General features: G+C 38.5%; 50 protein-coding genes and 5 tRNA genes (1 of these 55 running past the window's edge). 23 read left to right on the top strand and 32 right to left on the bottom strand.

Annotated elements, in window-relative coordinates; translation table 11 throughout:
- Nucleotides 1–241, top strand: a 241-nt coding sequence (locus GD597_RS21920; protein WP_216368640.1) for a hypothetical protein, incomplete at its 5' end; no start/stop codon positions are given.
- A gap of 270 nt (nt 242–511) precedes the next feature.
- Here GD597_RS21920 and priA read toward each other — a convergent pair.
- The 3 genes from priA to GD597_RS20455 all read right to left on the bottom strand — a co-directional run bounded on the left by priA (nt 512) and on the right by GD597_RS20455 (nt 4,981).
- Nucleotides 512–3,010 (bottom strand): replication restart helicase PriA, encoded by a 2,499-nt coding sequence (priA, locus tag GD597_RS20445; protein ID WP_235954378.1) that lies wholly within the window; start codon nt 3,008–3,010, stop codon nt 512–514.
- A gap of 45 nt (nt 3,011–3,055) precedes the next feature.
- Nucleotides 3,056–3,805, bottom strand: coding sequence for a lysophospholipid acyltransferase family protein (locus tag GD597_RS20450; RefSeq protein ID WP_171609777.1), 750 nt, complete (start codon nt 3,803–3,805; stop codon nt 3,056–3,058).
- 303 nt (nt 3,806–4,108) lie between these two features.
- Entirely contained in the window at nt 4,109–4,981 is an 873-nt protein-coding gene (locus GD597_RS20455; protein WP_171609778.1) for an alpha/beta fold hydrolase, read from the bottom strand.
- Nucleotides 4,982–5,095: 114 nt separating this feature from the next.
- Here GD597_RS20455 and GD597_RS20460 point away from each other — a divergent pair, with 114 nt between their 5' ends.
- Nucleotides 5,096–6,337: a dicarboxylate/amino acid:cation symporter gene (locus tag GD597_RS20460; RefSeq protein ID WP_216368641.1), complete on the top strand. Its 1,242-nt coding sequence runs from the start codon at nt 5,096–5,098 to the stop codon at nt 6,335–6,337.
- Here the strand turns inward: GD597_RS20460 and GD597_RS20465 are convergent.
- From GD597_RS20465 to sppA, 3 genes are all read right to left on the bottom strand, one after another.
- Nucleotides 6,334–6,843: an SRPBCC family protein gene (locus GD597_RS20465; protein WP_171609780.1), complete on the bottom strand. Its 510-nt coding sequence runs from the start codon at nt 6,841–6,843 to the stop codon at nt 6,334–6,336. The genes GD597_RS20460 and GD597_RS20465 overlap by 4 nt on opposite strands.
- A 308-nt stretch (nt 6,844–7,151) precedes the next feature.
- Entirely contained in the window at nt 7,152–8,258 is a 1,107-nt protein-coding gene (locus tag GD597_RS20470) for an ABC transporter permease (protein WP_171609781.1), read from the bottom strand.
- A gap of 94 nt (nt 8,259–8,352) precedes the next feature.
- A complete protein-coding gene (gene sppA / locus GD597_RS20475) occupies nt 8,353–10,116 on the bottom strand; it encodes a signal peptide peptidase SppA (RefSeq protein ID WP_171609782.1) in 1,764 nt (587 codons plus the stop codon).
- A 59-nt stretch (nt 10,117–10,175) separates the two neighbouring features.
- Here sppA and folK point away from each other — a divergent pair, with 59 nt between their 5' ends.
- The 3 genes from folK to GD597_RS20490 all read left to right on the top strand — a co-directional run bounded on the left by folK (nt 10,176) and on the right by GD597_RS20490 (nt 12,884).
- Entirely contained in the window at nt 10,176–10,667 is a 492-nt protein-coding gene (gene folK / locus GD597_RS20480) for a 2-amino-4-hydroxy-6-hydroxymethyldihydropteridine diphosphokinase (RefSeq protein WP_171609783.1), read from the top strand.
- Nucleotides 10,668–10,717: 50 nt separating this feature from the next.
- Nucleotides 10,718–11,350: a deoxynucleoside kinase gene (locus GD597_RS20485; RefSeq protein ID WP_171609784.1), complete on the top strand. Its 633-nt coding sequence runs from the start codon at nt 10,718–10,720 to the stop codon at nt 11,348–11,350.
- 286 nt (nt 11,351–11,636) lie between these two features.
- Nucleotides 11,637–12,884: an MFS transporter gene (locus GD597_RS20490; RefSeq protein WP_171609785.1), complete on the top strand. Its 1,248-nt coding sequence runs from the start codon at nt 11,637–11,639 to the stop codon at nt 12,882–12,884.
- Nucleotides 12,885–12,907: 23 nt separating this feature from the next.
- Here GD597_RS20490 and GD597_RS20495 read toward each other — a convergent pair whose 3' ends face one another.
- Nucleotides 12,908–13,387 carry a YkgJ family cysteine cluster protein gene (locus GD597_RS20495; protein ID WP_171609786.1) on the bottom strand — a complete coding sequence of 160 codons (480 nt, stop codon included), beginning with the start codon at nt 13,385–13,387 and terminating at the stop codon, nt 12,908–12,910.
- A 105-nt stretch (nt 13,388–13,492) separates the two neighbouring features.
- On the opposite strand from GD597_RS20495, the gene GD597_RS20500 reads away from it, so the two are divergent.
- Nucleotides 13,493–14,440, top strand: coding sequence for a sterol desaturase family protein (locus GD597_RS20500; protein ID WP_171609787.1), 948 nt, complete (start codon nt 13,493–13,495; stop codon nt 14,438–14,440).
- 244 nt (nt 14,441–14,684) lie between these two features.
- Here GD597_RS20500 and nusG read toward each other — a convergent pair whose 3' ends face one another.
- The 8 genes from nusG to GD597_RS20540 all read right to left on the bottom strand — a co-directional run bounded on the left by nusG (nt 14,685) and on the right by GD597_RS20540 (nt 17,519).
- Nucleotides 14,685–15,263 (bottom strand): transcription termination/antitermination protein NusG, encoded by a 579-nt coding sequence (nusG, locus tag GD597_RS20505; protein WP_171609788.1) that lies wholly within the window; start codon nt 15,261–15,263, stop codon nt 14,685–14,687.
- A gap of 3 nt (nt 15,264–15,266) precedes the next feature.
- A complete protein-coding gene (gene secE / locus GD597_RS20510) occupies nt 15,267–15,464 on the bottom strand; it encodes a preprotein translocase subunit SecE (RefSeq protein ID WP_171609789.1) in 198 nt (65 codons plus the stop codon).
- 71 nt (nt 15,465–15,535) lie between these two features.
- A tRNA-Trp gene (locus tag GD597_RS20515) sits at nt 15,536–15,606 on the bottom strand.
- Nucleotides 15,607–15,723: 117 nt separating this feature from the next.
- A complete protein-coding gene (gene tuf / locus GD597_RS20520) occupies nt 15,724–16,914 on the bottom strand; it encodes an elongation factor Tu (protein WP_171609790.1) in 1,191 nt (396 codons plus the stop codon).
- Nucleotides 16,915–17,064: 150 nt separating this feature from the next.
- Nucleotides 17,065–17,136: transfer RNA gene (locus GD597_RS20525), tRNA-Thr, on the bottom strand.
- A gap of 72 nt (nt 17,137–17,208) precedes the next feature.
- Nucleotides 17,209–17,281, bottom strand: a tRNA-Gly gene (locus GD597_RS20530).
- 58 nt (nt 17,282–17,339) lie between these two features.
- Nucleotides 17,340–17,422: transfer RNA gene (locus GD597_RS20535), tRNA-Tyr, on the bottom strand.
- A gap of 24 nt (nt 17,423–17,446) precedes the next feature.
- Nucleotides 17,447–17,519: transfer RNA gene (locus GD597_RS20540), tRNA-Thr, on the bottom strand.
- Between the two features lie 514 nt (nt 17,520–18,033).
- On the opposite strand from GD597_RS20540, the gene GD597_RS20545 reads away from it, so the two are divergent.
- Nucleotides 18,034–19,131 carry a vWA domain-containing protein gene (locus GD597_RS20545; protein ID WP_171609791.1) on the top strand — a complete coding sequence of 366 codons (1,098 nt, stop codon included), beginning with the start codon at nt 18,034–18,036 and terminating at the stop codon, nt 19,129–19,131.
- A gap of 156 nt (nt 19,132–19,287) precedes the next feature.
- Nucleotides 19,288–19,731: a 30S ribosomal protein S16 gene (gene rpsP / locus GD597_RS22170; RefSeq protein ID WP_171609792.1), complete on the top strand. Its 444-nt coding sequence runs from the start codon at nt 19,288–19,290 to the stop codon at nt 19,729–19,731.
- 305 nt (nt 19,732–20,036) lie between these two features.
- Here the strand turns inward: rpsP and GD597_RS20555 are convergent, their stop codons facing one another.
- From GD597_RS20555 to GD597_RS20575, 5 genes are all read right to left on the bottom strand, one after another.
- The gene (locus GD597_RS20555; RefSeq protein ID WP_171609793.1) at nt 20,037–23,189 is read right to left on the bottom strand and encodes an alpha-amylase family glycosyl hydrolase; all 3,153 of its coding nucleotides are present in this window, start codon (nt 23,187–23,189) and stop codon (nt 20,037–20,039) included.
- 276 nt (nt 23,190–23,465) lie between these two features.
- Entirely contained in the window at nt 23,466–24,029 is a 564-nt protein-coding gene (locus tag GD597_RS20560; protein WP_171609794.1) for a hypothetical protein, read from the bottom strand.
- 144 nt (nt 24,030–24,173) lie between these two features.
- On the bottom strand, nt 24,174–25,427 hold the full coding sequence (gene metK / locus GD597_RS20565) for a methionine adenosyltransferase (protein ID WP_171609795.1): 1,254 nt from the start codon (nt 25,425–25,427) through the stop codon (nt 24,174–24,176).
- 317 nt (nt 25,428–25,744) lie between these two features.
- Nucleotides 25,745–27,253, bottom strand: coding sequence for a DUF4270 family protein (locus tag GD597_RS20570; RefSeq protein WP_171609796.1), 1,509 nt, complete (start codon nt 27,251–27,253; stop codon nt 25,745–25,747).
- A gap of 8 nt (nt 27,254–27,261) precedes the next feature.
- The gene (locus tag GD597_RS20575; protein WP_171609797.1) at nt 27,262–28,080 is read right to left on the bottom strand and encodes a glycogen/starch synthase; all 819 of its coding nucleotides are present in this window, start codon (nt 28,078–28,080) and stop codon (nt 27,262–27,264) included.
- Between the two features lie 105 nt (nt 28,081–28,185).
- Here GD597_RS20575 and panC point away from each other — a divergent pair, with 105 nt between their 5' ends.
- From panC to GD597_RS20620, 9 genes are all read left to right on the top strand, one after another.
- A complete protein-coding gene (gene panC / locus GD597_RS20580) occupies nt 28,186–29,034 on the top strand; it encodes a pantoate--beta-alanine ligase (protein ID WP_171609798.1) in 849 nt (282 codons plus the stop codon).
- Between the two features lie 44 nt (nt 29,035–29,078).
- Nucleotides 29,079–29,423, top strand: a complete 345-nt coding sequence (panD, locus tag GD597_RS20585; protein ID WP_171609799.1) for an aspartate 1-decarboxylase — start codon at nt 29,079–29,081, stop codon at nt 29,421–29,423.
- 48 nt (nt 29,424–29,471) lie between these two features.
- The gene (locus GD597_RS20590) at nt 29,472–30,497 is read left to right on the top strand and encodes a lysylphosphatidylglycerol synthase transmembrane domain-containing protein (RefSeq protein WP_171609800.1); all 1,026 of its coding nucleotides are present in this window, start codon (nt 29,472–29,474) and stop codon (nt 30,495–30,497) included.
- Nucleotides 30,460–30,951 (top strand): D-glycero-beta-D-manno-heptose 1-phosphate adenylyltransferase, encoded by a 492-nt coding sequence (rfaE2, locus tag GD597_RS20595; protein ID WP_171609801.1) that lies wholly within the window; start codon nt 30,460–30,462, stop codon nt 30,949–30,951. The genes GD597_RS20590 and rfaE2 overlap by 38 nt, the downstream gene beginning before the upstream one ends.
- Before the next feature lie 315 nt (nt 30,952–31,266).
- Entirely contained in the window at nt 31,267–33,351 is a 2,085-nt protein-coding gene (ppk1, locus tag GD597_RS20600; RefSeq protein ID WP_235954381.1) for a polyphosphate kinase 1, read from the top strand.
- Nucleotides 33,332–34,222, top strand: coding sequence for a Ppx/GppA phosphatase family protein (locus GD597_RS20605; protein ID WP_171609802.1), 891 nt, complete (start codon nt 33,332–33,334; stop codon nt 34,220–34,222). Before ppk1 ends, GD597_RS20605 begins: the two co-directional genes overlap by 20 nt.
- Nucleotides 34,223–34,334: 112 nt before the next feature.
- Entirely contained in the window at nt 34,335–35,153 is an 819-nt protein-coding gene (gene panB / locus GD597_RS20610) for a 3-methyl-2-oxobutanoate hydroxymethyltransferase (RefSeq protein ID WP_171609803.1), read from the top strand.
- Nucleotides 35,154–35,387: 234 nt separating this feature from the next.
- On the top strand, nt 35,388–36,797 hold the full coding sequence (gene lpdA / locus GD597_RS20615) for a dihydrolipoyl dehydrogenase (RefSeq protein WP_171609804.1): 1,410 nt from the start codon (nt 35,388–35,390) through the stop codon (nt 36,795–36,797).
- 164 nt (nt 36,798–36,961) lie between these two features.
- Nucleotides 36,962–38,278 carry an OmpA family protein gene (locus GD597_RS20620; RefSeq protein ID WP_171609805.1) on the top strand — a complete coding sequence of 439 codons (1,317 nt, stop codon included), beginning with the start codon at nt 36,962–36,964 and terminating at the stop codon, nt 38,276–38,278.
- 282 nt (nt 38,279–38,560) lie between these two features.
- On the opposite strand, the gene GD597_RS20625 is transcribed toward GD597_RS20620, so the two are convergent.
- Nucleotides 38,561–39,283, bottom strand: a complete 723-nt coding sequence (locus tag GD597_RS20625) for a TrmH family RNA methyltransferase (protein ID WP_171609806.1) — start codon at nt 39,281–39,283, stop codon at nt 38,561–38,563.
- On the opposite strand from GD597_RS20625, the gene GD597_RS20630 reads away from it, so the two are divergent.
- Nucleotides 39,261–41,708: a BamA/TamA family outer membrane protein gene (locus GD597_RS20630; protein WP_171609807.1), complete on the top strand. Its 2,448-nt coding sequence runs from the start codon at nt 39,261–39,263 to the stop codon at nt 41,706–41,708. The two genes, GD597_RS20625 and GD597_RS20630, sit on opposite strands and share 23 nt — an antisense overlap.
- On the opposite strand, the gene truB is transcribed toward GD597_RS20630, so the two are convergent.
- The 4 genes from truB to GD597_RS22125 form a co-directional block, all read right to left on the bottom strand.
- A complete protein-coding gene (gene truB / locus GD597_RS20635; RefSeq protein WP_171609808.1) occupies nt 41,705–42,412 on the bottom strand; it encodes a tRNA pseudouridine(55) synthase TruB in 708 nt (235 codons plus the stop codon). The two genes, GD597_RS20630 and truB, sit on opposite strands and share 4 nt — an antisense overlap.
- 312 nt (nt 42,413–42,724) lie before the next feature.
- The gene (locus tag GD597_RS20640) at nt 42,725–43,291 is read right to left on the bottom strand and encodes a DsbA family protein (RefSeq protein ID WP_171609809.1); all 567 of its coding nucleotides are present in this window, start codon (nt 43,289–43,291) and stop codon (nt 42,725–42,727) included.
- Between the two features lie 182 nt (nt 43,292–43,473).
- A complete protein-coding gene (gene clpB / locus GD597_RS20645; protein ID WP_171609810.1) occupies nt 43,474–46,092 on the bottom strand; it encodes an ATP-dependent chaperone ClpB in 2,619 nt (872 codons plus the stop codon).
- 32 nt (nt 46,093–46,124) lie between these two features.
- Entirely contained in the window at nt 46,125–46,247 is a 123-nt protein-coding gene (locus GD597_RS22125) for a hypothetical protein (RefSeq protein WP_262888876.1), read from the bottom strand.
- A 252-nt stretch (nt 46,248–46,499) separates the two neighbouring features.
- On the opposite strand from GD597_RS22125, the gene GD597_RS20650 reads away from it, so the two are divergent.
- Together GD597_RS20650 and GD597_RS20655 are read left to right on the top strand one after the other, a co-directional pair.
- The gene (locus GD597_RS20650) at nt 46,500–47,525 is read left to right on the top strand and encodes a serine hydrolase domain-containing protein (protein WP_171609811.1); all 1,026 of its coding nucleotides are present in this window, start codon (nt 46,500–46,502) and stop codon (nt 47,523–47,525) included.
- 21 nt (nt 47,526–47,546) lie between these two features.
- Nucleotides 47,547–47,888, top strand: a complete 342-nt coding sequence (locus GD597_RS20655; protein ID WP_171609812.1) for a hypothetical protein — start codon at nt 47,547–47,549, stop codon at nt 47,886–47,888.
- 9 nt (nt 47,889–47,897) lie between these two features.
- On the opposite strand, the gene GD597_RS20660 is transcribed toward GD597_RS20655, so the two are convergent.
- The 3 genes from GD597_RS20660 to gatC all read right to left on the bottom strand — a co-directional run bounded on the left by GD597_RS20660 (nt 47,898) and on the right by gatC (nt 49,776).
- The gene (locus GD597_RS20660; protein ID WP_171609813.1) at nt 47,898–48,458 is read right to left on the bottom strand and encodes a cob(I)yrinic acid a,c-diamide adenosyltransferase; all 561 of its coding nucleotides are present in this window, start codon (nt 48,456–48,458) and stop codon (nt 47,898–47,900) included.
- Between the two features lie 284 nt (nt 48,459–48,742).
- Complete coding sequence (locus GD597_RS20665) at nt 48,743–49,447, bottom strand: ABC transporter ATP-binding protein (RefSeq protein WP_171609814.1); 705 nt, start codon at nt 49,445–49,447, stop codon at nt 48,743–48,745.
- Between the two features lie 38 nt (nt 49,448–49,485).
- Entirely contained in the window at nt 49,486–49,776 is a 291-nt protein-coding gene (gene gatC, locus GD597_RS20670) for an Asp-tRNA(Asn)/Glu-tRNA(Gln) amidotransferase subunit GatC (protein ID WP_171609815.1), read from the bottom strand.
- 474 nt (nt 49,777–50,250) lie between these two features.
- Between gatC and GD597_RS20675 the strand changes: the two genes are divergently transcribed.
- The gene (locus tag GD597_RS20675) at nt 50,251–51,630 is read left to right on the top strand and encodes a sigma-54-dependent transcriptional regulator (protein ID WP_171609816.1); all 1,380 of its coding nucleotides are present in this window, start codon (nt 50,251–50,253) and stop codon (nt 51,628–51,630) included.
- Between the two features lie 2 nt (nt 51,631–51,632).
- Nucleotides 51,633–51,986: a hypothetical protein gene (locus tag GD597_RS20680; protein WP_171609817.1), complete on the top strand. Its 354-nt coding sequence runs from the start codon at nt 51,633–51,635 to the stop codon at nt 51,984–51,986.
- A gap of 132 nt (nt 51,987–52,118) precedes the next feature.
- Here GD597_RS20680 and GD597_RS20685 read toward each other — a convergent pair whose 3' ends face one another.
- The gene (locus GD597_RS20685) at nt 52,119–53,015 is read right to left on the bottom strand and encodes a DUF1735 domain-containing protein (protein ID WP_171609818.1); all 897 of its coding nucleotides are present in this window, start codon (nt 53,013–53,015) and stop codon (nt 52,119–52,121) included.
- A gap of 349 nt (nt 53,016–53,364) precedes the next feature.
- Here GD597_RS20685 and GD597_RS20690 point away from each other — a divergent pair, with 349 nt between their 5' ends.
- Complete coding sequence (locus tag GD597_RS20690; protein ID WP_171609820.1) at nt 53,365–54,060, top strand: hypothetical protein; 696 nt, start codon at nt 53,365–53,367, stop codon at nt 54,058–54,060.
- Nucleotides 54,061–54,068: 8 nt separating this feature from the next.
- Here the strand turns inward: GD597_RS20690 and GD597_RS20695 are convergent, their stop codons facing one another.
- The 3 genes from GD597_RS20695 to GD597_RS20705 all read right to left on the bottom strand — a co-directional run.
- A complete protein-coding gene (locus GD597_RS20695) occupies nt 54,069–55,190 on the bottom strand; it encodes a TlpA family protein disulfide reductase (protein WP_171609821.1) in 1,122 nt (373 codons plus the stop codon).
- A 314-nt stretch (nt 55,191–55,504) separates the two neighbouring features.
- The gene (locus tag GD597_RS20700; protein WP_171609823.1) at nt 55,505–56,407 is read right to left on the bottom strand and encodes a DUF1735 domain-containing protein; all 903 of its coding nucleotides are present in this window, start codon (nt 56,405–56,407) and stop codon (nt 55,505–55,507) included.
- Between the two features lie 46 nt (nt 56,408–56,453).
- Nucleotides 56,454–57,671: the 3' portion of a SusD/RagB family nutrient-binding outer membrane lipoprotein gene (locus GD597_RS20705; RefSeq protein WP_171609825.1), read on the bottom strand. The gene runs 339 nt beyond the window's last position; 1,218 of the gene's 1,557 nt are visible here — the last part of the coding sequence; the start codon falls outside the window, past its right edge — the gene reads right to left on this strand; it ends in the stop codon at nt 56,454–56,456.

A 57,671-nucleotide genomic window follows, 5' to 3' on the forward strand; every position in this document is an offset into this window, starting at 1 on the left:
TTTTTTCCCCCTCACTATCCCTCTTCCTCTCTACCAGTTATCTCGTTTGGGGTTGCAAAAGTACACAAGAATTTTATACCACCAAATCTTTTTGAAATTAATTGAAATATTTTTTTGGAGTATGCTTACAAGATTCGCTGAAAACCTTTCTGGCAAAGGTTTTCAGCGAATGATTATTTTTTTAAAAAAATTTGTTTTGAAAACACTGGATAACAATTTGAAAATTTTACAACTACTATAACATTGAAAATTTGCCTGTTATTATTGAAGCGTTAATAGATATTAAAAAAACAGTAAGAGGATAATAGTTTTATAAGGTGCTTTACCTGCTTTATTTCGCACAGATATAGGGTAATACTTGCATTGCCCTTTATAGCCTTAATGCATATAAATGAAGCCTGCCTGTATTTGCCTTTCCTCGCTTTGCTGCCATAAAAGTGGGACCTTAAAGTGTGCGACGCAAGAGAAGATGCCATGTAATGCTGTTGCCGGGCCAATAAAAAAGGCATATTTATACAGGATCGATATCGGGAATTATATCTACGCCACGATACCGTTTATTGGATTGCAGTATGATAATTTGTTGCTGTATCTGTGTTTTACACTGTTGAATAATGGCTGTGTCTTTTGGTAGTTTGATTAACATTTCCCATAGAAACAGGTTGCGTACACGGTGTACAACAGGTTGGGCAGGGCCTGTTATATTGGCCGCAAATGCAGGCTGCAAGCCTTGTTGCAGCAAATGAGCAGCTTCTTCGGCAATATGATTTTCTTTATGCCGGAAGATGATATGTATTAACCTGGAGTAGGGCGGATAAAAAAAATGACGCCGGTTTTGAATTTCAAATTCGTACAGATGTTGATAGTTGTGTTGTTGTACAAATTGAAGTACCGGATGCTGCATATTGCTTACCTGAATTAGTACTTTACCAGTATTGTCTTTTCGGCCGGCGCGGCCACTTACCTGTTCCATTAACTGGTAAGCACGTTCGTTTACCCTGAAATCGGTAAAGTTGAGAATACCATCTGCATCCAGGATTCCAACAAGATTTACGTGCTCAAAATCGAGGCCTTTTACTACCATTTGGGTACCCACCAAAATGTCTATTTTCTGCTGCTCGAACAATTTGATAAGGTTATCATGATCATACTTGCCTTTTACACTATCATAATCCATTCTTGATACCCTGGAAGTGGGAAAAGTTTCTGCTATATGTTCTTCAATTTTTTCGGTGCCAAAATTTTTCTCAATAAAATGGTGACTGCCACAGGCAGCGCAGGTATTGATAACGGGGTAGGTAGTGCCGCAGTAATGACAGGCCAGTTTATTTTTTGCCTTGTGAAATGTAAGTGTAACATCGCAATTACGACATTGGGGTATCCATCCGCATACATTACAAATCATATAAGGAGAATACCCCCTGCGGTTTTGAAAAAGAATCACCTGTTTTTTTTGATTAAGAGAAGATTGAATGGCTTCTTTTAATTGTGGCGAAAGCATTATTTTTTTTCTATCAGCCGTTTCAATTTTTTTCAGATCGATTAGTTGTATAGCCGGTAACTCAGCTTCTCCAAAACGCTCGTTTAAGGAAACCAGGGAATACTTGGCGGTTTGCGCATTATTGTAACTTTCAATAGAAGGTGTGGCACTGCCTAAAAGCACTTTTGCATTGAATAATGCAGCCAGATATACCGCACTGTCCCGCGCATGATAACGTGGCGCAGGATCCTGTTGCTTGTAGGAAGGATCGTGCTCTTCATCCACAATGATGAGCCCAATATTTACAAAAGGCAGTAGTAAAGCTGAGCGGGCACCCAACACAATTTTAGCTTCTCCGCTTTTTACTTTATTCCAGATTTCAACTCTTTCATTTGGATTAAATTTAGAATGGTAGATAGCTATATTGCCACCAAAATGCTTTTGTAAGCGGCGGATAATTTGCGTTGTTAAAGCAATCTCTGGCAACATGTACAATACCTGTTTTCCCTCTAATAGATTTTGCTCTATAAGTCTGATATAAATTTGTGTTTTACCGCTTGCCGTAACTCCATGTAATAAACAAACCGGCTTTTGCATAAAAGCCATTTGAATTGCATCATATGCTGTTTGTTGGGCTTGCGATAATTCAAAATCTATATAAACATTTTTGGGCAATGTGGCAATGCGACCTATTTCTCTTTTTTCGGCTATCAAAACCTGCTTATCGATAAGTCCTTTTAGCTGTGCAGCGGAGGCACCGGATTTTTTTAACAATACCGGCTGTGTTACTTCACCCTCGGATTTTATGAGATAGAGATAGGCCAGTAATAGTTCTAATTGTTTGGGGCCCTTACTCCAATTATTCATTAAATCGGCCAGTTTATCTTCATTGTGGTATACCGGATGCAGAATGATATAAGTTTCGGTTTTGGGTTTATATTTTGCTTTTAGTTCTTCCCAAACGTAGCAAACGTTTTTATCAATTAATCGCTTAATAATGGGGTAAACATGTGCCGCATCCAATATTTGCTGTACCTCGCTTAAACGCAATTCTTTTTTTAGTTCCAATGCTTCGGCTACCAAAAATTCTTCTCCATTTAAATCAGAAAAATCTAGCCCATGTTCATCATTCCAGATAAGAATACTTTCGCTGGAAAGTTTTAAATTGGCGGGTACCGCCGCATTCATTACTTCACCTTCGCTACACATATAGTAATCGGCCATCCATTTCCAAAATTGCAATTGAATTGGGAATAACAAAGGCGCTTCATCCAGTATATTCAATACTTCTTTTGGCGCAAATGCTGCCGGTTTTTGGCGGTGCAAAGTTTTAATTATACCTGCATATTTTTTGTTTTTTAATTGTACTTCTACCCTGCTGCCGGGTTGTACATTTTCCTGTAAATGGGCTGGTATGGCCCAAGTATAATTCTGAGGTAAAGCCAATGGTATAATAACTTCTGCAAAAAGTTGCGCAGCAAGTGTATTACCTGTAAACAAATCATTATCCATTACTTCTTCACCGTGCATTTGTAGGCTTAATTTGATGCAAGTTAACTTTAGTTATGCATGTGCTTAATATTGGGCCCTGTATTTTATAATTGCCTGTTCCATTATTTGGTATACGGTTGTCTTTAGTACCTGCACCTCTTTCATAGTGTAAGTGTGGACAGGTACTTCTTCCAGAAAAATTACCCTGTTTTTGCCGGGCGACAAAGAGAATATACTTTTCCAGTGCATGCGCTTAATGGTATCGATAAATAAAATTGGCTTTATGGGTGTTTGTGTTTCTATGGCGATGCGAAAAGCACCGTCATAAAATTCTTTAAGCGGATTTTCTGTTTCGTTAAATGTTCCTTCGGGAAAAATAAAAATTGAAATCCCATGGTTCAATGCGGCTTTTAGAGCACGTACACTTTTTGCTCTTTTCTCGGCACTGCTTCTATCAACCAAAATAGCAGCGGCCTTATAAATTATACCAAACACCGGATATTTAACCATTTCATATTTGCCTAATACCCTTATAGGTTGGTGCATACAACGCACCAGCGCCGGTATATCCATGTAGGAGCAATGATTAACCGTAAAAATATATTGCCTGTTTCTATCGTGTGGCGCCTCGTAAATTTCTTTGTGTTTTATGCCAATACAACCAAACCATAAGCGGGCCCAAATATTGCATAACCTGTATACCCCATTACCACCAGCCACACCCATGGGCGATAGTATAATTACAAAGGGCAATACCATAAACATTAAAACCACAAAACAAAACATGGCATACACACAGTAGCTGTATTGTATAATTTTTTTTATTAAACTCATTAGTAACGCAAATTTAAATGGCGCTATGTAAAGCAAATTATTTTTAACATGTGTTAATTATGGACCAAACAAGAGTGCAGCTGGCAGCTTTACTTGCGTCGCACACTTGTACGGTGGGAATTTAATGCAGCAAAAAACAACACTGCATTGCATGCACAAAAGGTTATTTTTCGCAAAAGAAAACTTTCCACTCACTATTCACGCACTACTAAAATACGCCTTGCTCATAATAGTGCTGAACCCTGAACCGAGCGTGGCAAGCGGCGATGCCACTGGTACAACTGCCGAATAAATAATTTGTATTTATTGTACACCAAAAAAAGTTTTGGTATCGGGGCGGTTGTAGGGTTTGCTAAAAAACCTGTCTACCGTAGCATTAAACAGTGCAGGATCTGTAACTGGCATCATATGCGTACCGCCGGGGAAAATACATAACCAGCTTTTGCTGATATGATGGTATATCTGCATGGTATGCTCTTCTTTTATTACATCTTTATCGCCTCCTAAAACAAGGGTAGGGGCGGCAATTTTCGCTACATCAGTTAATGAAATATGGGGCTGCTTACCCAATAAATCCAGCAGTTTGGCGTCTATTGCCCAATTGCGGGAGGTATCCTTATTTTGCAACATTTGCGCTGCTTGTGCAGCATTTTGTGCTACCCATTTTACTGCCCACGGATATACGGCAGAAGAATCGGGCTGCAGGTTGGCGCCCATTACTGCCAACATTTTAATTTTTGCAGGATGATGAATGGCCATTAGTAAACCTATTATGCCGCCATCACTCCAGCCAATGGTATAGGCGGAGTCTATTTTCAAATAATCCAGCAAACCATTTATATCATCTGCCATTTGCTCGTAGGTTATACGGCCGGGAGCATCACTGGTTTTGCCTTGTGCACGGTTATCTGCAGCAATTACCTGGTAATTTTTTGAAAAAAATTCTATCTGGTTACGCATATCAGCAATACTGCCGCCATTTCCATGAATTAATAACATGGGTTTACCCTGTCCATATACCTCGTAATATATTTTTATGCCATTAATGGCAGCATATTTACCCACTGCCGCATTGCTGCCATAGGTGGCCGAAGCCGTTTGAGCCGCAACAGGCGTGGCAAATGCTAAGGCAATACATATAAACGCTGGTATAATACGTTTTACAGCATGAATCATAGTTAAAAAATTTTCTGAAATTAATAAATAATGCCCGTTAAAAAATGATTTGTGATATGGCCGCCCATACCATTGGTTTTGTTACATTTAAAGCTGCAATAAAGCAACTTGCTTATGAATGTATTTAAATCGCTATATGTACAGGTTATAATAGCTGTTATTATTGGAATTGCATTGGGTACTTTTTTTCCTGCCATTGCCATACAATTAAAACCCCTGGGCGATGGGTTTATTAAGCTTATTAAAATGATGATTGCCCCCATTATTTTCTGTACCATCGTTACGGGTATTGCCGGAATGGAAAATATGAAACTCGCAGGCAGGGTGGGCATTAAATCGCTGATTTATTTTGAGATAGTTACCACCCTGGCACTTATAATAGGTTTGCTTATTGTAAACCTGGTACAACCGGGTAATGGCATGCATATAAACCCAGCCACGCTTGATACCAGTGGTGTTGATAATTATATAAAACAAAGCGAACATACGGGCTTTGTAGATTTCTTATTAAATATTATACCAGAAAACATTATTAGCGCTTTGGCGGAGGGCAACTTGCTACAGGTATTATTTTTTGCCGTATTATTTGGCACAGGGCTGGCGCATATGGGCCCCAAAGCCGATCCGGTTATAAAAGGCCTGCATAGCTTATCGGATGGCTTTTTTGCTATGATGCGTTTTATTATGAAACTGGCCCCAATTGGTGCATTAGGTGCCATGAGTTTTACTGTGGGCAAATATGGTTTTGGTTCGCTGGCCTCGCTGGGTAAATTAATGCTTTGCTTTTATGCTACCTGCTTCTTGTTTATTGTATTAGTATTTGGCAGCGTGCTTAAATATTATGGGTATAATATTTTTAAATTAATACGGTTTATTGGCGAAGAATTATGGGTGGTGCTGGGTACTTCTTCTTCAGAAACTGCATTGCCTGCATTAATGCAAAAACTAAAAACACTGGGTTGTTCAAATTCGGTGGTGGGTTTGGTGGTGCCCACCGGCTATTCTTTTAATTTAGATGGCACTTGTATTTATTTAACCATGGCAGCCATATTTATTACACAGGCAATTGATGTTCCCTTAAGCCTAACACAGCAAATTACATTATTATTAGTACTACTACTTACCTCAAAAGGTGCCGCAGGGGTTACAGGTGCCGGCTTTATTACGCTGGCGGCTACTTTACCGGTAGTAGAACATATACCAGTGGCTTCTGTTGCATTAATATTGGGTATAGACCGTTTTATGAGCGAGGCAAGGGCCATCACCAATTTTATTGGCAATGCGGTGGCCACCATTGTTGTAGCAGAATGGGAGCAACAAATTGATACCGGCACCGCTAAAAAACTAATTGGCTAGTATTTTTCTAATAAACGCTTTAGTTTATCCAGGCTTTGCTCCATAATAGGGCCGAGAATTTTATCGTTGGCCATGGTGCCGAAACGTTCCCATGGATACCAACCTACTTCTTCTTTAAAATACCATTGCAAAACGGTTTGATGATGCACATCATCCGGCAGTAACATAAAAGCACTGTTCTGGGTATGCCCCTGTTGACTGCTCCAAATGGTGTAAATAGAATCTCTTGTGGTTTTAGTAATTTGTACATGGCCTGTGCCAATGGTAATGGCTGCACCGGCGCCTTCCTGTTTGGCAGAATTTAGTGTAATGGTAGTGCTATCGGCCCCGGCCATCCAGTTTTTCCAATGGTTTACATTATTTAAATATTGGTACACCGTATCGTAAGGTGCGCTAATATTGGTAGCCCTTGAAACAACCACTGTAGCCGGAAACAATAATCCAATACCCGTAACCAAACAAAATAAAATAGCAAAACTTATTAAAGGCAGTTTTAAATGGCGCATACCCTGATATTTTTAATTCAGCCTCAAAGGTATAAGATAGAAAATTATTATCCCGGCAATAGTACATCAATAAGGCTGCCGTTGCGTCGCACTCTTGTGCGGTTGGATTGTTAACTCAGCTTTTTAAATATACACTATATAACAGGCAGATGAAGTTTTTTCAATGCAATATGGTTTGGTAGCGGCAGAATTTATTACAGGCCAAATCAAATACTTTAATGGGATTTATTAAACGTTTAGCAAAGCGGTGCAGTACAAGTGTGCGACGCAAGTAAAGCCAAATAGCCTGCATTGGCCTGGCCAACAAATTACTCCCACTTAAATACTTTTATGGCTATAGCATACAGCAGAATGCCCCATAAAACGAGTATCCCAATTTCTCTCCACTCGCTAATAAGGCTGGCGCCTTCGAAAGAAATATCCCGCATGGCATTATTAAAATGGGTTAATGGTAACAGGTTACATAAAAATTGTAACCATTTAGGAAACACCGTTATAGGAAAAAATGTACCCGATAACAGGAACTGCGGAAAGGTGAACAGGTTGGCAAATGGTGGTATAGTACTTTCGTTTTTGGCTACATTACTTACAATAAAACCATAGCCCATAAACACCACCAAACCAAGTAAAGAGAGTATCATTAAATCGATAAAAGTAATAATACCGTTTACCAGGGTAAAATCAAATGCCAGCACCCCAATACCAATGATTATAACCGCTGCAATCATTTGAAACAATACTCTGCTTATAGCTTCGCCCAAAACAATATAGGGGCGTGTAATTGGGGTTGCGAAAAAACGTTTTAATACCAATTGCTGGCGCAGATTAAAAAACAAAAATGCTACGCCAAATACCCCGGCGCTTAGGAGAGAAAAACCCAACTGACCGGGCAAAATAAAATCGATACGGCGGTAAACGCGGCCTGGAATTTTATCTACCGTTGCATCTACCCTGGCAATTGTTGGCGCATTGGGAAATTGTGCATTATTAATATTACCAATTACCGAGTTTAAAATAGATTGAAGCAATTGCAGGTCTTGTTCTTTTATTGCCTCGGAACTTTTAAGATGTATGAGGTAAGCCGGATTGGCAGCCGCATTTTTAGTGATATTGATTACCGCCGTTAGATTGCCTTTTTCAAGGTCTTCTTTTAACAGGCTATCGGGTTTATCAACAAAATGTAACCCGTTTATATGACTTATAATCTGGTAAATTGGATTGGTAGTATCGGCCGATTTATCCATAGCAACATCTACCGAAAAGCTGCTACCCTCGCCCATAAAACCAAATACCAGTATAAAAATTAAGGGAAAGCCAATACTAAAAATTACAGCAGAAGGACTTCGAAATGTGGCTCTTAAACTTGCTTTTGTGATAGCCAGCATGGCTTTAAGCTGACTGTATTTTACTTCCATACTTTACATTGTTGCACAAATCTATTTCATAATAGTACGGAAGCAAAATTTTTAAAGCAGGGTTAGTGCTCTATAAAATAGGCATATAGGGTATTTAATGAATATCCAAATCAAAAGCCATTCTGGCCTGCGGTGTTTGCATGAGTTGCTGAATTTTATTTATCTGCAGCAACATATTGTATTGGGCAGTGCCTAGTTTATTTTTTATGGCATTTTCTTTTACTGAGGCTTCTACATGACTGCTATTTAACACCTGCTGCAAAAAGCTTTTTTTCTCAGGATATTCTTTTGTTTGGTATGATTGCAGTTTTGCCATACGGGCTACACAATTAACTGCATCCTGTAAGCCGCCAATTTTATCTACCAGCGCTAAAGGAATAGCTCTTTTACCTGTATAAACATGGCCCTGTGCTATGCTATCAATATAGGAAAGGTCTTTGGTGCGGCCATTGGCTACACGGGTTTTAAAGGTTTGGTAAATAGAATCCACCGAAGATTGCATAAACCTCTTTTCCACTTCGGTTAATGGCCTGTTGGTGGCACCCATATCTGCATAAGGTGCTGTTTTTACGCCATCAAAGTTGAGGCCCAGCTTATCGTTAAACAATGGTTGAAAATTGGGAATTATACTATATACACCTATAGATCCAGTAATTGTAGTGGCATCGGCAAAAATAGAATCAGCGTTGCAGGAAATATAATATCCGCCCGAAGCTGCATAATTACCCATACTTACTACCAATGGTTTTTCATCTTTGGCCAAAGTAATTTCCCGCCAAATGGCATCACTTGCTAATGAGCTGCCACCGGGAGAGTTTACCCGAACTATGATACCTTTTACATCTTTATTCAAACGGGCTTTTCTCAGCAAATCAACAAAATCGTCGCTACCAATCTGGTCATCATCTCCTTTACCATTTACAATATCGCCCTGCGCATAAATTATTGCCACTTCATCTGAAGCGTTGCTGTTATTAAAATCTGCTGCTTTGGCATACTTGCTTAAAGAAATAAAATTGATTTTATCTTCTTTTTTAAGACCCAGTTTTTTAAGCAAAACGGCTTTCATTTCGTCATCATATTTTACCCCATCAATTAAATGATGTGAAACCGCATCATAGGCTGTTCTTATAGCACCTCTATTGGCCAAATCATGTAAGGTTGCCGTATCAATATTTCTGGCTTTTGCAGCTGCAAGCAGGTAGTTACTATATAAATCGTTAAGAAACTCATTGGTTTGCTGGCGGTTGGCATCCGTCATAGCCGTAACGCGGAATGGCTCAGTTGCACTTTTAAATTTACCAGCATAAAATACCTGAGGCTGCACCCCAATTTTATCCAGCAGCCCTTTCATAAACATATAAGTTACAGAAAATCCATCCCAATCAATGCCACCTGCGGGGTGACAGTACACTTTATCCGCTGCAGTGGAAACGTAATATGATTTTTGATCCAGGGTTTCGCCATAAGCATAAATAAATTTTTTGCTTTGTTTAAAATCAAGCAGGGCTTTTTGTAATTCCTCGCTTGTAGCAAAACCGTTGGGATTATAGTCAGCTTTTATATACACACCTTTTATGGTTGTATCTGTTTTAGCATAATGCAACATTCTAATTACATCATATAATCCGGGGGCATCTGAATTATCTTCACCGGTAAATGAGGCTAGGGGGTCGTTTTTTGCCTGCTCGTTATATATCAGGCTAAGATCTAGTACCAATACCCCTTTTGCACCTAAATCCGGCTTCTCCGGATGCATAGATGCACTAATAAACCATACCCCCAAAGCAACAATTATTACTGTTAAAACAATCAGGGCAAGCAAGGAGGCAAAAAATAATTTTATAAAACGCTTCATGGTTCTCTTTTGTGCTCACCAAAAATAAAGATATTTGGTGCTTTAGCTTAAATGAATATATGAACAAGGCATACCTGCTTACAGGCGGCAATATAGGCAACCCCCTGGAAAACCTGGGCATTGCACGCGGCAATATAGAACAGTATTGTGGTAAAATAATCCTGTGTTCTGATATTTATAGAACAGCAGCCTGGGGGGTAGAAGACCAACCCGATTTTTTTAACCAGGCCTTATGTATTGCAACAAATCAAACACCGGAGGTGTTAATGGATGCCCTTTTAAACATAGAGAGCAATATGGGCCGTATGCGAACGGCCAAAATGGGACCCCGCACCATTGACATTGACATCCTTTTTTTTAACGCCCTTATTATCAACACGCCGCATTTACAACTGCCCCATCCCAGACTGCATTTACGCAAATTTGTATTAACTCCCATGGCGCAAATTGCCCCAGAATTGGTGCATCCGGTTTTTAATAAGACTATTATCGCCCTATTAGAAGAATGCCCCGATACCCTAAATGTGTATAAAATAGAAACCAACAACTAATTTCAGCACTTAAATTTGGGTAATATAGCAATAGCGGTAAAAACACTGGTATGAAATATCGTTTCATTACAATAGAAGGCAATATTGGCGCAGGTAAAACCACGCTGGCACACTTGCTTAGCCGTAAGCTAAATGCCCGGCTAATATTGGAAGAGTTTGCCGACAATCCCTTTTTGCCCAAATTTTATGAGAACCAGAAGCAATATGCCTTTCCGCTGGAATTGTTTTTTATGGCCGAAAGGTTTAAGCAGTTAAAAGATATGCTGCAAACAAAAGACATGTTTCAAAGCGTTACGGTTAGCGATTATCTGTTTACCAAATGTTTGTTGTTTGCCAAGGTAAACCTGCCCGAAGAAGAATTCAGGTTGTATCAAAAACTGTTCGACATTATTCATCAGCAACTTATATTTCCTGATATTCTTATTTACCTGCATGCACCGGTGCATCAATTAAAGCAGAATATAAAAAAACGTAACCGCAGTTACGAACAATCCATTAACGACGATTACCTGTTTACCCTCCAGGAAACCTATACCAGCTACATAAAACAACACAACCTTAAAACTATTTTTATTGATGCTTCCAACGCCGATTTTTTGGCCAACGAAAAGCACTTACAGGTGGTGTTAGATGCGCTTGATGCAGATTTAAGCGATGGACAACATTATTTTACTTTGCCATAATAATAGTTCCGAATTGATTTTGTAATTGGCTGAATAGCTTCCTTTAGCTTTAGTTGTGTCACTCACTTGTACGTTCATAACAATATTCAGCATAAACTACACAGTCTGGATAAGTTCCAAAAGATATTTTTTGCTGCCTTATTTGCTACAGCACAAGAGTGCGACGCAAGTAATGCTTAATAGACAATTTTTGCCCGGCTAAAAATTACATACTACTTATTTCCTGCTTTTATTATTGTGCTGCCAACCCTTTTTCGAAAAAACAATAATTACCTTTAACTATAATATGATACCGACACAGGAAAAAAGAGATCCATTTACATCAGTAAAAATACCAGCATACCGCAACCTGCTGGCAGGGCGCTTTTTATTTATTGTTGGTTTACGTATGCTGGGCACCTTAGTGGGTTGGTGGATTTATGAACTAACCAACGATCCGCTGGCAATTGGATTAATTGGCTTATCAGAGGTAATACCTGCCGTTTCACTTGCTTTGTATGCAGGCCATGTAATTGATCAAAGTGAAAAAAGGGGTTTGCTTTTAAGAGGGGTAGTTTTATATTTTTTGTGTGCCTGTATTTTACTTTTTCTTTCCTCGCCATATGTAACAGGCATAATAAGCAACAGTTATATTGCTTTGATGGTGTATGGTATTATTTTTTGCACGGGTATAATACGCTCGTTTACCGGCCCCGTTTTTGGCGTTATGATGGCAGCTATTGTACCCAAACCAGTGTTACAAAATGCTATTACCTGGAACCAGGGTGTTTGGCTGAGTGCCTCTTTAACCGGTCATGCTGTTGGTGGCTTATTAATTGCACAAATTGGCATTGAACATACCCTATTGGTGGTATGCTGTTTAATATTTGTTTCTTATTTCTTGTTATATACCTTAAATGCCCTACCCTCTTTAAATGAGCCGGGAGAAAAGAAAACCTGGGATAGTGTAAAAGAAGGATTGAGTTTTGTGTTTAAATCAAAAGAAGTATTGGGTGCATTATCACTTGATTTATTTGCGGTATTGTTTGGCGGCGCGGTTGCTATGATACCTGTTTATGCAAGAGATATTTTACAGGTGGGCGCTATTGGTTTTGGCTGGTTAAATGCAGCCACTGATATAGGTGCCATCATTATTGTAATTATGCTTACCATTTACCCTTTACAAAAACAACAGGGTAGAAAACTGTTTTTTGCTGTGGCAGCTTTTGGTACCTGCATCATAATTTTTGCGCTATCAAAACTCTTTTGGCTTTCGTTTGCTGCATTATTGGTGGGTGGTATGGTTGATGCAATAAGTGTTGTTATAAGAGGCACGATATTGCAATTAAAAACACCAGATCATATGCGTGGGCGGGTATTGAGTGTAAATAGCATGTTTATTAATTCCAGCAATGAGCTTGGGCAATTTGAAAGTGGTGTAGCTGCCAAAATTTTTGGTGTTATTCCCTCAGTAATTTTTGGCGGAAGTATGACCTTACTTGTTGTAATTATAACATGGTTTAAAGCCCCAAGCCTTAGAAAAATGGAATACTAATTATTACTTACGTACTATAACTTTTATTTTGCTAATAACCCTTCCATAACATAATATACTATTGGGCAAAAGCTGGAGTTTTTTAAAGTGATCACTGGTCTTTTTAGAATCACATCTTCATCGGTGTAAGGAAACCGGCTGCAGTCAGAAGGTCGTTGGTCATAAATATTGCAGGCATTATCTTCCCCTAAAAATGCACAGGGTTTTGATTTGCCCACATAATCGCCATCATTATCCAGTGTTAGATAGGTTTCTATAAATACGCTTTCCCGCATTTTTAAATATTTGCTGATTCTTTTTATATCTGGCGTTTTAAAGCGTGGAGAATAATTTTTACAGCATGCAGCACAGTTTAGGCAATCAATTTTCTCAAATGCGGCATCATGTAAATCAGGTAATTTTTTTAATACCGCATTTTTATCGGCCCTATGCAGGAACTGTTTGTATTGCTTTTGGTGTTCTGCCGACTTTTTTTCCCAGTTATCTAAAATATCTTCTGCCATAGTAATTCAATATTAAAAGCAAATTATTCACTTTCCTTTTAGTAAAGTATGCTGCAAAGTAAGTAACATTTATACTTTATCCTTTACATTTGGTTTTTACACATTATGGAATTATTAAGAGAACAATGGTTATGGATTATTTCTACGCCCATTTATTGTATAATAATTGGTACTGAAATTTTATTAAGTCATTTGCAACACAGAAAATTGTATACCGTAAAAGATACTGCTGGTAATATATATTTGATGCTTCTAAATGCAGGATTGGACCTTGGCTTTAGAATAGTTTATTTAACAGTGCTTGCCTGGTTTTTTAGCAAATCGGCCATTCGCTGGCAAACAGGAGTAACCTATTGGCTGCTATTGCTTTTGGCCGAAGATTTTCTGTATTACTGGCTGCACCGTTTTGATCATGAGATTAGATTTTTTTGGGCCACGCATGTAACCCATCACAGTTCTCAAAAAATGAATTTCTCAGTAGGTTTTCGCTCATCGGTTTTCCAGCCTTTATACAGGTTTGTATATTTTATACCGCTGGCTTATTGCGGTTTCTCCCCGGCTGATATTGCCTTTATGTATTCTGCCACCCAAATTTGGGGCATTTTTGTACATACGGAGTTGATTAAGAAAATGGGTGTGCTTGAATACATATTGGTAACTCCCTCCCATCATAGGGTGCATCATGCATCAAATGCCCGGTACCTGGATAAAAATATGGGCATGTTTTTAATAATATGGGATAAACTATTTGGCACTTTCCAGGAAGAATTAACGCCTGCAGAATACCAGCCCATTCAATATGGATTAACTAAAAATATTGACCGGCCCAATGCGGTAAATATTCTATTTCACGAGTGGAAACAGATATGGCTTGATATTAAAAGAAAGGACATTTCTTTTAATGAAAAATGGAATTATGTTTTTGGCCCCCCCGGCTGGAGCCATGATGGAAGCAGACTTACCAGCGAACAGTTACGTGAGGTAGAATCTGGCACTACTGTTTCAGTTGATTTTGAGCAACCCATTTTAATTTCAGGCAGCGCCAAAAACTAATGCATTAAAAATTTGCTGCCAGTTATTCTGCAGATGAACGGATTGCGACGCAAGTACAGCTGCCAGATAATCAGAAAGCTGGTATCTACCTTTAAAATTTTAAAAAAAACTTTTGTGGATACCCGGCTAAAACTAAGTATCAGCTTTACTTGCGTCGCACTCTTGTACTGCACCAAATAAGGCAGCAGTAACTAAAAACAAAAAGCCGTTCAATTTGAACGGCTTTTATAATAATGTGTATGTATTAACCCATTTTTTCCACCTGCATATAATTCAATTCCACAGGGGTTGATCTTCCAAATATCTTAACGGTTACTTTCAATTTCTTTTTCTCGTCGTTTACTTCTTCAATAACACCATTAAAATCGTTAAACGGACCTTCAATGATCTTAATAGTTTCGCCAACAATAAATGGTTCACTAATGGTTACACCCTGATCATTCATTTCATCTACCTTACCCAGCATTTTATTTACCTCAGACTTGCGAAGGCAAATAATATTACCTTTTGATCCTTTACCATCGGTAAGAAAATGCATCACATTAGATACATTGCTGATATGGTGAATAATATCATCAGTTAATTTACCATCGGCAACTTCCAGCATCACATAACCAGGAAAATAATTCTTTTCACGCATTACTTTCTTTCCGTTCTGCACCTTGTACACTTTCTCCATGGGAAGAAAAATCTGCCTGATAATTTCCACCCAACCACTGCGGGCAATATCTTTATCCAGATATTCTTTCACTTTTCTTTCCTTACCGCTTACAACCCTTAAAACGTACCACTTAGATTCACTTTGCGCAACTGCTTCTTCCATATCTTAACTCTTAAAAAATGAATAAATCAATTGCAACACCTGATTGCTCAAAGTGTCCATTAACCAAACCATTAGCATAATGAGTAATGTTGAAACCAACACAATTGCAGTAGATTGCTGCAATTGAGACCAGGTAGGCCAGGTTACTTTCTCCATTAATTCATAATAACTTTCGCGGATATAAGTTGATACTTTGTTCATTAGTTCAATTTTGATGAATGGTCATGAAGAACAAGCCTCCAATTGCAATCGCTTTATCTAAAAATTCATCGCACGGGCACTAGGATTCGAACCCAGATCAAAGGTTTTGGAGACCCGTATGCTACCGTTGCACCATGCCCGTAGAAAGCTAAAAGCTATTCCGTTGTATCGGAACAGCTTTTAGTATATATTGCAAATATAGTTATTTCATTTGCAAAGCCTCGCGGCTAAAAGCTAAAAGCTTAAAGCTCGCTGCAGCCTATTTAAGAATGTCGGTAACCTGACCGGCACCTACTGTACGACCACCTTCACGAATCGCAAATTTCAAACCTTTTTCCATTGCGATTGGCTGAATCAACTTAACACTTAAGTTAATGTTATCACCTGGCATTACCATTTCAGTACCTTCTGGTAAAGTAACTTCACCAGTTACGTCAGTAGTACGGAAATAGAACTGAGGACGGTATTTGTTAAAGAATGGAGTGTGACGACCACCTTCTTCTTTGCTCAATACGTAAACTTCACCTTTGAATTCAGTGTGTGGAGTAATGCTCTTAGGCTGACAAATAACCATACCACGACGGATATCTTTTTTCTCAATACCACGTAACAACAAACCAGCGTTATCACCTGCTTCACCACGGTCAAGTAATTTCTTAAACATCTCAACACCTGTAACAGTTGAGTTTAAAGGAGCTTCCATTAAACCAACAATCTCTACAGCTTCACCCACTTTAATTACACCGCGCTCAATACGACCAGTAGCAACAGTACCACGACCAGTGATAGAGAATACATCCTCAACACTCATCAGGAATGGCATATCAACAGGTCTTGGAGGAAGAGGGATATAAGTATCAACAGCTTCCATCAATTCTTCAATTTTCGCAACCCATTTTGGATCTTCAGCCATTGCGCCAGTTGCAGAACCTTGAATAATTGGAGTATTATCGCCATCGAAACCGTAAGAAGTTAATAACTCACGAATTTCCATTTCTACTAATTCCAACAATTCAGGATCATCAACCAAGTCAACTTTGTTCATGAAAACAACAATCTGAGGTACACCTACCTGGCGTGCAAGCAGGATATGCTCTTTTGTTTGAGGCATAGGACCATCAGTTGCAGCTACAACCAGAATAGCACCGTCCATTTGGGCAGCACCAGTGATCATATTCTTCACATAGTCAGCGTGACCTGGACAGTCAACGTGAGCATAGTGACGATTAGCTGTTTGATATTCAACGTGTGCTGTATTGATAGTAATACCACGCTCTCTTTCTTCAGGAGCACCATCAATTTCATCATACTTTTTAGCTATATTACCCATACCTTTTTTAGAAAGGATCATAGTAATAGCTGCTGTTAAAGTTGTTTTACCATGGTCAACGTGGCCAATGGTGCCAACATTTACGTGAGGTTTCTCCCTCTTAAAGGTCTCTTTAGACATCTTTATCGTTTTTTATTTGTGTTTATAATCGCAGTCAACAGACTGCTGTCCATTGACCATAGTTTAGAAATATTAGCCCTGCTTTGTATCTTACCTCATCACCGCTTGCGTCGCACTCTTGTACTTTCAGAACTTTATTTAGCTTATCAGAGCCGTTAGTGAGAATCGAACTCACGACCTCTTCCCTACCAAGGAAGTGCTCTACCCCTGAGCTACAACGGCGTTCTCAGGTTGTTGTTGTCAATTTAACTAATGTACACTCATCAGCAAACTGATAACTCCAAACTAACAGAGAGCGGAAGACGAGGCTCGAACTCGCCACCTATAGCTTGGAAGGCTATCGCTCTACCAAATGAGCTACTTCCGCATTAACCACATTAAGATGATAATATAAATATTATCAGGAACCTTTATCAAAAGAACTGTGGGCAGAGTAGGGTTCGAACCTACGTACTCGTGAGAGAACAGATTTACAGTCTGTCGCCTTTAACCACTCGGCCATCTGCCCATTTAATATTTGCATATTAAAAAGAGCCACTTGTCGGAATCGAACCAACGACCTACTGATTACAAATCAGTTGCTCTACCAGCTGAGCTAAAGTGGCTTTTAAAAAAGAACTACCCTTTTTTTCGGGATGGCAAAGGTAAGTGAAAAGTTTATTTGGCAAAATTTTGAAAAGAAAATTTTCGCACTCTTTTCAACATTTTCCAAAAAGGCTTTAAATATTGGGGGGTAAGCCTATCTAAACCCTGATTTTTACCTCAAAATTCCCCTTAGAAAGAAAATATTTTACCCAAAAAAAAGTTTTTGTCAAATCATATCAATCGCTATAGCCATTTTAATTGGTAAAACTTTCTGATTCAGGCCTTACAGGCAAGGGTATCTGAGGCAAAAATACCGTTACAAGTGTTCAATGACCATGCATTCAACCAAAACTTCTATTGGCATGCGAACAAAACACAACATAATTGCTGCAATAATGTAATAGTTATATAGTGCAGCAAATAACAAAATTCAAATGCTTTTGGCATCAGGTAACATATATTAAATTTTTGTTAGAGATACGATAATTATATTGCCATGCTTATTCTAAACTTTGTTTTAATTAATTTACAAACATGATTGGAAATAGATTTATTAAATACGACCCAAACTCCTCCGGAAAAAGCAAGTTTGAACAATTGCTGGATATTTTTATGCAATTACTCACTTACACCAATGGCGACGTGAGCGAAGCCCTGCAATGGATGAACGAACTGGATAAACAATACCAACTTACCGATAGCGAATATGGCATGGGCGATTTTATTGATGAATTAAAGGAGAATGGCTATATAAAAGACGATGAAAATAAAGGACAAATAGTAATTACCGCAAAGAGTGAGCAAAGTATCAGAAAACGCAGCCTGGAAGAAATATTTGGCAAATTGAAGAAGAGCAGGCAGGGCGATCATAATACCAAAAAAACAGGGCAAGGGGATGAAATTAGCCCCGATCATAGGCCATTTCAGTTTGGGGATATGATGGAACAGATAGATTTTACCGAAAGCATTAGAAACGCTCAAATTAACCATGGGGTAGAAAGCTTTTCGATGCGGGAGGATGATTTACAGATACGTGAAACTGATTTTAAAGCTCAAACTTCCACCGTATTAATGATAGATATTTCCCATTCCATGATTTTATATGGGGAGGATAGAATTACACCTGCCAAGAAAGTGGCTATGGCTTTAAGTGAATTAATTACTACCAAATACCCCAAAGACACATTAGATATTGTAGTTTTTGGAAACGATGCCTGGCCCGTTGAAATAAAAGACCTGCCCTATTTACAGGTGGGGCCCTATCATACCAATACTGTTGCCGGACTAGAATTGGCAATGGATATATTACGTAAAAGAAAGAATACCAATAAGCAAATTTTTATGATAACAGATGGCAAACCCACCTGCTTAAAAATTGGCGGCAAATATTATAAAAATAGTTTTGGGTTGGATAGAAAGGTAACCAACAGGTGTCTTAACCTGGCAGCACAGTGTAAAAAACTTAAAATTCCTATCACCACTTTTATGATTGCCAGTGACCCCTACCTGCAAAAATTTGTAACAGAATTTACCGAAACCAATAATGGCAGGGCCTATTTTGCTGCGCTAGACAAGCTGGGATCCTTTATTTTCAAGGATTTTGAAAGCGGTAAAAGAAAAACTGTTTACTAATTTTTGCCAATAAGTGTGATAAAGTCAATTATTTGTAAAATAATAACATTTTAAAAGCAAATTAATTTGCTCAATACAAGTGAGCTTGTATTTTTGCAATCCTATTTTAATTAATAGTTAACCTATTTTTTTAAAGCCTATAAATTTCTATTTAACATGGCAGTCAAAATCAGACTACAGAGACATGGTAGTAAAAAAAGGCCCTTCTATTTTATAGTTGTGGCAGATGCTCGTGCACCCCGTGATGGTAAATTTATCCAGAAAATCGGGACTTACAATCCGTTAGCAGTTCCAGCAGCAATTCAACTTGACAGGCAGAAAGCCCTGGAGTGGTTGCATAAAGGTGCCCAGCCAACTGATACTGTAAGGCGTATTCTTTCGTTTAAAGGTGTATTGTACCTTAAACATCTGTTACGTGGCGTTAAGCTCGGTTTGTTTGATGAAGCTACTGCAATGGTTAAATTCCAAAAGTGGCACGAAGAGCATGAAGCGGCTGTACAAAAACGTACGGATGAGCACAAAAAATCTCAGCGTGCCAGACGCTACAGTGCTCCTGTTAGAAGGGTTGACCAAAGAGATGAAAGTTCTGCACAAGCATAACAAACAAAATCTTTTTTACACGATCCCGGTTTGCAAAAACCGGGATTTTTTTATGCCATTTTGTAGCCCAACATGGCAATGCCTATTTGGCTTTACTTGCGTCGCACACTTGTACGGCAGCATATGCAGCAGCAATAACAACTTTAACTATCTACCGCTTGCTAAAAAGCCGAGTAAAGTATCCCAAAGCACAAGAGTGCGACGCAACGGCTGCCGCCATTTGTGTAATTGCCGGACCAATAAACATGTATTGCATAAAAAAAGCCGTTGCACAAATACAACGGCTTTGAAGAAAAATAAATATTTTATTGCATTACAAGTTTCTGTGTAACTGTATTTTCCTGCGAAGAAAGCGTTATAAAATAAACGCCTGGAGGTAAGGCCGAAACCGGAATTTCAATTTTTTGCCCTGCATTAATAGCATTTATTATTGCACTACGGTATATTGTTTTGCCGGTAATATCGGCAAGTTTAACCTGCACTTTTGTGAGGTTTGCCTGAGAAATTATGGCAGCACTATTATGTGCCGGATTAGGGTATACCTGCCATATAACTGCCTTATCATCGAAATTTATTTTTACAGTTGCAGAATAGTGCTCCTTGCCATTATTATCTACCTGTTTTAAGCGATAGTATACAGCGCCTGATAAAGGTGTAATATCAGTAAACTGATAATTTTTTACGGGTGCCGATGTTATTGAAGCATTAACTGAACCAATGGTGTTAAAAGAAACTCCATCTGCACTGCGTTGTACTTCAAAGTATTTATTATCAAACTCGTTGGTGGTGCTCCATTTTACCAATACGGTTGTACCACTGGCTTTATTAGCTGTAAAGCTTAACAAAGTTACAGGCAATACTACGGGCTTAACATCTCGGTCGGTATATACATAATACTCTCCCGGTTGTAAAGTAATGGAATAGGCCACGGTAGGCACATTTATTGTTCCTGTACCCAAATAATTATACCAGGTACCTGTTTGCGGGAATGTAACCGTAGCTGTTTTAGCTGTAACATCAAAATTACCCACTACCATTACCCTAAGATCTGACGAAGAGGTGCTAAACCATTTAATGCTGGAGGAAAGGGCATAATTCATGGTACCAGTAGTAAACGTATTGATATATTGCGAAGTGGTACGCAATTTTACCAGATTGGAATACACATTGTACAATGCCTTTCGGTCGGCGTTTTGGTAATAATCCCACTTAATTGGTTTGGGATCGGTTTTGGTATTGCAATTGCCCCCTTCTCCATTATTAGATAAATAACATCTTGAGTAATCATAACCCAGTTCTCCAAACTCCCAAATCATTTTAGGGCCTGGAATCATACTCCAGAATGCCGCCGCCATACCTACACGTTTAGTGCCTACGGCAACGGATTTTGTATTATAGGAACCATTGGAAGTATTACCATAGGTTTCGTTTTTATACATCATCCTTTCTTCATCATGACTTTCGGGATACATGACTAGATTGGGCTGTGTCCAACCCCTGCCTGCACTATTATAAATATTATAGCTAAAATCTGAAGTTGGCACATAGCCCATGGTAGCTTCCATAAAATTATAGTTGCTATTGCCCCATAACAACATACCATTATCTGCCAGTTCTTTTTCCTCGGTATTATCGGCAAAATGCTCCAAAATACAATAAGTACCGCTGGATGCAGTTTGCATATAGCCGTAGTATTTATTCCAGATAGCTACGCGAGTAGCATCATAGGCGGCAAAATTGCCTTCATTACAATTAGCCCCATTATTATCACAAGTTTGTTTTTGTGTAAATCCTTTTGACAGATCCCAGCGAAACCCATCAATTTTATAGTTATTTAACCAATGTGCTATAACCCTGTTTACAAAATCGCTGGTAGCAGCACTTTCGTGATTAATATCGTAGCCAACATTGTAGGCATGCTTTGCCACAGGATTAAACCATGGGCTATTGGCTGCCGGGCGGTTGTTGGTTCCATCCCAATACATTTGAACCATGGGACTTTGGCCAAAAGAGTGGTTAAATACCATATCCATTATTACGGCTATTCCCTGTTTATGACACTCATCAATAAACTCTTTTAAGGCTGTTTCGGTACCATAAGCTTTATCTGGTGCAAAATAGAAACTGGGATTATAGCCCCAGCTATTATTACCTTCAAATTCATTAAATGGCATTACTTCTATGGCGTTGATCCCTAGTCTTTTTAAATAGCTTAAAGTGTCTTTTATGGTTTGCCAGTTTTGGGCAGCCACAAAATCCCTTACCAATAACTCATAAATAATCAGGTTTCTTTTATCAGGTCTGGTGAAATTAGTAACCTGCCAGTTAAAACCTGGTTTGGCGGTTTGCAAAATACTTACAATGCCAGTTGTTTTGCCTGTTGGGTAAGCTTTAAGGTTGGGGTAAGTTGCCGTTGAAATATACTGATCGTTATTGGGGTCGAGCACTTTTTCGGTATTATAGTCGGCTACTTTTATGGCATTGTCTATCAAGTACTGGTACGCATATTCTGTTCCAGGTGTTAGATGTGTGATTCTTATCCAATACCTGTTAAAATCGGGGGTTACGTTCATTAAATAGGGAGCTGATTGAGTCCAGTTATTAAAATCGCCCAATACAAAAACATTATTTTTTAATGGCGCATACAATACCAGTATTGCAGAGGTATCTCCCGGCTCGTAGTTTATTCCATCTTTTGCCCCTGCAGGCAAGGCGGCAATTGCAGGAGAAGCTACCACAAATTTGATGGTATCTCTATGTACAGTTATGCCACTGGTAATTTCTGCCACAACAGTCTGATCTCCTGAAACCCCAATTGACGTGCTAGCTGAAACGGAAGTTGTAGCTGAACTAGCCAGCTCAGTACCATTAAGATATAGTTTCAAGGTACCGGCAATACTTGATTTTGCAGAAATGGTAAGTGGGTCGCCGAGGCTTTTATTAATTGGTTCAGGAATTGGAACATAGGTGGGTTGCCTTAATGGAGTATCTAACCTTGCATAAACGCCATTATCGTACACCGGGATGTACATGTCGCTGGCATCTGCATTGCGTTGCACCTTAGAGCCTGCCCCATTTCTAAAAAGTATGGCTATTTTCTTTATGGTTTCGGCACCATCGGTTATATTAAAATAGGTTCTTAATCCGCCGGTGATGGTGTATTTCCATTTATTGCTACCCAGGTAAGTACATTGTGCCTGTACATTGGTGGTTGCCCAGGTAAATTTTGAATACTTCCAATCTGTGCTGCTAGCGCTTTTATTGGTAATTACTCCAATATGTACATAGACATCTGTTGTTGGGGTATAGCCTTTTAAACCTAAATTACCTTTATTGGCGTCTACCGTAATTGTTATGGGAGTAGATGCCTCTTTAATAAAATCGGGCGTCCAGGTAAGTAGTTGGGCTTTTGCAACCATCACAAAGCACAACAATGGCAGGATCAGATATTTTTTCATACTTGGCAATTTATGTTTTAGCAAACGTTTTCGTGTAAAAATTACACATTAAAATATTAAGCCATTACAAATGTGTGTCTTATTTAAACAATAACAAAGTTTTAGAGGAAGTATTCTATTTAAAAATAGGTTAACAAATAAAATTTCGGCGTGTTTACAAAAGCCTGTTTATTATTTTGGCATTAAAAAGCTGCCAAATAGGTTATTGTACAAGAGTGCGACGCAAGTAAAGCAAAATAATTATTCTGCCGCCGGGCCAATGATACTGGTGGTTAATTATTGCAAACGTGCAGTAATTTCTTTATCTATTTTTTGAAACAAGTGCTCTGGTTTATAAATACGCCAGTTTTCTATTTCCATTAATTCAATAAAATAGTTGAGTTTACGCTTTTTAAAATCGTATTGGGTAGATTGGGGCATGTTTAAAGAAACAATCCATCCGTCTTCATCTGCAACTTCTTCGTACCATTCTTCGTAATAATCTTTATCGCCGCTATGGAAATTTAATACGTTTTCGGTAATTAGTATAAACTTGCTGATATGGGTATTTTCCAGTTTGTCTATTATATCCCGCTTTAGGGTCATAATATCATTTTCGATGGCATCATTCCATTCTCCTATCATTTCTATAATGGCATAATGCAGTTCATAATCTACAAACAATATTTTCAGGTATAGGGTACGGCTACCAAATTCGTCCCATTGCGGGTGTATATAATAATTGTATACGGTTTGAGAAAACTCAAATTCGCTATAGCTACGCCCATAAAAGGGCGATTGAATATCTTCTTCAGCCATATATAAATGGCGCCAGTTAAAGTATGGTTCTATGGTATGCATAAACAAGGATAAAATTACTATGTTAAGCCATACCCTGCACAAAGGCATTTGCCAAAAAGGGAATTTTTACTATTACGGCTGGTATTACCAGTAAATAAAAAACCCTTCCTCAAATGGGAAGGGTTTTACCATTGGTTGGCTAATTTATTTTAATCCAAAAGCGGCTTTTACTTTACTTACATAATCCAGCTTTTCCCAGGTAAATAGTTCAACTTTCTTTTTAAGTATTTTACCTTCTGGAGATTTGAATTCTTTTACCACTACTTCTGGCTTGCGGCCCATATGGCCATAAGCTGCAGTTTCGCTATAAATGGGGTTACGCAGTTTTAAACGTTGTTCAATAAAATAAGGGCGCATATCAAATATGCTTTCTACAATTTTACCAATTTTACCATCGGTTAAACTTACTTTGGCAGTACCAAAGGTTTTTACATTAATACTGGTTGGTTGTGCTACGCCAATAGCATAAGAAACCTGCACCAGCACCTCATCTGCCACGCCGGCAGCAACCAAATTTTTAGCTATATGCCTGGTAGCATACGCAGCGCTGCGGTCTACTTTGCTGGGATCTTTACCACTAAATGCACCGCCACCATGCGCACCCTTACCACCATAAGTATCTACAATAATTTTACGACCAGTTAAACCGGTATCGCCATGGGGGCCGCCAATTACAAACTTGCCCGTTGGGTTAATATGGTATTTAATTTTATTATTGAAGAAGTGTGTGTACTTGGCATATTTAGCCTGTACTCTTGGAATTAGTATGGTTTTAATATCCTTTGCAATTTTCTTTTGCATTCTTTCTTCGGTATCAAAATCATCGTGCTGGGTAGATACAACTATGGTATCTATGCGCACAGGTTTGTTATTATCATCGTATTCCAGGGTAACCTGGCTTTTAGCATCGGGACGCAAATATTTTATTTCGTTGTTTTCCCTGCGCAATACTGCCAGTTCAAACAAAATTTTATGGGCAAGGTCTAATGCCAAAGGCATATAATCGGCGGTTTCGTTGGTGGCATAGCCAAACATCATACCCTGATCTCCGGCACCCTGTTCTTCTTTCTTTTTCTTATCAACGCCCTGATTTATATCCTGCGATTGCTCGTGTATGGCAGATATAATACCACAACTATTGGCTTCAAACATATACTCGCTTTTGGTATAGCCAATCTTGCGTATAACACCACGTGCAATTTCCTGTACATCCAGGTAGGCCTTGCTTTTAACCTCACCGGCTAAAACCACCTGACCGGTAGTTACCAATGTTTCGCAGGCTACTTTACTGGTTGGGTCGAACGCTAAAAAATTATCAATCAGCGCATCAGATATTTGGTCAGCCACTTTATCCGGATGTCCTTCAGATACACTTTCAGATGTAAATAAATAAGGCATAATTATTTTTTTTCAGGTTGCAAAGATAAGGGTATGAAAGTTTTTATAAACAGGCTTTATGATAAGCTTTTATTTTATGTACCAGGCACAGGAATATACATGATGCACCGCTTGCGTCGCACTCTTGTGCTGTATAACTGTTGCAGCAATAAATTATCATAAAAATATATGCTTTATTTCCAATGCTTCTTTGCCGCTTAAAGTACCGGAAGTACAAGTGTGCGACGCAAGCGGTGTTGACCAAACCTGCCACAGCCAGGTACATAAAAAAACCACCGGTATTGGCCGGTGGTGTATTATTTATTACCTGTAGTTGTCTATTTTATATCGGAGTATACAATGTGCAAACGCATTTTGCGCTGGTTTACCGGGTTATTACCCCCGCCCAAACGCACCCTACCACTTGACATATAATTTAAAGGACTAGCAGCAGTACCCACCTGACCAAACGTGGTAAGTGCAGGACCATATAATAACAAACCATAACTTGGTGCATAGAGGTCAAAATCATACTTAGCGGTTTCGCCTCTGGTAATAATGCCCTGGATATATCTGGACATATCAAAGCTATAAGCCCATACCAATTTACCCGAAAGTGTATCCAATGTTTTGTAAGGATAGCTACCAAATGTAAACAGGTTAGCCACGGCACCATTAGAAAACTGAATATCATTTGGCATAGCAAATCTTTTCATTACGCCGCTTACTGTATCAATAGGAGCCAATATAATATTAGGGGCAGTAAAGAAAGAATCAATATTATCACTCGGCACCTGCTCCATAATCAACTCGGCACGATGTATTACTTTATTGGTCATGGTATCCAGTTTTATACCTGGAATACTGATACGTGCATAAATACCCGGATTAGCATCTACATATACCAAATCTGCATTCTGAGCAGGGGAAGCCAAATGGTTTAAAATTTCAGAACTGCGCTGGTGTACAATATAATTGGTGCTGGCACTGGTTAAGCTATTACACTTAAAAATGCGCACCGTGGTATCCATTTTATTGGCAGAATCCTTATCCTTATAATGAAAATAGATAGCCAGTTTTGTATTGGTATCGGCACTGTTGCTTACGCTTGTTAAGGCAATGCGCATTAATGAGTTACCAGTTTGTTCGGGCACAATTTGAAAGCCTTTTATATAACTATCAAACAAAGAATCATTTTTATATGCATTGCTTGAATCGTAGTTAAACAAAAGTTCCTCACCGTAAGAAGGGCTTAAACGTACCCTTACCTGATTAGCAATAGACTCTTTGGACACTTTTGTGGAATCTGCTACGCCTAATTTGCTAATGGAAACAGTAGAAGCTGCGCCATTTTCGGTTAATTCGTTTAATCGGGGAACAAAATAATTTGAAGTATATGCCGAATCAGCGCTAAGATTAGCGGCCGGATCTTCGTTGGATATTTTGTATACCCTTAATTTTAAATCTTTTGAAGTATCGCCATAAGCGCCTTTGTAATTAAGCACCAATACTACTGAATCTACAAAAATACTATCCTTTTTTACGGGTAATACAAATGGAAAGCTGGCTGGTTTTAATTGAACATTTATTGAAGCGGTAGTATTACCAAAGAGGGGATCGTTCAAATAACCTAATATATGTATATCATTTCTGGTAACCCTGGTAATAGTATCAGCCTGACTTTTGGCATTCACATCCAGGTACATTTCTTTTGTATTCACACCATCAATGGGGGGTATTAAGCCGCCACCAATATCGGTAGTGATAATCTTTGTACAGGCCGTTATAAGTATGGCTAAACTAAGAAAAATAAAAGCAAACTGTTTCTTCACAAAAGATAAATTCATTAGGTAAATTACTTCGCCGCAAGCTCGTTATACAAATCTAAATACTCTGTTAAATCAGTATCCCACCCGGTAAAGGGTAATACTTTTTTACCTTTCACTTTGGCAAATTCAGTTACCAGTTTTTTCTCTACTTTGTCAGATCCAAAGGTAATGGCATCTGCATAAGCAGCACCTCCCCTGAACATGGCAGTATTGGAAGCTTCTTTAAATGGCTCCAGATCCTTTTCCTTTATACTTGTATGAATACCAGCCCTTTCTACAAAAGAATCACCTAAGTTTTCTTCGAAAGTATTCTCACCAATAGTATAAATTATTTTGCTGTGGCTAAATACTGGTTCACGTTTGTAGGCAGTTTTTACATACAATGGCACCAGGCTGGTCATCCAACCACTGCAATGAATAATATCAGGAGGCCATCCAAACTTTTTAACAGTTTCTAAAGCGCCTTTACAAAAGAAAATAGTTCTCAAATCATTATCATCGTACCATTTCTCCTGTTCATCGTTAAAAATATACTTCCTTTTAAAAAAATCTTCATTATCAAGAAAGTACACCTGTAACCTGGCATTGGGTAAAGATGCAACCTTAATTTGCAAAGGGTAGTCATCATTATCCACAGAAACATTAATGCCCGATAATCTTACAACCTCGTGCAAACGGTGCCTGCGCTCGTTGATTATACCAAATCTTGGCATAATACACCTTACTTCCAGGCCTGTGTCGTTGCTTTTTATTGCAAGTTTGTTCACCACTTCTGCAAATTCCGTCAGCTCCAGATAGGGCGACATCTCCGTGGCAATAAATAAAATTCTTTTTTTTGTTGACATTCGTAACCGTAATTTGTCTTGAAACTTTAAAACAGTCGGCAAAGTTACATAATTGCTTTTAAATGACACAGAAGATACGTTAAACCTAATTTTCAACCGGCCACTATGATTATTATTAAAGAAATCGCTGCCCTGCAAAAAATTCTGCTTTCTTACCTTTCAGGTGAAAAAAGCATCGGATTTGTGCCTACAATGGGGGCTTTACATTCAGGCCATCTGCGTCTGGTAAGTGAAAGTATCCACCAAAATACCTGTACGGTGGTTAGTATTTTTGTTAACCCGGCTCAGTTTAACGATCAAAAAGATTATGAAAAATATCCAAAAACTTTAGAAGCTGATATTTATAAGTTAGAGCAGGCTGGTACCACTATTTTGTTTTTACCAACAGTAGAAGAGATTTACCCAAACGGTTTTGAAACCAACTTACATTATAATTTAGGCAAACTTGATACTCTACTTGAAGGTTTTTATCGCCCCGGGCATTTTCAGGGCGTTTGCCGGGTAGTACATCGTTTATTGGAAATTGTTAAACCACATCACCTTTATATGGGCCAGAAAGATTACCAGCAATGTATGGTAGTACAATGGTTAATAAAGGAATTCCACCTGCCACTGGTTTTACATATTACTCCAACAGAAAGAGCCGCGAACGGACTTGCATTAAGTAGCCGTAATTTAAGGTTATCGGCAAATGGTTTAGAAAAAGCCGTTGCTATTTTTAACGCACTAACCTATATCAAAAAAAATCTTACTACCCTGCCAATCAACACGTTAAAGTCGAATGCGATAAGTAGTTTATTGGAGGCAGGTTTTGATAAAATTGATTATATATCCATATGCCATGCCACAACGCTGAACGAAATAAACAATTACGAAACTAACATTCCAACCGTAATACTTGCCGCTGCTTTCCTTGAGAATGTTAGGCTAATAGACAATATGTTAGTTAACTAATATTTACAATGCTACTTCGCAGGCTTAATTAATTTTACATCATTATGCAAATAGAAATACTTAAATCTAAAGTGCACCGTGCCACCATTACCGAAGCAAACCTGCATTATGTAGGCAGCTTAACATTAGATGAAGACCTGATGGACGCCGCTAATTTTATTGAAAATGAAAAAGTGCAGGTTGTAAATGTAAATAATGGCAGCAGGCTGGAAACTTATTTAATTAAAGGTAAAAGAGGCAGCGGCACCGTTTGCCTAAACGGCCCGGCTGCCCGTAAAGGTGCTGTAGGAGATGTTGTGGTGATAATTTCCTATGCCATTATGGATTTTGAAGAAGCCAAAACATTTAAACCTTCATTGGTTTTCCCTAAAACTGGCAATAAGCTTTAATTGTATTAGATATCACATTGTTAGCTCATTCGGTTTATTAACTTATGTATGAAGACCATCCTTATAAAAACGTTGCAAATACTTTTTGCTTTTGGGCTGGCCGCTTTTATTATCTGGTGGTCTATTCATGAGTTAACGGCACAAGATAAAGCTGATATACAACTGGCTTTTACCAATGCCAACTATATATATGTTATTCCGGTAATAATACTATTATTTATTAGTAATTGCCTTAGGGCCGGTCGTTGGCAACAAATAATAGCACCTTTAGGCGCTAAACCACCTTTTAAAGATTTACTGTTTGGCCTTATGCTGGGCTATGCAGCCAACCAGTTTATACCAAGGGCGGGAGAACTGCTACGCTGCACCGTTATTGCAAAAAAACACCCGGTAACAGTTGCCCAATTAGTGGGTACCGTAATTATAGAAAGAAGTTTAGACCTGTTATGTTTTGCAATTTTGGCAATAATTGTTTTTTTTATTGAGTACACACAAATACATGCATATGCCATAGAAATATTCCAGGGTGTTGCACTTAAATGGCAAAACAATAGTAGTCCACTTGTTATATTGGGTTATTTATGCATTTTTATGCTACTAATTGCTGCTTATCGCTTTTTAAAAAAGCGGTATTCCAAAAAGCAATTTTTTCTTTTTAAAATTTTCCGGGGTATTGCAGAAGGTCTGGCCAGCATAAAACATGTACCTAATAAGCCACTGTTTATAATTCAAACCGTTTTGTTATGGGTGGTATATATTCTGGCTACCTGGCTGGGCTGTTTTGCATTTACTGAAACCGCCCATTTATCCATAGGTACTGCTATGGTATTATTGGTTTCAGGCACGCTGGGTATTATTATTGCGCCAGGTGGTTTGGGTGCTTACCCATATGCTATTCAAAAAACACTGGTATTATATAGTATTACCAAAAATATTGGTTTGGCTTTTGGCTGGCTGCTTTGGATGGTACAATTCTTATTTACAATTACATTTGGTATTATTGCTTTTATAGCATTAAATAGTAAAACCAAAGCCCATGCGCAACACAAACATCATACAGCAAAAAATACTTAGCCTTTCGGCAGCACAGCATTTTGTAGCGGCAGCAAGGGTTACCGGCAAAACCATTGCCTTTACAAATGGCTGCTTTGATATTTTACACGAAGGCCATATATTCTCCCTATCGCAGGCTGCTAAAGAAGCCGATATATTAATTGTAGGCGTAAATGCCGATGCCAGTGTACAAAAACTAAAAGGCCCAGGCCGGCCAGTTAACAACGAACAAACCAGGTCGTTGATTTTAGCTTCCTTGCTGGTGGTAGATGCCGTAATTATTTTTAACGAAGATACCCCGCTGGAACTCATCAACCATTTGCAGCCCGATGTATTGGTAAAGGGCGGCGATTACACACTTGACCAAATTGTTGGGTCAAAAGAAGTAATTGCCAATGGCGGCAGGGTGGTTATAAACCCCATTATTCAGGGCGTTTCTACAACCGGCATTATTCAAAAAATACAGCATTTATAAATACTTTTTATTAACCCGGCTGTATAAACATATGCAGCACCGCTTGCGTCGCACTCTTGTACGCAAGGAATAGGTGGCAGCAAAAAGCAGTTCAAATAATATTTTGTAGATAGTTTTACCAGGCCCTTATTCCATCCAATAACAAGTATAAATTGGCTGGGCAAAGTGTCAAACCCTGCAGTGTGCGACGCAAGTAAAGCCTCATAGCTATCTTATAGCCGGGTACCAAAAACCAGCTTTATTGCAATACCTTTAAACTTAACATGAACGCATCTTTTGCTGGTGTATTTTTGATAAAACAGATTGTTACAACTTATGATGAAGAACCTTATTCCGCGAGATATTAGCTGGCTAAGTTTTAATGGGCGTGTTTTACAGGAAGCCAATGATGCCACTGTACCACTTAAAGAAAGAATTCGTTTTTTAGGCATTTTTAGCAATAATATGGATGAGTTTTTTAGGGTAAGGGTTGCCACACTGCGTCGAATGATTGAATTGGGCGGCAAGAAAGGCAATATGCACCTGGAAGAAAAACCACAACAGATTTTAGACCAGATACAATCCATTGTATTGCAGCAACAGAGTGAGTTTACCCGTATTTGGGAAGGCATTTTACAGGAACTAAAAAAGGAAAAGATTTTTTTAATAGACGAGAAACACCTGAACAAAGAGCAAAAAGCCTATGTAAAAAAATTCTTTGATGAAGAGGTACGTTCCAATATTATTCCGCTAATGATAGAAAGCCTGCAGCAACTACCTTATTTGCGGGAAAAAAGTATTTATCTGGGTGTGGTAATGCATAAAAAAGAATCAGCCTACGATCGTAAATATGCATTAATTGAAATACCGAGCAGAATTGTTGGCCGGTTTGTACAATTACCTGCCTCAAAAGATGGTCATTTTATTATTTTACTGGAGGATGTGATTAGATATAACCTGCCCTATATATTTTCTTATTTTGGCTACGACCATTTTAGTGCCCATGTATTTAAAGTAACCAAAGATGCTGAACTGGATATTGACAATGATATTACCACCTCGTTTGTACAAAAAATTCAGAGTGGTTTAAAAAACCGGCGCAAAGGCAAACCCGTTAGGTTTGTTTACGATAAGGAAATGGATGCCGGCTTGCTGGAATACATGATGAAAAGGTTAAACCTTTCCCGAAAAGATAATATCATTCCCGGCGGAAGAATACATAATTACCGTCATTTCATGGATTTCCCAGATGTGTTTAACAGCAAAAATACGCGCCGTGCCCCTATTACCCATCCTGCACTACAACGCTCTTTAAGGGTTACGGATGTTATTATGGAACAGGATGTGATGCTACATTTTCCTTATCAGTCTTTTAACTCGGTAATAGACCTTTTACGCGAAGCAGCCATAGACCCAAATGTTACTACTATAAAACTTACCGCTTACCGTTTGGCCAGTAATTCCAAAGTAATTAATGCCCTGGTTAATGCCGTACGCAATGGCAAGGAAGTGGTGGTAATGCTGGAACTAAGGGCCCGTTTTGATGAGGAAAATAACCTGGAATGGAAAGAGAAACTGGAGGAGGAAGGCGTAAAGGTATTATTGGGCATTCCAGAAATGAAAGTACATGCCAAATTATGCGTTATCAAAAAACGGATAGGCACTAAAACCATACAATATGGTTTTGTAAGCACTGGCAATCTAAATGAAAAAACTGCCAAAGTATATGGCGACCATTGCCTGCTTACCAGTAACCGCAATATCATGGCAGATATTAACCGCATTTTTAAATACATTGAAGATCCAAAACACAATGCCATTCATTTAAGAGCTTGCAAAACCCTGCTTGTTTGCCCAACAGATATGCGAAAAAAGCTAATGCAGCATATCAATATGGAAATAAAACATGCCAAAGCCCGTAAACCGGCTGCTATAATAGCCAAGGTAAATTCGCTAAGTGATATACCCTTCATAAATAAGCTGTACGAAGCTGCAGAAGCAGGCGTAGAAATAAAATTATTGGTTAGAGGCATTTTTTGCGCCATGATTGAACAAAAGAAATTTAAAGGCAGATTGCAGGCCATTAGCATTGTTGATGAGTATCTGGAACATGCCAGGGTAATGATATTCCACAATAATGGTAAAGAAAAAATGTACATCTCCTCGGCAGATTGGATGGTACGTAATCTGGACCATCGGGTGGAAGCCGCAGTACCTATTACTGATGAAGGTATCAGGCAGGAATTAAAAGAGATTATCCACATTCAGTTAAGAGATAATGTAAAGGCCCGCATATTGGATAATGCCTTATCAAATAACTATGTACCTTCCGCAGGTAAAAAGAAAGTGCGGTCTCAGATAGAAACGTACCATTACTTATTTAATAAAATGCAGAAGGCAGGTGAAGTTAGCAGCAATTGATATTGGCAGTAATGCGGCACGTTTGCTTATTACAGAAGTAGTAGAACAGGATAATGCAAAGCCCGAATTTAACAAACTCAATCTGGTACGTGTACCACTAAGGCTGGGTTTTGATGTATTTGAGAAGGGCGAAATAAGCAAACATAAGCTGGGCATGATTATTCAAACCATGAAAGCCTATGGGCACCTGTTAAATGTATATGGCGTTACCCACCTAAAAGCATGTGCTACAAGTGCCATGCGCGATGCCCGCAACAATGCCGATGTAATTAGAAAAGTAAAACTGGAAACAGGCATTGAAATAAGCATTATCAGCGGCGATGATGAAGCCTCTTATGTATATGAAAACCATATTGCCGAAAACCTGGATAAAGAGCACTCTTACCTTTACATAGATGTTGGCGGCGGCAGTACCGAACTTACTTTTTTTGCTGATGGCAAGCTTAAATATAAAGAGTCTTTCAATATTGGTACCATCCGCTTGCTAAAAGGTATGGTAACCGAGAAGCATTGGGATTTAATGCGGGAGCATATTAAAACAAATACCAAAAGCAAACTACCTTTAATTGCCATTGGATCGGGTGGTAATATCAACAAGGTATTTTCAATAAGCAAAAAGAAAGATGGTAAACCACTACCCCTTGAATTACTGAAAGATTATCATAAAGAATTCTCAAGTGTAACTCTCGAAGAAAGAATACGCATATACAAAATGCGCGAAGACCGCGCAGATGTGTTGGTTCCGGCCCTTCAAATCTATATAAATGTAATGCGCTGGGCAGGTATAGAAATCATTTATGTACCCAAAATAGGTTTGGCCGATGGATTAATTCAAAGCCTCTATCTCGATCTGAAAAAAGCAAAAAAATAGTTATCCGCCCCTAAAAATTACAGAATACTTACCTTGCGCCCTATCTGAATATGTTTTATTCTAACGCAGAACCATATTCAATTTATTGTAAACTCAATTAAATAATATTCAGATGTCTGCTGCAACCAAAGAAGTAAAAAAAATTACCACACTTACTTTAACCAAAATGAAAGCCAATGGGGAAAAAATCTCCATGCTTACAGCCTACGATTATTCTTTTGCCCATATTATAGACGGCGCTGGTATAGATGTAATATTGGTGGGCGATAGCGCCAGCAATGTAATGGCCGGTCACGAAACCACCTTACCCATTACTTTAGACCATATGATTTACCACGCTTCCTCCGTAATCCGAGGCATCAACAGGTGCCTGGTAGTGGTAGATCTACCCTTCGGTTCCTATCAATCCAACTCACAAATAGCTTTAGCCTCTGCAATACGCATCATGAAAGAAACCGGGGCACATGCCGTAAAGCTCGAAGGTGGCGAAGAAGTGCTCGATAGCATTAAAAGTATCGTATCAGCCGGTGTACCCGTAATGGGCCATCTTGGTTTAACCCCCCAAAGCATCTATAAATTTGGCACTTATAATGTACGTGCCAAAGAACAGGAAGAAGCCAGCAAACTTAAAAAAGACGCACTGTTGTTACAACAGGCAGGCTGCTTTGCCATTGTATTGGAAAAAATTCCCGCCCAGCTGGCCAAAGAAGTAAGTGAAAGCCTCTCCATCCCAACAATTGGTATTGGCGCAGGTAAATATTGCGACGGGCAGGTATTGGTTATGCACGATATGCTGGGCATCAATAACACATTTAAGCCACGCTTTTTAAGGCAATATCTTAACCTGCACGAGCAGGTAACCACCGCCGTACAGCAATATGTAACCGATGTAAAAAGTAAGGATTTCCCTAACGATAAAGAACAATATTAAACACCCAATACATTTTTTTTTGGCCATAAGCTGGTATTACTATGTGCCATTACTTGCGTCGCACACTTGTGCCTCCGGTACCATACGCAACAAAAAACAATTCAAAACAATAAACTCATAATATCGCTGGTATAAGTCTCCATATTAAGCATTCCTTTGCTATTTGGCATTTTGAAAGTATTTTCGCAAACTCAAATATGTTTTTGTTCATATAATCTAATTAATCTACAAACTATGGCATACGATATTATTGTACTCGGTAGCGGACCCGGCGGTTATCCTGCCGCCATTCGTGCATCACAATTAGGGCTTTCTGTAGCAATCATAGAAAAAGAAAGTCTGGGTGGTGTTTGCCTTAACTGGGGCTGTATTCCCACAAAAGCCCTGTTAAAAAGTGCACAGGTATACGAATACATGAAACATAGCAGCAGCTATGGTATTACCGCCAACGATATTCAACACGATTTTGGTGCAGTAGTTAAACGTAGCCGTGGCGTTGCTGATAAAATGAGCAAAGGTGTTCAGTTTCTGATGAAAAAAAATAAAATTGATGTAGTAATGGGCTATGGCAAAGTAAAAGCCAAAGGCCAGGTAGAAGTTACAGCTGCAGATGGAACTAAAAAAATAGTAGAAGGTAAATATATCATTATCGCAACTGGTGGCCGTTCACGTGAATTGCCTAATCTTAAACAAGACGGCAAAAAAGTAATTGGCTACCGCGAAGCAATGGTATTACCACAACAACCTAAAAGCATGATAGTGGTAGGTAGTGGTGCTATTGGTACCGAGTTTGCCTACTTCTACAACAGCATGGGTACCAAAGTAACCATAGTTGAGTTCCTGCCACGCATTGTACCTGTTGAAGATGAAGATATTTCTAAAGAACTGGAAAAGCAATATAGAAAGCAAGGCATTGATATTCTTACAAATGCTTCTGTAGAAAGCCTTGATACTGCGGGCGCAGGTGTAAAAGCCCTGGTTAAAAAACAAGACGGAAGTACAGTAACACTGGAAGCTGATATTGTGTTAAGTGCTGTTGGGGTAGTTGCTAATATTGAAAACATAGGTCTTGAAGAAAACGGTATTAAAACTGATCGTGGCCGTGTTATAACTGATAAATATTTCCAAACCAACGTTCCCGGCATTTTTGCCATTGGCGATTGCACGCCTAATCAGGCCCTTGCACATAAAGCCAGCAAAGAAGGTATAAACGCAGCAGAGTATATTGGTTATCTGGAAAAGAAAACCGCCCACCAACCTGAAGCTATTGACTACAGCAATGTTCCTGGCTGTACCTATTGCACCCCTGAAATTGCCAGTGTAGGTATGACTGAGAAAGCCGCCAAAGAGGCAGGTTATGATATTAAAGTAGGTAAGTTTCCATTTATGGCTAGCGGCAAAGCCAGTGCTGCCGGTGCAACCGAAGGTTTTGTAAAAGTAATTTACGATGCCAAATATGGTGAATTTCTTGGCTGCCATATGATTGGTACCAACGTAACAGAAATGATTGCTGAAGCTGTGGTTGCCCGTAAATTAGAAACTACCGCACACGAAATATTAAATGCTATACACCCGCACCCAACTATGAGCGAAGGGTTAAAAGAAGCAACGGCTGCGGCTTATGGCGAAGCAATTGACATCTAAAAAGTACTCGTTTTTAATACATATAAGTTTTTCGAATTTTATTGCCATCCACAATAACTTAGTACATTTGTGGATGGCTTTTTTTGCCAATTTATACATTGCTTGTTAACTGGCACAATTTTTTCAGTAGAAGCCATTCTATTTTCAATCAAAAACAAATGCACATGAAAAAAAGTCTAGCATTATTGCTGTTTACTTTAACAGCCTTTATCGGTTTTGCCCAAAGTCCTGTAAAACCAGCACATCTTGGCTTTAGCTTTGGATTTAATGATTTTGTAACTCCCCAGCAAATTAAAACCACTACTTTCAAACAAACCATTAAAAGTGGCGATTGGGGTAGGGTATCTCAAAGAATGAACGAAGCATTCTCCGTTTATTACTGGAAAGGTTTAACCCAAAATCTGGATGTTTCAGGAACTTATACAGGTTCTTTTATACGTAAGATACCTTCCACTTTCCCAACACCAGCAGCAAATTATTTTCAATCTTTGGATTTATCTTTTCACGCCAAACTATTAAAGGAAACTGCTATAATTAACCCATTTGCCACTTTAGGTATTGGTGTTAACAACTACAAAAAATCATGGAATGCACAAATACCTATGGGTTTTGGTTTGCAAATCAATCCTTTCGACAATCAAGCTTTAATTCTTATTCAGGCTGAGCACAAAGGCCAGATAAACCAAATTCAAACAAATCATCTGTTATATTCTGCAGGTGTTAATATACCATTGAGCAGGCCAAAAGAAGCGGCTAAATTTATCCCTCCCCCCCCACCACCACCAGCTCCAGCTGATACAGATGGCGATGGTGTAATTGACGCAGAAGATGCATGCCCAACAGTTGCTGGCTTACCAGCACTAAAAGGCTGCCCGGATAAAGATGGTGATGCCATTGCAGATAAAGATGATAAATGCCCCGATGTTGCCGGCCTTGCCAAATATGGCGGTTGCCCAATACCTGATACTGATGGCGATGGCATAAATGATGAAATTGACAAATGCCCTAAGGTTGCCGGTTTGGCCAGATATGGCGGCTGCCCAATACCTGATACGGACAATGATGGTGTTAACGATGAAGCTGATAAATGCCCTAACGTTGCCGGACCAGCCGATAACAATGGTTGCCCAAGATTAGAGCAATATAATTTTAATTCTAAAAACGTACAGTTTGCTACAGGTAGCGCTACTTTATTACCAAAAGCTACAGTTGAATTAGACAAACTAGTTACAATTTTAAACGAGCATCCGGAAATTAAAGTTTCAATTGATGGTTATACCGATATTACAGGTAAACCCGCTACCAACCTGGCTTTATCTGAAAAAAGAGCCAATGCTGCCAAAGCCTACCTGGTTAAAAAAGGTATTGCGGATAGCAGACTTTCTGCTGCCGGACATGGTATAGAAAACCCAATTGCCGATAACAAAACTGCCGCAGGGAGGGCTGAAAACAGAAGAGTAGAATTTAAAGCATTGCAATAACCATTGCACTACAAATACAAAAACTGCCCCGCCAAAAGCGGGGTATTTTTTTGTACATACTTTAATTAATAAAGCAGTGCTTTTCTTTTATTGACCGCGCTATTCACAATATTGGAGCTATACTTGCGTCGCACTCTTGTACGCCAGAATAAGATGCAGCTTTTTAAAAAAAGTATTGGCTGTAAAAAGTAGACCCATGTTCCCAAAGCACAAGTGTGCGACGCAAGAGAATTTGCGCAGTGGTATACAGCCGGGCTAACAATATAAAAACACCTGATTATCTTATAATACCCAATGAGATAAAATTATACCCGTGGCCACAGCAGCATTTAAAGACTCTGCCCCACCCACCCGTGGGATAGTTATTGCCTGCTGAATATGGGGCAACAAATAGGGTCTAATACCTTTTGATTCGTTGCCAATAACCAAAACAGCTTCGCTTATTTTACCTGTAGACTGCAGGTTTACACCATTAAGCAAAGCACCGTATACAGGCACGACACAGTGTTGCAACCAATTGTCCGGCGCCGTATACCAGCAGTTAACCCTAATAATACTGCCCATGGTAGATTGTACAACTTTGGAATTATATATATCAACTGTATCGTTACTGGCAATAATTTGGTGTATGCCAAACCAATCTGCAATGCGGATAATAGTACCCATATTACCGGGATCTTGTATACCATCCAGTACAAGGGTGATGGTATTTTTGGCAAGAGGGAGTGCAATATTTTTTCTTTGTTGAACAATAGCCAATACTTTGTTTGGAGTTGCCAGATTGCTGATTTTTTCTAACTCAAATGTTTCAATAATATTGATATTGTTTATGGAGGCATTTTGCGCTTCCCAATCTGCCGTAGCATACAGCTGCTGAATATGGAAATTACTTTGTAATAATTCGTTAACAAGCTTCTCCCCTTCGGCTATAAACAATCCTTCGGCATCTCTTGTTTTTTTGTGGTATAAACTTTGGATATATTTGATTTCATTCTTAGTGATCATACCTATGCGATTTACCTTTTTATTTTTACGAACCCTGTATGTACTATTGGTATTAAGTTGCCTGCTGTTTTCGTGCACGGTTGTAAAAGATTACCCCGTTGGTAAACCTTTTGTATACAACAACATCATCAATATTACCGGCAATTTAGATAAAGATGAGAAGAAAAGATTAACTAATGAACTTTCTACCTACTGGGATGATAGTTTATTTGCCCGCAAAGTGCAGCAATTTGGAGTTAGGTATGTTTTAAAAAAACCACCGGTATTTGATACAGCCAATATTTCGCGTACCAAATTATTTATGACGGGCTATCTTAATACACAAGGCTATTATAATATCAAGTTCCCCGGGCTGGATTCCAGCTATCTCCCTTTTGATACGGTAGACAACCAAATAAGAACTACGATTACCATTAATATAGACCCAGGAAAGAATACTATCATTGATTCTTTATCCTTCCACCTAAATAATGTGTATCTGGATAGCATATCGAATGACTTTAAAAAATATAGTATTATAACACCGGGTAAAACGCCTTTTTCAAAACAGGTAATAGCCAATGAATTGGATAGATTGGTGGCATTATACCGGCAAAAAGGCTATTTTCTTATTAGCCGCGAAAACCTGATAGCCGAAGTTGACACTACAGATTTATCATTACTGGCTATTACATTAGACCCTTTTGAACAAGCCCAAAAAATTGCCCAGGCCGCAGAGAAAAGAAAACAAAACCCAACCAGCATTGTGGATATACAATCCAGAATGGAGGCTGATAGCAGCTTAGCTTTGGCCGATTCTATTTATTTTTTACAATACCATGTTGGCCATATTTATTATTACCCCGAAACAGAACGCTATGGCCTATTGGGCAACCCTGATAGCCTGATTACCCATAGTAACCAGTTAACTCAAACAGACATAGAGAATTACAGTGTTTTATACAAAAAAAAATTGTTTAGAAGTCAGGTGTTATCAGAGCATACATTTCAACCATTTGGCGCATTGTATAATGAAGAAAGTTTTTATAAAACCCTTAATAATTTTAACCAAATGGGCGCATGGGAAAGGGTAGATTATAGAACCATTGTGCACAACGATACGGTTGACTTTCATTATTTTCTTACACCTGCAAAAAAGCAAACCATTAGTTTTAATCTGGAAGCCAGCCGCAATACCGGAGACTTTTTAAGCTCGGGTAATTTAATTGGATTAGCATTAAATACCACCTATATCAACAGAAACGTATGGCATAGGGCCATACAATCTACCACCGCATTAAGCAATGGGGTAGAGTTTAATTTTTCCCAAAACAATTCCTTATTACAAACTATACAAAGTTCATTAACGCATACCTATACTTTCCCCCGGATAATTACCCCATTTAAAATTAAACAAAGCGGTAAAACAGATGCGCTTAAAACCCAATTATCGTTAAGTGCAGCTTATTCTGAAAGAAAAGATTATTTCAGAATAAGATCGTTTGTAACAGGCTGGGGATATTCCTGGCGCAAAAAAAATGTATTATGGCAATACCGCCCATTAAACATTGAACTGTATTCCTTAGATAAATTGCCCTTGCTGGATAGTGCTATTCTGGTTAATCCATTTCTTAAAACATCTTTTAATACTGGTTCAATTGTTAGTCAGCAGTTAAGTTTTAGTTTAACTTATAACGATAAACATAAAAGCAGCAATTCCAATTTGATAAGGGTTTCACTGGAAGAATCCGGCGCACTGCTTGGCAGATTCAGTGCCTTTCGTGATAATATTTACCAATACATAAAACTGGAAGCAGAATACCGCAAATTAATTTCGCGAAAAAAATCAGCCATTGCTTTAAGGGCTATGGGCGGCATTGGGTATAATTATGGCAGTGCCGATAAATTTGGCAATACCCTACCCTTTTATAAACAGTTTATTGCCGGCGGCCCAAACAGCATGCGTGCCTGGGGCTTACGACTGCTGGGCTTGGGCTCTTCGCTGGTGAGTGACACTTCCTCAAGCTTTAGGGATAGATATGGCGATATGCAACTGGAAGCAAATGCTGAATACAGGTTTACCCTGGCACAATTTAGCAGCGTAAAAATTGGGGGTGCCTTATTTACTGATATTGGTAACCTGTGGAATTTACATGAAGATGCGCTGGCGCCGGGCAGTAAATTTTCCTTAGCCAATTTGGGTAAAGACCTCGCCATTGGTGTGGGTACGGGTATAAGATTTGATTTTAGTTATTTTCTTATTCGGGTAGACATGGGCTTTAAGCTAAAAGACCCTGTACGCTCCGCCAATAATGGCTGGTTAAACATTGCAGATTTTACCTGGAAAAACTACGAATACAGTGTAAAAAATCCCACCACAGGCAAATACTCTCCGCCAACACGAAACAATTATGCCATACAATTAGGTATTGGTATGCCTTTCTAAATTGCCGATTTAAGCGCCTGTATCCTTGTTTCAAAACCTTCCAGTGTTTGGGCAGCGGCAATATTAAAATGGCCAATTCGGGTGCGGCAAAGGCTGCTTAAATAGGCGCCTGTGCCTAAAGCATTACCAAAATCAAAAGCAAGGCTGCGTATATAAGTACCTGTTGAGCAAATCACTCTAAAGCCTATAACAGGTAATTCAATGGAAGTAATTTCAAATGCGGCAATGGTTACTGCCCTTGGCTCTGCTACAAAGCTTTCGCCTTTGCGGGCCATTTCGTAAAAGCGTTTACCATCTTTTTTAATGGCAGAATGTGCCGGTGGCACCTGTAAAATATTTCCTATGAACCGTTTAGTGGCAGCTTCAAGATCTTGTTGGGTAATGTGTATAAAAGGTTTAAATGCTTCCGGTTCGCTTTCTAAATCGTAGGTTGGGGTTATAGCACCCAGCGTAAAGTGGCCGGTATACTCTTTTTCCATACCCATGTATTCATTAATTTTTTTGGTAAACTTACCAGTGCAAACAATAAGTAATCCCGTTGCCAGCGGGTCTAAAGTGCCGGCATGCCCTACTTTATTTACACCGGTTAAAATACGCACTTTCTTTACGGCATCAAACGATGTCCAGCGCAGTGGTTTATTTATCAAAACCATTTGCCCTTCCAGATAAGGCTGCATGGCGCTATGAATTGGCTTTTGTTTCATATATAAGGGCGCAAAGTTGCGGTAAAAATCATTAGCCAGCCAACAATTTATCTACTAGGCCAACCTGCATATTTTGTGTGGTATTTTTTGTAGTCAGCTGATGGATTAAGTATTGGGCTTTACTTGCCACGCTCGGTTCAGGGTTCCAGCTTTGTGGCGGCAGGTAGAATACAGGGTATGGTTATTATAAAAACAGTTTGCTGCATAGGGAACCGGGCGTACAAGAGTGCGACGCAAGTGATGCCCAATTAATAGATCTGGGCCGGGCTACAAAAATAAAAGCCCCTTTTTACAGGGGCCTTTATTTATATGTTAGGCTTTTTGTTTGGCTGGTTTTTTCTTAGCCGTTTTAAGCGCTGCATCAATTGATTTGCTTAAGGATTCTACGGTTGTTTCACCCTTATGCAGCTCGCCATTTATAAAAAAGGCGGGAACATCTTTTACACCGCGTTGCAGGCCTTCTTTAATATCGCCCTGCACCTGCCAGCCGTAAATAGCATTTACCAAATCATCAAGAAAATGCTTGTTTTGAATACCTGCTTCTCTTGAATGTAATTTTAAACTGGTAATACCCAGGTTACGGCGGTTAGCAAAAAGCACATTGTGCATTTCCCAAAACATACCAACCTGGCCTGCAGCAACAGATGACTCGGCTGCTTTTAAACTGCGTTGGTGAATAGAGGTTAACGGAAAATGACGAAAATTGAACTTTATATCACCTTCGTACTTAATTAATAATTCTTTTACTACTTCGTTTGCATTTGCGCAAATTTCACTTTCGTACTCACCAAATTCCATCAGGGTTACGGGAGCTTCCGGGTTGCCAACGAACATATCTCTAGGTTCTATGATCTCTACGATCTCTTTCTTAAATGCCATACTTTTTCCTTTTTTACACCTTTGTACTTCTATACCAGTAACCAACTTCGGTTACAATACAGTGGTGAATTTTATTGATTAGTTTCTTTCAAATACACAAGATGTGTAATATGAACAGAGCAATAATAGCGAATATAAATGACCTGACCGCATTTAGCTTTCTGAATGGTGTTTATCTGTTGTTAAATTGCTTCTTTTGTCATTTCAGCGGCTTCGTTTCTAAAAACCACTGTATTATCAAAAACATCTACCAGGATAGTCCCATTTTTATTGATATCGCCTGCCAGGATTTTTTTACTTAACTGATTAATAATTTGCTTTTGAATAAGCCTTTTTAATGGCCTTGCACCAAACTGAGGGTCGTATCCATTCTCTACCAAATAGTCAATTGCATAATCGCTAAAAGTCAGTTTAATACCACTTTCTGCTACCAGATCTTTTAACAGGCTTAGCTGAATGGTAATAATGCCCCTTATTTCTTTACGCATTAATGGGTGGAACATAATAATTTCATCTACCCGGTTTAAAAACTCTGGCCTAACTGTTTGGCGTAATAAAATCATTACATCGGTTTTGGCCTTTTCGGTTACCTCATCAGCATTATCTTCATCCACATTTTCAAAGGCCTCTTGTATAATATGGCTGCCTATATTACTGGTCATAATAATGATAGTATTTTTAAAATTCACTACCCTTCCTTTATTATCGGTTAAGCGGCCATCGTCCAATACCTGCAGCAGAATATTCCACACATCGGGATGCGCTTTTTCAATTTCATCCAATAATACCACACTATATGGTTTACGGCGCACTGCTTCTGTAAGCTGGCCACCTTCGTCGTAACCCACATATCCCGGAGGTGCACCAACCAAACGGCTAACAGTATGTTTTTCCTGGTATTCGCTCATATCTATACGCGTCATCATACTTTCATCATCAAAAAGATAGCCTGCTAATGCCTTGGCCAGTTCTGTTTTACCCACACCGGTGGTACCCAGAAAAATAAAGGAACCAATTGGCTTTTTAGGATCCTGCAATCCGGCACGGCTGCGTCGAATAGCATCTGCCACTGCTGTAATAGCTTCTTCCTGTCCTACCACTTTTTTATGTAATTCATCTTCCAGTTTAAGCAGTTTTTCCCTTTCGCCCTGTAACATTTTGGCTACGGGTATACCAGTTGCTTTGGCAATGCTTTGTGCTATATCTTCTGCATCAACTTCCTCTTTCATCATGCGCTTATCGCTAATATTATCCAGCTCAGCTGTTTGATCACTGATTAGTTTTTCCTGTTCTTTTATTTTACCATAACGTATTTCTGCTACGGCGCCATAATCTCCATTTCTTTCTGCCTGATCGGCCTGCAACTTCAATTGTTCAATATGGGCTTTGGCATTTTGTACCTTTTCAACAATTTCTTTCTCTGCCTGCCATTTAGCTTTATACGTATCGCGTTGTACTGATAAGTTGGCAATTTCTGTATTTAACTCCTTCAATTTTACTGCATCATTTTCTCTTTTAATGGCCTCACGTTCAATTTCCAGCTGCCTTATTTGTCTTTCCAGTTTATCCAGCTCCTCGGGCATAGAATTCATTTCCAGTCTTAACTTGGCGGCACTTTCATCAATAAGGTCAATGGCTTTATCCGGCAAAAAACGATCGGTAATATAGCGGCTGCTTAGTTCTACTGCGGCAATAATGGCATCGTCTTTTATTCTAACATGGTGGTGCGTTTCGTACCTGTCTTTTAAGCCACGCAAAATAGAAATCGCATCTTCAATAGAAGGTTCATCAATCATCACTTTTTGAAAACGGCGTTCCAAAGCTTTATCTTTTTCAAAAAATTTCTGGTATTCGTTTAAAGTTGTTGCACCAATGGCCCTCAGCTCGCCACGGGCCAAAGCGGGTTTTAAAATATTGGCGGCATCCATTGCCCCATCGCCACCACCTGCGCCAACAAGCGTGTGTATTTCGTCGATAAACAATACTATTTCCCCATCGCTGTCGGCCACTTCTTTTACCACACCTTTCAATCTTTCTTCAAATTCACCTTTATATTTGGCACCGGCAATAAGCTGGCCCATATCTAATGCATAGATAATTTTAGATTTCAGGTTTTCGGGAACATCGCCATTTACAATACGCATTGCTAGACCTTCTGCAATGGCAGTTTTACCAACACCTGGTTCGCCTACCAATATAGGGTTGTTTTTTGTACGGCGGGTTAAAATATGCAGTGTTCTGCGAATTTCTTCATCGCGGCCAATTACGGGATCCAGTTTACCATTGCGTGCCATTTCGTTTAAATTTTTGGCATACTTGTTTAAGGTATTAAACTGGGTTTCCTGAGTTTGGCTTTTAACGGTTTCGCCCTTGCGTAATTCTTTGATGGCAGCTACAAGTCCCTTTTCCGTTAATCCGGCATCCTTCAGCATTTTTGCTGTACCGTCATTGCCTTGTACAATAGCCAGCAGTAAATGCTCCGGCGTAATAAATTCATCGCCAAATGTTTTTAAAACTGCGCCTGCCCTTAGCATTACACTATTGGCATCCCGGCCCATAGCCTGGGCAGGTTCGCTGGTGGTTTTTGGCAATTTTTGCAAAGCTTCGGCCAGCTTAGCTTCTACCAGATTAATGGTTACATTATTTTTCTTTAGCAAAAATTCAATTAAAGAATCGTCCTGATGCAATAAAGACTGCAACAGATGTTCTGTTTCTATATTTGGGTTTTGCGCATTAAATGCCAGTTGCTGTGCCTGTTGCACGGTTTCGGCAGCTTTAATGGTGAAATTATTCAGGTTCATATTATTAATTTTTTATAGTTGTTTAATGTGTTTTATAATTGTTTTGGATTGTTTTCAATTAATTCTGTTTGCCCATCTTTCAGCAAAATAGCATCCCACTTGCGTCGCACTCTTGTACTGCAGTTATATTGCAGCAGTAAAAAGCCTGTTTTCATATTCACCACCAGTTTTTTTGGCCCAATAAAGTGCCGAACGTACAAGTGAGTGACACAACGGAAGCTGCATAGTAGTAATTCTGCTGGCTACATACGGCATTGTAAAATTTCCTTTATGAATAGATTTAACTACCGGCAAATACAATGCTGAGAAATGTAAACCGTTTATGAAATAACTTTAAACATTGAGAGCAAATGGCAATCCAAGTAAAGAAAACAGAAATTATGTCGCAAAAAGCAAGCAGATGCTGCATGAAAGTCAGTACAGTATTGGTTTTCCTGTTATTATTACAGGCTGGTAAAGCCCAATACAATTTTAGCGGACTAGATAGTAAGCTGAGCCAGTATCAAAAACAGTTGGGTGGCAATGTGGCTACCCTAATTTATAAGAATGGTGCCATTATATACAATAAAAGCCTTGGCGATTTTACTGCAACAACACCTGCGCCAATAGCCAGTTGCAGCAAATGGTTAACTGCTGCATTGGTTATGCAATTTGTAGATGAGGGCAAACTCTCGTTAGACGATTATGTAAGCAAATACCTGCCCATTTTTAAAGATTATGGCAAGGGGTATATTACCATAAGGCAATGCTTATCGCACACAACCGGTATTGAAGGCGATCCGATAGGGCTGGCTGGCTTTATAAAATTAAGCCGTTATAAATCGTTGGCAGATGAAGTGGACGATTTTGCAGCCAAACATAATATACAGGATAACCCAGGCGTGGCGTTTAGATATAGCACCATTGGATTAAATATTGCGGCCAGGGTATTGGAAGTAATAAGTAAAAGGCCTTTTGATAAGCTGATGCTGGAAAAAATGTTTAGACCGTTAAATATGAAAAACAGCAGTTTTACTACAGAATTTGAAAGGGCAGTTAACCCAAGCGGCGGTTGCAGAAGCACTGCTATGGACTATATGAATTTTTTAAGTATGCTATTAAATAAGGGCATGTTTAATGGTAAAAGAATATTAAGTGAAAATGCAATTAATACCATGCAACAAGCCATCACCAAACCGGCAATGATTAAGTATACGCCCCCTTCAGCAAAAGGGTATGATTATGCTTTAGGGGAGTGGGTATTGGCAACCGATGAAAAAGGAAAAAGCACTATTGTAAGCAGTCCTGGCTTATTTGGCACATGGCCATATATTGATATTGTAAGGGGGTATGCAGCCATATTTTTTGTAAAAAATTTAGAAATTGAGCAAAGGCAGCCAATGTATACTGACCTAAGAAATGAAATTGAGCAACAAATACTGCCACTTAATTAACAGGCCTTAAAAAGCATTTGTATGTACGAGAACAAAAGAGAAAAACTGGCCAGCAAAAGTGTATATTATCAAAGATTGGGTAGCAATTTTATGTATATGCTACTAATCTTGAGCATTTGCCTTGGTATTGGCATACTTGGCTATCATTATACCGCCAATATAGCCTGGCTTGATGCATTACATAATGCATCGATGATTTTAGCAGGAATGGGCCCGGTGGTGGCTATAGAAACTGATGCCGGAAAATGGTTCTCTTCTTTTTATGCCTTATTTAGTGGTGTGGCCTTTATTACCAATATTGGCTTTTTTATGGCCCCGGCGGTGCACCGCTTTTTTCATAAGCTTCATTTGCAGGAGCAATAGTTTTGGCCGTTATACCCGGGGTTTCCAGGGTATTTCGGGTACTTCTAATAAATGGGCTATGTATCTGGACAAAACAAACAAATAATCGCTAAGGCGGTTAAGGTATTTTATAACCAGTGGTTCTACAAATAAATCGTGTTGCTGTATGTTTACACACAAACGTTCGGCCCTTCTGCATACACAGCGTGCTATATGGGCAGTAGATATGGCCTGATGGCCGCCGGGCAATACAAAGAATTTCATGGTAGGCAGCACTTCATTCATGGCATCCATTTCATTTTCCAATAACACTACATCAGCTTCTTTTAAATCGGGGATTTTCATAAGTGGCTCCTTATCAGGATCGCAGGCTAGAGAAGAACCGATGGTAAAAAGCCTGTCCTGAATTTCTTTTAGCATTTGCTTGCTGTGCACATTGGTGAGATAATCGCTTACCAGCCCTATATAAGAATTAAGTTCATCTACCGTGCCATAGGTTTCTATGCGTATATGGTTTTTATGCACTTTGGTACCGCCTATTAAACTGGTTTTACCAGTATCGCCTGTTTTGGTATATATTTTAAATGACATGGTTGTTTTTTTGAGCTGTATTTATTTGCAAATACATTTTGCTGTATTGTTACATTCAAAACACAGAATTGTTTAAAGCTATTTAAGTTTAAGCAGGTATGCTATGTATTTATTGCTGCATATTGCGTTACAGTACAAGTGTGCGACGCAAGTAAAGCCTAATGCTTTGCTGTTGCCGGGTCCCTACTTAGTTTTTCATTTATACAAAAATAACTTACTGGTGGGGCTAAAATAAAAATGGGGAGACTAACATCTCCCCACCTTTTCCACTAATATGTTTTTACCTATGCATGTGCATTGGTAGGTTCTTTTACATTATCGCTTTCAATAACGCCATCTCTTAAACGCACTACCCTTTTGGCATATGCTGCAATATCTTCTTCGTGTGTTACCAGCACCACTGTATTACCAGCGGCCTGTATTTGGCTAAATATTTCCATTACCTCTACTGATGTTTTAGAATCGAGGTTACCTGTTGGTTCATCGGCCAATAAAATGGAGGGATTGTTTACCAGCGCACGGGCAATGGCCACACGTTGTATTTGACCACCACTCATTTCGTTAGGTTTGTGGTGGCTTCTTGATGACAGACCAACTTTTTCTAAAGCTATCATGGCCCTTTCTGTTCTATCTTTTCTATTTACACCTGCATATACCAATGGCAATGCCACATTTTCTGCAGCAGTAAGCCTTGGCAACAAATTAAATTGCTGAAATACAAAGCCTATTTCTTTGTTTCGTACATCGGCCAAATCATCATCTGTCATTTTACTAACATCGTGGCCATTTAAAATATATGTACCGCTGGTGGGCGTATCTAAACAGCCAATCATATTCATGAGTGTACTTTTACCACTACCACTTGGACCCATAAGTGCTACATATTCGTTTCTGAAAATGTCTAGCGATAATCCTTTTAAAACCGTTAATGAGTTACTACCCATGTAGTAAGTTTTTATAATGGTTTCCAGATGTATTACTGATTGCATGAATTAGAATTTTTAGATATGCTTATTTTACGCTGCAGTTATTTTTTTATAACCTTAGGTACTTTAAAAAATGTTTTATCGGTAGCCGGGGCATTAAGCATAGCTTCTTCCCTGGTAATTGAACCTTGCACTATGTCATCCCTAAGCACATTTACTTCGGTACTCATATGTTGCAGCGGTTGTACGCCGGTTGTATCAACTTCACCAAGTTTTTCTACAAATGAGATGATGCTTTGCAAATCCTGCTCCAAAGCATTTTTTTCCTCATCTGTAAAATGAAGCCTTGATAGGTGAGCCAGGTTTTCTACCATGGTTTTGTTTACTTCCATAATAACAAAAATAAATCTTACCTGTTAGAAAGCCCTAAAAAAAGTAACAACGGCAAATACTTTGTATTGTACCATTGTTTTAACTGATGAGCATGAGAATTTGTTATTAGAGGTAATTTTATCCTTAAGGGGCAATAAAGCATTAGTACAAATCCTTGCAGTAGTTGCGGCTATCCGTTACTACTCCGCCACACCCCCTAACCCCCTTACAGGGGGAACCGCCATCGCACATATGCTTCAGCGGGGTATACACTGCTATCCGCCTGCCCATCGGCAACATAATTAATACAAGCAGCAAAAAGTTGGTACAATTACGATGGAATTATAAAGATTGCTTTTTGTTAAAAATTTCATAGGCAATGAAAATTGGGTATGCCTGGTTTTGATAAAGAATAATCAGCAATTGTTTAACTGTTAGCCAAATATGTATGAATAAATATGAATTTTTTAATGTAGGTTTGAAAACCGACTAATATGAAACAGGAAACAATATCCATTTATATTGTAGAAGATGATGCCGTATACAGTGCTGTGCTTGGCCATTTTCTATCATTAAATCCTGATTTTAAAGTAAAAAAATTTTTTACCGCAAAGGAGTTTTTGGCTGCCCTACCTGATAAGCCAGATATTGTTACACTTGACTATACATTACCAGACTCAAACGGAGATCAATTGCTGGCAAAGGTGAAGGAGGTTAGTCCGGCCACCAAAGTAATTATTATATCGGGTCAGGAGGATATTAAAATTGCCATTGACCTTTTTAAAAAAGGTGCAAACGATTATATAGTTAAAGATGCAGATACGCAGGAAAGATTATGGCTTTCTATAAACCAGCTTAGGGAAAATATTGCCTTAAAAAAGGAAGTAGCCAATCTGCAGCAGGAAGTACAAAGCAAATACAATTTTCAAAATGCGATTATTGGAAATAGCTATCCGCTAAAAAGTGTTTTTGCTTTAATGGAAAAGGCGGCTTCTACAAATATTACAGTTTCAATAACAGGCGAAACAGGAACTGGTAAAGACCTGGTAGCAAAAGCTATACATTTTAATAGCGATAAGCGAAAGGCACCTTTTGTTCCTGTAAACGTGGCTGCTATACCAAGAGAGCTTTTAGAGAGTGAGTTGTTTGGGCACGAAAAAGGCGCTTTTACAGGTGCCATTTCAAGGCGCATTGGCAAGTTTGAAGAAGCAAATAACGGCACTTTGTTTCTTGATGAAATTGGCGAAATGGATATTAGCATGCAGGCCAAACTGCTTAGGGTTTTACAGGAACAGGAAATTACCCGTGTAGGTAGTAATGAATTGCTTAAGATTAATGTTCGCATTATTGTTGCTACACACAGGAACTTAATGGACCAGGTAAAAAAAGGAAAATTTAGGGAAGATTTATTTTACCGGTTATTGGGTTTACCTATTCATTTACCTCCATTAAGAGAAAGGGGAAGCGATATTATTTTAATTGCCAAACATTTTATTGACAAGTTTTGTACTGAGAATAATCTAGGCAAAAAAAGCCTGGATATTGCGGCAAAGAAAAAATTGATGTTGTATTCTTTTCCAGGAAATATAAGGGAATTGAAATCAGTTGTGGAACTCGCATCTGTTATGAGTGAGGGTGAAGAAATAAATGAAACCCATATTCAGCTCAACTCGAATATGAATAATGAAATTAATTCGGTTACTGAAACATTAACGTTAAAACAATTTACCTCGCAATTAATACAGCATTACCTGGACACGAATGAATATGATGTACTTAAAGTTGCTGAAATACTTGATGTTGGCAAATCTACCATTTACCGTATGGTTAATAATAATGAATTAAAACTACAAAGGAATACAGATAATAAATAACAATGACAACAGCACCCAGGATTTATAAGCTTGACAGGCTTAATGAAATTGACAACTCAGACGAACTATTTATTCTTTCTATTGTACAGGTTTTTTTAGAAAATGCACCTATAACCACCAACAACCTGGTGTTGGCTTTAAATGATAATAATCTTGAAATGATTTATTTCTGGGCACATAAACTTAAATCGAATATCAATCTCTTTTGTATTGAAAGCATTATGACAGAAATTAAAAACCTTGAGCAGTTTGCAAAAACAAATACCAATACAGATCAAATTCCCGGGTTGGTTAAATTAGTGAACGAAGTAATGCAGCAGGCAATAACAGAAATAAAAACGGACTTTAAATTATAATTTTTTTCAGGCGCCCTATGCTTTGCAGTACAAGTGTGCGACGCAAGTAAAGCATCATTATTAACTGAAGCCTGGCCCAAAAAAGAAATGCCGCAATAATTTATTGCGGCATTTTTATAAATGACAAGAACATTATTTTTTGGTAAATGACTCTTCTACTAACCTGCCAAAACCTAAAGTATTTTTATACTCGGTAATAAAGTGCATGGTATGTTCTGCGGAATTATAGTCTTTTGCATGCACAACAAATGAACCAGGTGCAATAGAAGCAGCCAATATATCATTGGGTTCTATAGTGGAGATGGTGTGAGTAAGTGTATCAAAAGTAATTTTGTATTTCCAGCCCAGTGCTCCACTATTGGAATAATCGAGATAAGCCAGTGTTTTATTGATAGGTAATAGTGCTTTGGGGCTGTACGCAGATAAATCGTTGGTGCTATCGAGAATGCCTGTGCCCCCTGTACCTTCAACATAATTTACTTCTCCATTATAGTTTTTACGGGTACCTGTTAAATCGTATGTGCCTGATAACTCATTTCCTATAAAATGGTAATAGATCGTATTTAAATCGGGGCTGATGGTTTTTGTTCCGGCTTCTGTTAAAGTAATGGGAAGCATATAATTTTTGGAAGGATCTATTTTTGCTTCTATGAACTGGATGTAAAACTCTATACTTGAAGCGCCTGCCGGGATAGTTGCCGATGTAGCTGACAAAATATAAGCATCTGATGGAAGTGCTTCGTATTGCAGGGTATTGCTATCGTTATAATTGGTACGTTTAGTATCATTAACGGCCACTTTAACCACCAAAGAATCTGACAAAGCAAAAACGGAAACCACATTAACACTAAATTGTAGTTTAAGCGTATCCTCTACAAAATTTAGTGTGGCATTATTGAAATAGTTTAAACCGCTAAAAGGTATTTGCACATAGGTGGTAGACGTTGCAGGACTTGTTGATGAACTGGATTTTTTACAGGAAGCAACTACCAATAAAAAAACCGGCAACACAAAAAATAATTTTTTCATAAATAACTTTACAATAATGAAATAGAAAAAGGGAAGCTGAAAAATTATCTATTTAAGCTTTCAACTACCAGAACCATAATACCAAATACAAAATCGGTTTATAAATACTACCTGTTTAATAAAAACTAAAGTGCCAAAAGTATTTAAACACCTGCATTTAAGCAAATGAATAAAGCCCGCTGGCGTTTTAATAAAAAACAAGCTGGCATTTTTACAAATATGGGTGATATGTGTAGCTTATGGTATAAAATAAAAATATTTAACAAGTGATTAGTAAAATTGGGTAAAAAATAAGCAAGGTTGTCGATACAAAACAGCACCTTTAAACACCAAACAGCAACTTAATACCATGAAAAAGATTTTAGTTTTTTTTGCATTTTTACTTGTAGCAAAGTTTAACTATGCGCAATATTTAAATTATACCCTATATGAACTCTTGCACAAAGAGGACATGAAAGCTTCGCCTGTTGCTTTTGACAATCAATATTCCGGCATATTAGGCAATGGCTTTTTTACAGAAAACTGGCTAACTGGCAGGGCTTATACACCTATGAAAGTGTATAATAACCTTAAACTAAAATTTGACGTTTATGCTAATAAAATATACATAAACAATCACGATACAATTTTTGATATAACCAATGCTGGTATAATTCAATTTGATTTATTTATTAACGAGAACGACACCACGAAATATAAAAGTTTTGTAAACGGCTTTAATTTTAATGAGGTTAAACCCGCAAAATTTGTTGAATTGCTGGCCGATGGGAAAATTATTTTTTTACAATATCATCTAAAAAGTATGGAGGAGGTTTACGAAACAAGCCCCTATGATAAACAAAAGAAATTTCTTGATAAGAATAAATATTTTATTCTTACTGATGGTAAAGACGCAATGGAAGTAAATGTTGGCAGAAAAAATCTGGAAAAACTTTTAGCCCCGAAATGGGATGAAGTTAGTAAATATATAAAATCTCAATCGCTGAATACCAATAACGAGGATGGCTGGAAAAGAGCCATTGCTTATTATAACAATCTGCCGTAATTATTTTCTTACCGTATAAACTTTGTAATTACGCCGGTTAAAGAATCGGCGGGAATAGCTTTGGCTATAATAATCCCTTGTGGATTAACCAGAAAGTTAAATGGAATACTGTCAAACTTCAATGTATTTGCTGCTGCGCCCCGCCACATTTTCTCATCCATTAGTTGAATCCAGTGAATGTCATTTTTCCGTATAGCATCTAACCATATTTTCTTTTCATCATCAAGTGCTACACTAACCATTTTAATTCTATCAGTTAAGGGGCTTTGCCATATATTCTTCATCGACTTGTTATAAGCTACACACTTATCACAATAAGTACTCCAAAATTCAAGCAGATAATAATTACCTTGTAATTCGGCTGTTGAAAATAGGCGACCAGTTTCATCAGGTAAATTAATAGGTGGAAGGGTATCTCCAATTTGAAATTCTTCCCGGTAAATACTTAACATAGCGTAAACTTCGGTTTTTAATTGCATTATAGGCTTATAAACTGGAAAACGTTCAGATGCTTTATCAATAAAAACCTGTAAGTCATCATGATGATTATCAAAATCAATAGTATTATATACTGCAATTAAAGCTGCTGCACTGCTTACCGTATCAGTATAAATCAGACTTCTGGAATATAAAGAATCAAAAATTGCCCTTACCTTTTCAAGGCCTAAAGGAGAAATTTTTGAAATATCTAAGTGCTGCCTATGTAGATTTGAATTATTCTTTTCAGCATCATTAATCGCACCAAACAAAGCAGCCTGCTGTTCAGTAAAGGCCTTTAAAGAATTGCTAGCCGGTGAATTATAAATGGTATACTTACCATTTATATTATTAATATCAATTTGTATATCTGGTTTATCATTTATAAATTGATAAAAAAACGCACTTTCAGCAACCTTAATTTTATAAAGCCCTTCTTCGCTCCCATCAAAACCAAACATAATTGAATGCTCCATATCAATAACCGTAGCCGAATCTATTAAAGCATCAGGTTCATCCAAAAAACCAATTTTATAAAGGAATATTTTCTTTCCTATTGCACCCTTTATTGCAATAGTTACCTTATTATTTTGCCTTTCTTTATCACAAGCAATAAAAACAAGTAGCAAAAAAATTACACTCAAATACTTCATAAAAATTACAATTGTATAAGCCAGAACTTATCATTAACAGCACAAAATAAAGCGAAAATCGGGTTAAATAATTGGTCAATTTATATTAGCCCAACTAGAAGTACTTTAATCAGCTTTGCTTGCGTCGCACACTTCAGGGTTCGGGGTTAGTTTGGACTATAGATACAAAGCCATATGCTTCAGTTTTTACCTGCAGAAATACATTCTATAGTACAAGAGTGCGACGCAAGGATAGTTGGGCTTTTATTAAAGTTAGGTACATAAAAAAAGAGCTGTCAATTATATTGACAGCTCTTTTTTTAGATATTATAAACTTATTGAATAGTTAATTTCTCATAAGTTTGACGAGTATAACCATTTTGTCCAGAAGAACCAACACCATAACCATAATGTAACCAGAATATACCACCGGCTTCATCATAAGTATTGTTGTAAATATCGCTTGTATATCCACCAGGGCCTGGATATGTTCCAATACCAGCAGGGTTGTCCAAGGTCATAAAGCCAGAAGCTGGTACTGCAGGCGCTGCACCAACAGGTTGCCAGTTTACAACACTTGCACCTTCCACATCAAAATGGAAATAGTACCCACTACCGCCTAAGTCACCCAATTCCATTTCAGTAGTATTGGGGTCAATGGTACCTAAGAATTTATCTCTGGCAATTGCCCTTGGAGAACTTGGATGGAAAAAATAACCTTTAGCTGAATAATCGCCTTCCCATGCATTTTTAACCTTAATTACAATTACAATCTCGCTGTTACCAGGAATTACATAACTGGTTCCGCCAGATGCGCCTGTAATTTTGCAGGCTATAGCAAACTGAGTACCATAGGTAAGCAGTTTTTGAATATCAATTGTTGCATTGGCTAAACCTTCGCCGCCGCTAACTGCAATTGATGCTGGAATAGTGTAGATATCACTTGGCATTACTTCAAATTCAGTACCATTTGCGTCATTGTATGCTGCTACTAATGACTCATCAACAGCAACTGTTGCAGTAGCGCTTCCACCGCCATTTACATAAGCATTAATAGGTACTTCAAGTGTACTTGTAGTGGCATCAACAGTTAATACAATAGGATCTGTATTGGGGGTACCAAATCCCAGACCAACTTTAGAAGTGGCACTCTGAGTTTCATAAAAAACCTTTTCCTTTTCACAACCAACAGTAAAAATGGTTGCACCAAGTAAAAAAGCCGATAATATTTTTTTCATAATTTTTCTTTAATTGAGTGATGACTAATTTCTTTTGAAAGAGATATTACTGAACATCCCACCAAACACGACCAAACTGAGAATCTGTTGATTGACCACCACCTGTGTATTGACCAGCCGCGCTGTTCACGTTGGCAGTGTTCAAGCTATACTCATTAGGGCCATAAGGGAAACGTCTTGGAATATCAGTTAAACCTGGAGCAGGAGATAATTCAGGAACACCTGTTCTTCTCCAGTTAGCCCAACCCAACCAACCAACAGGGAAGCTTGCTACCCATTGCTCATATTGGATTTTTTCCAAATCTGTTTCACCGTCTAAAGCTATCTGTGATTGAGAAATGTAATAGAAATAATCATCTCCATCCATAGTAGCACCACCAAATATTGGCTGTAAGGTACCTGTATAGATTTTCCATTGCTTATAACTTTCAGCAATACCTTCGTAGTAATTGTCTTCTACACTTTCTTCAGTCCAGCCCAATTCAGCTGCCTCAGCTCTTGCCAAATAAATTTCAGCAGAAGTTAATAAGAAAGCAGTTGAAGTTGCTACGTTAAAATCTGTACCATCAGAAAAAATTGTTTTGCTGGTACCAACCACTCTAGCCCATGTTGTTTTAGGGAAAGAAATAGCTTCATCTCTGGTTAAACCATAAGGGAAACCTACAACAGATGCACCGGCTGCAGTATTAGTTGCGCCTTCAGCGGTACCATAAACATAATATCTGTCATCAAAGTTGTTATATAACTGGTCTATTACGATATCAGAAACAGCATAGTCTTTTCTGGCAGTAACATTGTAATAATTGTAAACAGGGCTATTAAAGTTACCGCCTGGATATACTACTTTAGCCATTTCACCAGTTTCAAATACACCACCATCCGCAGACAGGGCCGCATTAAACTCAGATTTACCTTTTGTTGCATCCACTTTGCTTAAACGTAAAGCCATCATAGCTCTTGTAGAATTAGCAAATTTTTTCCACATAGTAATATTCTTATTAAAAAGGATATCACCGCTCATAGCAGGACCATCATCAAATTGCTTAACGGCCTCATCTAATTCTGTGAACAATGCATTATAAATTTCCTGCTGAGAAGTATACGCTACTACGCCGTTATTATCTGCCTGAAAGATGCTATTGTAAGGAATGTCTCCCCAAGTATCTGTAAGGAACCAGAAAATATAAGCTTTCATAATTCTTGCAACAGCAATTTGATTAGCATTTGAACCATATGCTAAAGCAATAGGAGCTGTAGCTGGATC

Source organism: Limnovirga soli, from assembly GCF_013106755.1.
In the GTDB taxonomy this organism is placed as follows: Bacteria; Bacteroidota; Bacteroidia; order Chitinophagales; family Chitinophagaceae; genus Limnovirga; species Limnovirga soli.

Excerpts from the sequence above, each read along its gene's own strand:
- priA (WP_235954378.1), bottom strand. The coding sequence starts at position 3,010 with ATGCACGGTGAAGAAGTAATGGATAATGATTTGTTTACAGGTAATACA.
- GD597_RS20450 (WP_171609777.1), bottom strand. The coding sequence starts at position 3,805 with ATGAGTTTAATAAAAAAAATTATACAATACAGCTACTGTGTGTATGCC.
- GD597_RS20455 (WP_171609778.1), bottom strand. The coding sequence starts at position 4,981 with ATGATTCATGCTGTAAAACGTATTATACCAGCGTTTATATGTATTGCC.
- GD597_RS20460 (WP_216368641.1), top strand. The coding sequence starts at position 5,096 with ATGAATGTATTTAAATCGCTATATGTACAGGTTATAATAGCTGTTATT.
- GD597_RS20465 (WP_171609780.1), bottom strand. The coding sequence starts at position 6,843 with ATGCGCCATTTAAAACTGCCTTTAATAAGTTTTGCTATTTTATTTTGT.
- GD597_RS20470 (WP_171609781.1), bottom strand. The coding sequence starts at position 8,258 with ATGGAAGTAAAATACAGTCAGCTTAAAGCCATGCTGGCTATCACAAAA.
- sppA (WP_171609782.1), bottom strand. The coding sequence starts at position 10,116 with ATGAAGCGTTTTATAAAATTATTTTTTGCCTCCTTGCTTGCCCTGATT.
- folK (WP_171609783.1), top strand. The coding sequence starts at position 10,176 with ATGAACAAGGCATACCTGCTTACAGGCGGCAATATAGGCAACCCCCTG.
- GD597_RS20485 (WP_171609784.1), top strand. The coding sequence starts at position 10,718 with ATGAAATATCGTTTCATTACAATAGAAGGCAATATTGGCGCAGGTAAA.
- GD597_RS20490 (WP_171609785.1), top strand. The coding sequence starts at position 11,637 with ATGATACCGACACAGGAAAAAAGAGATCCATTTACATCAGTAAAAATA.
- GD597_RS20495 (WP_171609786.1), bottom strand. The coding sequence starts at position 13,387 with ATGGCAGAAGATATTTTAGATAACTGGGAAAAAAAGTCGGCAGAACAC.
- GD597_RS20500 (WP_171609787.1), top strand. The coding sequence starts at position 13,493 with ATGGAATTATTAAGAGAACAATGGTTATGGATTATTTCTACGCCCATT.
- nusG (WP_171609788.1), bottom strand. The coding sequence starts at position 15,263 with ATGGAAGAAGCAGTTGCGCAAAGTGAATCTAAGTGGTACGTTTTAAGG.
- secE (WP_171609789.1), bottom strand. The coding sequence starts at position 15,464 with ATGAACAAAGTATCAACTTATATCCGCGAAAGTTATTATGAATTAATG.
- tuf (WP_171609790.1), bottom strand. The coding sequence starts at position 16,914 with ATGTCTAAAGAGACCTTTAAGAGGGAGAAACCTCACGTAAATGTTGGC.
- GD597_RS20545 (WP_171609791.1), top strand. The coding sequence starts at position 18,034 with ATGATTGGAAATAGATTTATTAAATACGACCCAAACTCCTCCGGAAAA.
- rpsP (WP_171609792.1), top strand. The coding sequence starts at position 19,288 with ATGGCAGTCAAAATCAGACTACAGAGACATGGTAGTAAAAAAAGGCCC.
- GD597_RS20555 (WP_171609793.1), bottom strand. The coding sequence starts at position 23,189 with ATGAAAAAATATCTGATCCTGCCATTGTTGTGCTTTGTGATGGTTGCA.
- GD597_RS20560 (WP_171609794.1), bottom strand. The coding sequence starts at position 24,029 with ATGCATACCATAGAACCATACTTTAACTGGCGCCATTTATATATGGCT.
- metK (WP_171609795.1), bottom strand. The coding sequence starts at position 25,427 with ATGCCTTATTTATTTACATCTGAAAGTGTATCTGAAGGACATCCGGAT.
- GD597_RS20570 (WP_171609796.1), bottom strand. The coding sequence starts at position 27,253 with ATGAATTTATCTTTTGTGAAGAAACAGTTTGCTTTTATTTTTCTTAGT.
- GD597_RS20575 (WP_171609797.1), bottom strand. The coding sequence starts at position 28,080 with ATGTCAACAAAAAAAAGAATTTTATTTATTGCCACGGAGATGTCGCCC.
- panC (WP_171609798.1), top strand. The coding sequence starts at position 28,186 with ATGATTATTATTAAAGAAATCGCTGCCCTGCAAAAAATTCTGCTTTCT.
- panD (WP_171609799.1), top strand. The coding sequence starts at position 29,079 with ATGCAAATAGAAATACTTAAATCTAAAGTGCACCGTGCCACCATTACC.
- GD597_RS20590 (WP_171609800.1), top strand. The coding sequence starts at position 29,472 with ATGAAGACCATCCTTATAAAAACGTTGCAAATACTTTTTGCTTTTGGG.
- rfaE2 (WP_171609801.1), top strand. The coding sequence starts at position 30,460 with ATGCGCAACACAAACATCATACAGCAAAAAATACTTAGCCTTTCGGCA.
- ppk1 (WP_235954381.1), top strand. The coding sequence starts at position 31,267 with ATGATGAAGAACCTTATTCCGCGAGATATTAGCTGGCTAAGTTTTAAT.
- panB (WP_171609803.1), top strand. The coding sequence starts at position 34,335 with ATGTCTGCTGCAACCAAAGAAGTAAAAAAAATTACCACACTTACTTTA.
- lpdA (WP_171609804.1), top strand. The coding sequence starts at position 35,388 with ATGGCATACGATATTATTGTACTCGGTAGCGGACCCGGCGGTTATCCT.
- GD597_RS20620 (WP_171609805.1), top strand. The coding sequence starts at position 36,962 with ATGAAAAAAAGTCTAGCATTATTGCTGTTTACTTTAACAGCCTTTATC.
- GD597_RS20625 (WP_171609806.1), bottom strand. The coding sequence starts at position 39,283 with ATGATCACTAAGAATGAAATCAAATATATCCAAAGTTTATACCACAAA.
- truB (WP_171609808.1), bottom strand. The coding sequence starts at position 42,412 with ATGAAACAAAAGCCAATTCATAGCGCCATGCAGCCTTATCTGGAAGGG.
- GD597_RS20640 (WP_171609809.1), bottom strand. The coding sequence starts at position 43,291 with ATGGCATTTAAGAAAGAGATCGTAGAGATCATAGAACCTAGAGATATG.
- clpB (WP_171609810.1), bottom strand. The coding sequence starts at position 46,092 with ATGAACCTGAATAATTTCACCATTAAAGCTGCCGAAACCGTGCAACAG.
- GD597_RS22125 (WP_262888876.1), bottom strand. The coding sequence starts at position 46,247 with ATGAAAACAGGCTTTTTACTGCTGCAATATAACTGCAGTACAAGAGTG.
- GD597_RS20650 (WP_171609811.1), top strand. The coding sequence starts at position 46,500 with ATGAAAGTCAGTACAGTATTGGTTTTCCTGTTATTATTACAGGCTGGT.
- GD597_RS20655 (WP_171609812.1), top strand. The coding sequence starts at position 47,547 with ATGTACGAGAACAAAAGAGAAAAACTGGCCAGCAAAAGTGTATATTAT.
- GD597_RS20660 (WP_171609813.1), bottom strand. The coding sequence starts at position 48,458 with ATGTCATTTAAAATATATACCAAAACAGGCGATACTGGTAAAACCAGT.
- GD597_RS20665 (WP_171609814.1), bottom strand. The coding sequence starts at position 49,447 with ATGCAATCAGTAATACATCTGGAAACCATTATAAAAACTTACTACATG.
- gatC (WP_171609815.1), bottom strand. The coding sequence starts at position 49,776 with ATGGAAGTAAACAAAACCATGGTAGAAAACCTGGCTCACCTATCAAGG.
- GD597_RS20675 (WP_171609816.1), top strand. The coding sequence starts at position 50,251 with ATGAAACAGGAAACAATATCCATTTATATTGTAGAAGATGATGCCGTA.
- GD597_RS20680 (WP_171609817.1), top strand. The coding sequence starts at position 51,633 with ATGACAACAGCACCCAGGATTTATAAGCTTGACAGGCTTAATGAAATT.
- GD597_RS20685 (WP_171609818.1), bottom strand. The coding sequence starts at position 53,015 with ATGAAAAAATTATTTTTTGTGTTGCCGGTTTTTTTATTGGTAGTTGCT.
- GD597_RS20690 (WP_171609820.1), top strand. The coding sequence starts at position 53,365 with ATGAAAAAGATTTTAGTTTTTTTTGCATTTTTACTTGTAGCAAAGTTT.
- GD597_RS20695 (WP_171609821.1), bottom strand. The coding sequence starts at position 55,190 with ATGAAGTATTTGAGTGTAATTTTTTTGCTACTTGTTTTTATTGCTTGT.
- GD597_RS20700 (WP_171609823.1), bottom strand. The coding sequence starts at position 56,407 with ATGAAAAAAATATTATCGGCTTTTTTACTTGGTGCAACCATTTTTACT.